Consider the following 57,671-nt stretch of genomic DNA (forward strand, 5'->3'; position numbering starts at 1 on the left):
CGGGAATGCGCGTGGAGATGGGCTCCCTGACCACGCTGTTTGGTGGCGGTGTAAGCTTTGATGTGCCGGAAGGGCAAGATTTGGGACAGCCGGTTGCAGAGAAAACGGCGTTCAGGCTCTTTGACGATCAACGCAGCATTCAGGACGCACTCTATACCGATCACATCGACTTCCTGATGTTCTTTAAAGATTCCGTCCGTGGCCTTCAGCCGGGCGCGCCTGTTGAATTCCGCGGCATTCGCCTGGGTACGGTGGGGCAAGTTCCGTTCTTTGTACCGGGTCTGCAGCAGGTATTGGATGACGATTACCGCATTCCGGTGCTGATTCGCATTGAGCCGGAACGTCTGCTCAACCAGATTGGCGAGAATCAGGATATTGGTACGCATATTACCGAACTGATGAACCGGGGTCTGCGTGGGTCGCTGAAGACGGGCAACCTGGTGACCGGTGCGCTGTATGTGGATATGGACTTCTATCCAAAAGCCCCGCCGATTACCGGTATCCGGGAGTTCGGTGGTTATAAGATCATCCCGACGGTGAGCAGCGGCCTGGCACAGATCCAGCAGCGTCTGATGGAGACACTGGATAAGATTAACAATCTGCCACTGAATCCGATGATTGAAGCCGCGACCAGTTCGCTCAGCGAAAGTCAGGCAACAATGCGTCGCCTGCAAACCACGCTGGATAACATCAACAAGATCACCGCAAGCCAGAGTATGCAGCAGCTGCCGCAGGATATGCAGAAAACGCTGCGTGAGCTTAACCGCAGTATGCAGGGCTTCCAGCCTGGCTCGGCGGCGTACAACAAGATGGTGGCAGATATGCAACGTCTTGATCAGGTCTTGCGTGAACTGCAGCCGGTTCTGAAAACGCTCAATGAGAAGAGCAACGCGCTGGTGTTCGAAGCGAAAGATAAAAAGGATCCTGAGCCTAAGAGGGCAAAAGAATGAATAAATGGCTATTAATGGTTGGCGCTCTGCTGTTAACGGCGTGCAGTTCAGGCGTGGAGAACAAGAGCTACTATCAGTTGCCTCTTGCCGCGCAAAACGGGGTACAAAGTACCGCCAGTCAGGGAAACCGTCTGCTGTGGGTTGAGCAGGTTGCTGTGCCGGATTATCTGGCAGGCAACGGCGTGGTCTACCAGACCAGCGACGTAAAATACGTGATTGCGACAAACAACCTGTGGGCCAGCCCGCTGGATCAGCAGCTGCGCAACACGCTGGTGGCCAATCTGGGCAGCCAGCTTCCGGGTTGGGTTGTCGCGTCGCAGCCGCTGGGTAACGACCAGGATACGCTGAACGTCACGGTTACGGGTTTCCATGGCCGTTATGACGGTGCGGTGGTGATTAGCGGAGAGTGGTTGCTGAACCATCAGGGCCAGATGATTAAGCGTCCTTTCCGTCTTGAGCTTAAACAGCAGAAAGATGGCTACGATGAAATGGTGAAAGTGCTGGCCCAGGGGTGGGCGCAAGAGTCGGCCAGCATCGCCAGGGAGATTTCCCGGCTGCCATAAGTAAAATTCATCGGTAAAAACCGCAGTCGGCCTGTTGCTGATTGCGGTTTTTTTTCAGTTTCACTTCAGACCGTTACTTGTGCCGGGTCACAATTTTTGTACAAATGATCTTCCAGGTAGCTCACAAATATGACACCCGTATGAATTTTGAACATTGACGCTGCGACTAATTCGGGGTATTCGTTATCTGTGCCTGCGCAAGTTTGTGCAGACACTGTTTTCTTTCCACCAGACAAAAGAATGAGGGAAACGAGGCATGAAGAGACAGAAACGAGATCGCCTGGAACGGGCTCATCAACGTGGTTATCAGGCCGGCATCGCTGGACGATCTAAAGAAATGTGTCCTTATCAGACGATAAATCAAAGGTCACAATGGCTTGGAGGCTGGCGAGAAGCCATCGGCGACAGGGCACTCATAGCCTGATAACGTCTCTTTCAAAAAAAGAAACCTCCGCACTGCGGAGGTTTCGCCTTTATGGGGTCGCTCAACGCGAAATCAGAACGCGGAAGTGTCCTGGAACAGACCCACTTTCAGGTCGTTTGCGGTATAAATCTGACGACCGTCTACCAGCACTTCGCCATCTGCCAGGCCCATAATCAGGCGGCGGTTAACGATGCGTTTGAAGTGAATACGATAGGTCACTTTCTTCGCAGTAGGCAGAACCTGTCCGGTGAATTTCACTTCGCCCACACCCAGCGCACGGCCTTTACCTTCACCACCCAGCCAGCCCAGATAGAAGCCAACCAGCTGCCACATTGCATCCAGACCCAGACAGCCAGGCATTACCGGATCGCCAATAAAGTGGCAACCGAAGAACCACAGGTCCGGGTTGATATCGAGTTCTGCTTCTACGTAACCCTTATCGAAGTTGCCGCCGGTTTCGGTCATTTTCACGACACGGTCCATCATCAGCATGTTCGGGGCCGGTAACTGTGGGCCGTTAGCGCCAAACAGTTCACCGCGACCAGAGGCAAGAAGGTCTTCTTTTGTATAGGATTCGCGTTTATCTACCATGTTCTCAGTAAGCCTTATTTTAGTGAAGGACGCAGGATAGCTAACACGTGTACGCTGAACAAGTCCGATCAGTTTGAACTAAACCAGCCTAACCAGCGTAACGGCCAGGGATAACGATGACGAGCATCCTGCTGCGTCGCCTGAGCAATGCGCTCCTGGATAGTCTGCATCAGGGTTGTTTGCCCTTCGCCGTCCCATACCAGGTTTGTCAGTAAGGGTAGTGCATCATCAATGCCTTCGATGGCCCAGATGGTGAATTGTTCCTGTTCCACGGCATCCAGAATGTCCTGGCTGAGGCTCAAATGGCGCGCGTTAGGGGCAGGAATAATCACCCCCTGTTTGCCGTTTAACCCACGCTGCTGACAAATCGAGAAGAAGCCTTCAATCTTTTCGTTCAGACCACCCACTGGCTGCGCACGACCAAACTGATCGACCGAGCCGGTGATCGCGATGTTCTGATTAACCGGCACTTCTGCCAGGGCGCTGATTAAGGCGCACAGCTCCGCCATAGAGGCGCTATCACCATCGACTTCACTGTATGATTGCTCAAACGTCAGCGAGGCGGAGAAGGGGATTTGCTGCTCAAGCTGCAGCTCTGACATCAGGAACGCCTGCATGATCATCATGCCTTTAGCGTGAATGTTGCCGCCCAACTCGGCTTTGCGTTCGATATCAGTGAACTCACCGTCACCGACATGCACAACGCAGCTGATACGGGAAGGCTCCCCGAAAGCGCGCGGGTGGCCGGGGAATTCAATCACCGACAGGGCATTGATCTGCCCGATACGTTCGCCTTCGGTCTCAACCAGAATTTGTTCCAGCAGAATTTCATCCTGCATACGGTCAGCAAGATAGCCTTCACGCCACTCACGCTGCGCCAGCATCTGGGTAAGCTGCTCACCGGTGAATGCGCCGTTACCGCTGACGACACCCACTTCACGCAGTTGCTTGCCTATCCAGAGCGGGCAGAGCGGCAGCGTCTCCTGGTCACCGGTATAGCGAACCGCTTCGCGGATCAAACCAGGCCAGGCGTCGGCGGCCGGCGTTGGCAGTGCGAAACGTTCCGCAACGCCCAACACCCACTGGCACCACTGTGCCATATCATCGGCATCGGTAATCTGGATGTTATCTTCGTATTCGCTGTAGACCGCCTGCTCAGCCAGTTCGGGCTCCATCTCCTGGAAGTCAGCCAGCGATTCACGATCACCCGTCAGCACCACGGTCAGCGACAGCGGCATTGAAGGAACTGAGACGGGCAGGGGACGAGACTCGTCGTAGCCAACCCAGTCAAAACGCTGCTGATTAACCACCGTTTTCAGGCGCATCCACAGCAGAGGTTGTGAGAGGAGGGTGCGCAACGAGATGATCAGTACGCCGCCATTGGCGCGGTGCACCAGCCCAGGTTGCAGCGAGAGCTCACCGTTAAACTGGCGCAGACAACCAAAGAGTTGTTCAGCCTCGACCCAGTTAGCGGTAATCACTTCACCCCTGGCAGCAAAGCGGTCGTCGGGCTGCTCTGCCGGTTCGAATGTGACATCATGTCCCGCGATACGATATTGGCCGCCAAAGACGGCGTTCGCTTGCGGTCGCAACTGGCGCATGGCATCACCCAGAAGCGTCAGATATTCCGCTTCTTCCGGGGCCTTGAGCATCATGAAGGGTGATGTTGCCCAGGGGCTTAACACCTGCTCCAGCGCATAATGCAAACGGGGTTGCGTATCGCTAAGGATCAATTCGTGTTCTTTTGCGAGATCGGGTCGTGCAAACAGTTCCTGATAGCTCTCGGTATCCGGAACGAGGTCACGCCATGCAAGTTTCGTAATGGTCAAAGTTGATGTTTTTTAGTTAGATGTAAAAGCGTGGAGTATACCGTAAGCGGGGGGCTCTACCCAAGCAGGATTGGGCATTTCGGCAGAGCGATTGGCTGCATTCACTCACAGGATATGATTTCTTTTCAGCAGATTGCCAAAAAACTGATATTCTGAACAGAGTTACGTGGTAACACTGAGATCGCAATGAAATATCAACAACTGGAAAATCTCGAAAGCGGCTGGAAATGGAAGTACCTGGTCAAAAAGCACCGTGAAGGGGAGCTGATCACCTGCTACATCGAAGCCAGCGCAGCGCAAGAAGCCGTGGATATTTTGCTGACCCTCGAAAATGAACCGGTACAGGTTAACGGCTGGATTGAGAAACACATTAATCCTGCGTTGTTAAACCGGATGAAGCAAACTATTCGTGCGCGTCGCAAGCGGCATTTTAATGCGGAGCATCAGCACACTCGCAAAAAATCCATCGACCTGGAGTTTATGGTCTGGCAACGTCTGGCAGGGCTTGCGCAACGGCGTGGGAAAACGCTGTCAGAAACGATAGTGCAGTTGATTGAAGATGCCGAGTATAAAGAGAAGTACGCCAACCAGATGTCGACGCTGAAGAATGATCTTCAGGCTCTGTTGGGTAAGAAATAGATTTTTGTTTTCTTCAGATTCAGATAATAAAAAACCCCGCAATGCGGGGTTTTTTTATAAGACGATAACTTATGCCGCTGGCTGAGTTACAACGTCTTTGATGCCTTTAACTTCGATCTCTACGCGACGATCTGGAGCCAGGCAGTCGATCAGTGCAGCGCGAGCTTTAACGTTGTCACAGGTGTTGCCAGTAACTGGGTTAGCTTCGCCCATACCACGTGGGGAGATCTTGTTAGCTGGGATACCTTTAGAGATCAGGTAATCAACAACAGACTGAGCACGTTTCTCAGACAGTTTCTGGTTGTAAGCGTCAGAACCGATACGGTCGGTGAAGCCCAGAACCACTACAGAACCGTCTTTAGGATCCAGGTTGCTCAGCTGGGTGTACAGCTGATCCAGTGCCTGCTGACCTTCTGGTTTCAGGGTAGCTTTGTTGAAGTTGAACAGAACGTCAGACTTCAGAGTGAAGTGCTTGGTCTGTACTTCTGGAGCTGGAGCCGGCGCTGGAGCAACGATTGGCGCTGCATCTTCCTGCTGGCCGAAACGGTAGGAAACACCTACGCTCAGCATGCCGTTGTCCGGACGAACACCAACGGTGTTGCCGTCGCCGATGTTGTTAACCCACTGGTATTCCAGACGGGTAGCGATATCACGGGTCATAGCCCACTCAACGCCACCAGCGAATACTGGGGAAACACCGGTGTCATGGTCGTCGCCAGCGATGCTGTTGCTGGAGTCAGCGCGCCATACCATGCCGCCCAGACGAGTGTACACGTCCAGATCGTCAGTTACTGGGTAACCCAGTTTAGCGGTCAGCTGTACGCCCTGAGCTTTAAAAGCGCCGTTTACGTTGTCGCCTTTGTATGGCATACGACCTAACCAGTCGTAACCCATTTCAAAACCAACATACGGGTTAACCTGATAGCCACCGAACGCACCTGCACCAAGCTGGCTCTCGTGAGTAGGGCCATCGTTGTTCAGGCTGCTGTTGTACCAGCCGGTGTCATGGAACTGAGACCAGCCCAGTTTACCACCTGCATACCAGGTATTATCTTTCGGAGCGGCCTGCGCTACGGTAGCGAAGCCAGCCAGTGCCACTGCAATCGCGATAGCTGTCTTTTTCATTTTTTGCGCCTCGTTATCATCCAAAATTCGCCATGAAGGTCTCAATAGAGATTCACGGTTAAATCCTTCACCGGGGGGCGTGGTCAAATATAAATCTACCGATATCTTCGGCTTAGGCCGAGCACCCCTGGCGATGTAAAGTCTACAACGTAGCTGAAAACTTACAAGTGTGAAGTCCGTCAGGCATATGAAAAAAAAAGTTCCGTATACCGATTATTTAACATTTTTCGAACGAGTTTTGTGCAATAAAATTAAGGAGAACCGCACCAGACAAGCCTTGCCGCAGTTTTGGCGCCTGGAACTAAAATCGCATCTTGTGGTCAAAAAAAATTCCAGGAATAATCTTAATTTTCCTCAATGATACAAATTTGAGTGAATTTTTAGGCCAGAAAGTTGTCCTCTGCGATAAGAATCTGGTCGAACTGGACGCATGATCAACCCGATCGCACTACCTTCTTCAGCCGCTTCAGTCAGTCGAAAATGTTCCTCATCGGTCAATTCGTCGGATAACCATCCAATCACCACGCTGTAATTCCCCGTACGTAACGCCCGGATCATCGATTCCACGGTATCGCAGGGAGAGAGTTGGTTAATTTGCATGACCTTTGTCAGCGGCAGGCCCGCGGACTGCACCCATTCACGGCTCAGTTTTTGTTGAGGCGTCAGCCAAAGCTGCCAGCGCGACTGCTGACCAAGCTGTTGTAATAACGGCAACAGCAGAAGTTGAGTGAGCAGGGGCTGGTCTTCACGATAAACCACTTCACTGATAAGCCCTGTCGAAACACGCTCGGTGGAATTCTGCGTGACATTGCCAGCGGAAGAAGAGAGAGAGGTTGAGCGATTTGCATAGCCTGAAGTGTACATATTCATTCCAGCCCTGTAGTTACTGTATGGATATACAGTAACCCCTGTATGCATAAAGATCAACCTCATTTTCGGAAAGCGACTCGCAAAATTCATTCATTATTGATGCGCCTGGAAAAATCATCTTGCTCAACGACGATAAGTTGCCTATTTTCCTGCTAACGGATCCGCTAGTAAGAAATTTCGTTGTTACTTTATGATTTTGAAGGGAAATATCATGAAAAAGATATCTTATGAACGGATTTATAAATCCCAGGAATACCTTTCACCCTTAGGTGAAATCCACCATCGTGCGCTGTTCGGTGGGTATACCCTGGCCGTAGATGATGCCGTCTTCGCTATGGTCTCCGACGGGGAGCTGTATCTCCGGGCCTGTGAGGAAAGTGCAAAATACTGTGTAAAAAATGCCTCATCATTCTTAACCCTGATGAAACGGGGTCGTCCGGTGCTGCTCAATTATTATCGTGTCGATGACGGACTGTGGCAGGACAGAGAACGGCTGCTTCAGCTCTCCTCGTTCGCGCTCAATGCGGCGCGAAAAGAGCGTTCGCAGCGTGATCGGCGAAACCGCCTCAAGGACTTGCCCAATCTCACCTTTCAGCTTGAAGTGCTGCTCTTTGAAGCCGGAATCACTGATGAAGAGACGCTGCGGGAGCTGGGTGCCCGTGCGAGCTGGCTGAAGATGCGGGCGAAGAATAAAGCGCTCAGCATTAAAGTGCTGTTCGCGCTGGAAGGGGCCATCGCCGGACTTCATGAGGCGGCACTCCCGGCGGGAATTCGCCGGGAGTTAACGGAGTGGTTTAATGCGCTGCCTGAGCCACAGGAGAATCACTCCTCCAGGTAGCGATCTGCAGTTGCAGTCGGCAAATTTCTGGCAGCAGAGCGATAAGGAGGCCAATCTGCTGAAGAACCAGCGGTGCTTTGCTGTCGCTTCCCGGGTCAATATGCGTAATACGCTGAGCCAGTTCATCCAGCGCGTGTTGAACGCGAGGCTCATCGGCTGGTCGGTGATGAAGCGCGTCATCGACATAGCATACGGCATCATCCAGCAGGGCGAGGATGGCCGGGTGAGTCAATTTCTCACGGTGGGCACCCAGCGTCGAAATATAGCTGGTGAAGGTATGGTTCAGACAGAGCAGGCGGAAAGCCGTTTCCCGAATTTCTGCCGTGGCGCGAGGCTCCGTGGACATGTTAGAGACCACCGAAGCCAGTTCAGCATCACAGTTATGCGCATCGCGACGCGCGATACGATAAGCCAGACGGTTATCGCGACCCTGATGATACTGCTCAAGGATGGCATCAAGGTATCGACAGTTCGCGTTCATCGCCCTGTCTACCACACGCGGTAAATTACGGAACCGCCAGTCCGGCCAGATAAAACTGACCGCCGCCCAGGCGATAGCGCAGCCAATCAGCGTATCTATCACGCGGGGCAGGGCCACTTCAAATCCTTCACCCAGCAGGTTAAAGCAGAGTAGCACCAGCAGCGTGATGAACATTGTGGCATGCGCATACTGCACATTACGAAAGGCGAAGAACAACACACCGGTGATCACGATCAGGATCAGCTGGCCTTCGACAGAGGGCACGAAATAGAGCACCGGCAGCCCAATAGCGACGCCAACCAGCGTACCGATAATACGTAGCGCAAGGCGGTGGCGGGTGGCGTTATAGTTTGGCTGGCAAACAAACAGGCTGGTCAGCAGGATCCAGTAACCGTGATGTAACCCGGTTATCTGAATGATGGCATAACCCACGCACAGCACCAGTGACATCCTCACCGCATGGCGAAACAGTGCCGATTCCGGCGTAAAGTTGCGGCTCAGTCGCAGCCACATATCGCTGAAGCTATGCACGCTGTCATCAGCAAGCTGATTCTCCACATCTTTATCGGGGAGCGCCATCGCCTGCTCGGATTCAATGGTAGCCAGTTGAGCATCTATCGCCCGCAGGTTATTCAGCAAAAATCCCAGTGCTTTAATATGTTCCGGCGATGTTCCACTGGCCTGAACGCGATCGAGCGCCGCATCAAGATGGCTAAATACGCGTTCGAAGCGCGGGTCATGTTGATAGGGCGTACGCAGCAAAATGGAGCGTGCCAGCTGCTGGCACGCCTGAGACTGCATCGACAGCAGGCGCTGGAAGCGGAACATCACGTCGCTGTAGCGGAACTTCTCGCGCAGGGCAGCATACTGAACGTGCGAGGAGCTGGCACGCTCATGAATATCCTGCGCCGCGAAATAGTAGTGCAAGGTTCTTCGCGTTCCGCGCTGACCGCGATCGCCCCGCAGACGGGTAAGCAGTGAGGCTTTCGTCTGGTTAAGTGTGGCGACCAGTTGACCGTTGGCCAGAGCCAAATCGTAGAGCGGAGACTGGCTCTCCTCCTCGATATCCGGATCGAAGAGCCGGGATTTTAGCTCAAGGTAGTGGGCCAGTTGCTCGAAGCTGCGGGCAAGGTTGTCCTGAAGAGGGCGAACCGGAAAAATAAGATGCCCGGTTAACGTCAGCAGGTTATACCAGATGGCCCCCAGCAATAGCAGTATGGGCTGCTGGTACCATTGATCATAAAGGGAAACACCCAGCATGGTGTAAATGGCGATCAGCAGGGCACCAAAGGCGATAGTGGCATAGCGCTGCCCAAGGCCGCCAAGCAAAATAAACCCGCTGGTAGAGAGCGTAAGGCCAATGGCAAACAGCCAGGGCCAGGGGAAGAGCAGCTCCACGGAGGCTGACGCGATAAAAAAACAGACCAGCGTAATCACAAGATTACGCAGGCGCCCGGCAAGGCGATCGTCCAGATCCGCCAGCGCCCCCGCAACCACTCCCAGCGTGAGCGGGATGGTGAGTTTTACGTCATTCAGCCACCACGGCAGGGCAACCGTGCCGCACAGTGCGATAAATATTCTGACGTTATAAAGCCAGATGCTGTTCCAGGTATAACGGCGAAGCAGTGGGCTTAGCATAAGCACGGCCAGTCCTTATTTACTGAAAACGACGACGCGCGTTTGCTTCACGTGCCGCCTGTGCCACTTCTACCGGAACGACCCTGCGCCCGACTGGCCAAAGCGCGATGGCGGCAATCTTAAAGTTCGCGATCCCCACCGGAATACCAATAATGGATATGCACTGGGCAATACCGGCAAAGATATGCATCACACACAGCCACCAGCCGAAGAAAACCAGCCACAGAATATTGAGGACCGTGCCTCCCGTGTTCAGCAGTGCGTTTTTGCTCTCCGGGTTCAGTTCGTCAACGTGGACGGCTTCATTCCCGTACGGGATGAAAGAGAGTTTGGTGATTTCCCAGCAGGAGCGGGTCAGGGGGAGCGTAAAAATAAGGACGATGCTCACCAGCGTGGCAAAAAGCCAGGCAAGAGTGGTGGCAAAACCGCCTAACACAAAATTCAAAACATTCAGAACAGTACGCATAAACCCTCAGTTCCTTTCGATATGATTAACGCCCAGTGATTGTAACGTTTTTTTAGGCTGGAGCACCTTAAAACTGGCAGTTAAACTGTCAGGTAAATTATCTCTTCGTGGATTCGGCTGGACATGGAACTGAAAGCAACATCATTAGGCAAACGCCTGGCGCAACACCCCTACGACAGGGTTGTCCTCCTTAATGCCGGAGTGAAAGTCTCCGGAGAACGCCACGAATACCTCATTCCGTTTAATCAACTGCTGGCTATCCACTGTAAACGCGGGTTGGTCTGGGGCGAACTGGAGTTTGTCCTGCCTGATGATAAAGTCGTGCGCCTTCACGGTACCGAGTGGGCTGAGACCCAGCGCTTCCATCATCACCTGAATATGCTCTGGCAGCAGTGGAGCCAGGATATGAGCGTGATTGCCGCTCAGGTACTGCAGCAGGTACTGAACGATATTGCACAAAGTAACGAGCAACAAACGTGGCTCACCCGCCAGCAGACGGCCGGGTTGCAGCAAAAGATTAGGCAGGCGCTGGCGGCACTGCCGTTATCCGTGACGCGTCTTGACGAGTTCGACAATTGCCGTGACGCCTGGCGTCAGTGTCAGGCCTGGCTTGGCGATACAGACAAGAGCCGGCTGGCGCACAACCAGGCGTGGACAGATGCCATGCTGACCCGTTATGCCGACTTTTTCAGCACGGTTGAATCTTCACCGCTTAACCCTGCACAGGCGCGCGCCGTGGTTAACGGCGAGCACTCCCTGCTGGTGCTGGCGGGTGCCGGAAGCGGCAAAACGTCGGTGCTGGTGGCCCGTGCGGGTTGGCTACTGACAACGGGTGAGGCTGTTGCCGACCAGATACTGTTGCTGGCGTTTGGCCGTAAGGCAGCCGAGGAGATGGACGAACGCATACAGGAACGCCTGCATACCCGGGATATTACCGCCAGAACCTTCCATGCCCTGGCGCTGCATATTATTCAGCAGGGCAGTAAAAAAGTGCCTGCCATCAGCAAGCTGGAAAACGACACGCAGGCGCGTCAGGCGCTGTTCATCAAGACGTGGCGTCAGCAGTGCAGTGAGAAAAAGGCGCAGGCTAAAGGGTGGCGTCAGTGGCTGGAAGAAGAACTCAACTGGGACGTACCGGAAGGCAATTTCTGGCAGGATGAAAAACTGGCTCGTCGCCTGGGCTCTCGCCTCGACCGCTGGGTTAGCCTGATGCGGATGCACGGCGGATCGCAAGCCGAGATGATTGAAAGCGCGCCGGAGACGATCCGCGCCCTGTTTTCGAAGCGGGTTAAGCTGATGGCCCCGATGCTGAAAGCCTGGAAAACCGCGCTGAAAGAGGAAAATGCCGTCGATTTCTCCGGTTTGATCCATCAGGCCATTATCATTCTTGAGAAGGGCCGTTTTGTCAGCCCGTGGAAGCATATCCTGGTGGATGAATTCCAGGATATCTCGCCGCAACGTGCCGCGCTGCTCTCGGCGTTAAGGGCGCAAAATAAACATACCTCGCTGTTTGCGGTGGGCGATGACTGGCAGGCTATCTATCGCTTCAGCGGGGCACAGCTCTCCCTGACGACTGCATTCCATCACTATTTTGGCGAAGGCGATCGCAGCGATCTGGATACCACCTATCGCTTCAATTCCCGGATTGGTGAAGTTGCTAACCGCTTTATCCAGCAGAACCCACATCAGCTGGCAAAACCGCTAAATAGCCTCCGGGCCGGGGACAAAAAAGCCGTTACCCTGCTGGCGGACGATCAGCTGGAGCCGCTGCTGGACAAACTGAGCGGCTATGCGAAGCCGGATGAACGTATTCTGGTGCTGGCACGCTATCACCATCTTAAGCCTGCGGCGCTGGAAAAAGCCGCGACCCGCTGGCCGAAGCTGCAGCTCGATTTTATGACCATCCACGCCAGCAAAGGACAGCAGGCCGACTATGTGATAGTGATGGGGCTCAAAGAGGGGAGCGATGGTTTCCCGGCTCCGGCACGAGAGTCGGTAATGGAACAGGCATTACTGCCGGTCCCGGAAGATTTTCCGGATGCCGAAGAGCGGCGTTTGCTGTACGTGGCGATGACCCGCGCGCGTCATCGCGTGTGGCTGCTGTTCAACAAAGAGGAGCCGTCGGTGTTTGTCGATATTCTGAAGAGTATTGATGTGCCAGTGGCGAGGAAGCCTTAACGGGATAGCGGAGCGGTAATATTGCAGGCCCGGTAAGCGTGTCGCCACCGGGCAAAAAACTACTTCAGTCTTTCAGAAAGATAGCGCTGATAATCCGGGATCAGGATCTCAACCGGTGAGTTGAAGTGCGGGGATTCAATGATGAAATCTGCCGTCGACAGGTTCGTCGCCACCGGAATATTCCATACCGTTGCCAGACGCAGCAGGGCTTTGACATCCGGGTCGTGCGGAACCGCATTCAGCGGATCCCAGAAGAAAATCAGTACATCAATTTTCCCTTCAGAAATCTGAGCGCCGACCTGCTGGTCGCCGCCCATCGGGCCGCTCAGCATGGCATTGACCTCCAGACCCGTTTCGCGGTGGATCAGGTTACCGGTTGTCCCGGTCGCTGAGAGAGCATGCTTTTCCAGCAATGGCTGATGGCGGCGAACCCAGTTAAGCAGCATTTGTTTACAGTGATCGTGCGCAACCAGAGCAATGTGTTTGCGTTCCGGTAGCGTGCGTGTTGTCAGTTCCATAATCTTATCCATCAGGTTAACTGACTACACGATGACGGGAACCGCCTGATGCTGCAAGAGAAAGGCGAAAAAAATGTGGCTTATGATGAAGGTTGTTGCTTCACCCACTGTAAAAAACGGGCCCGTGTCTCAGGATCGGCCTGCTGGAACCAGAATTTAAGACGCTGTTCCGTTAACGTCTGGGACTGTGGCGGAATAACATCCAGCTCTGAGACACCGGACAGCAGCGTACTGTCGTCTGCCATCCTGGTGGCAAACTGTGGAAGGGAAGCGCGTTTGCCTGCCTTGTTATAGATTTCGGTCGCGGCCTCGTAATCGGTGCCTTTCGGGGACGAGGTTAACGCCAGAATATCGAGTTTTACCGGAATCGGCATTGAATCCCCGTCCAGCAGTTCAAGGCGCGGAGAGGCGTCAAAGGCCGCCGACTCTTTTTCGGTTTCAAGACGCGGGAGGGTAATGTTCACCTGACTGACCCGCTGGGTATTAAAGCTGACAATCAGCGGCGCAGAGATATACATGCGTTGTTCATGATTAGCGAGGCCGATGGTTTTTTCTACCCGCAATACCAGCTGGTGTGGCCCATTATCAAGTTCGATGCTGTCCGCACCGCGCAACAAGGAACTGGACACTTTTTTTCCGTCCAGCACCAGCAGATCAATATCCGTTGTAAGCCGTAGCGTGGTCGCAAAGACGCAAACTGGCATCACTAACGCAATCACAGCAGTGGCAATGCCGGTTTTCATAGAGGGCTCCTGTTGAAATGACTCGGCCGCGGTAATGTATCCAAATATTTCGATAATCACGTTTACTAACATATAGACATATTCTGCCGTTTTGCCCTCATGCATCTGCATGGGATGCATGGTTGAGATGTGCGCTTTGACGTACACTCATAAAAAAGCCTGGAGGAAAACCATGAAAGAGAACGAAATTGCCGAGATTCTGACATCGACGCGCACGATTGCATTGGTAGGGGCAAGTGATAAACCGGATCGCCCAAGCTACCGGGTGATGAAGTACCTTCTCGATCAGGGCTATCACGTCATCCCTGTGTCGCCGAAAGTGGCCGGTAAAACCTTACTGGGTCAGCAGGGATACGCCACGCTGAACGAGGTACCTGAAAAAGTCGACATGGTGGATGTTTTCCGCAATTCCGAGGCAGCGTGGGGAGTGGCACAAGAGGCCATCGCCATCGGCGCGAAAACGCTGTGGATGCAGTTGGGTGTCATTAACGAGCAGGCGGCGGTGCTGGCGCGAGAAGCCGGTCTGACGGTGGTAATGGACCGATGTCCGGCGATTGAGATTCCCCGTCTGGGGCTGGCGAAGTCATAAAAAAAAGCCCGTTTATCGGGCTTTTTTTACGCGCTTAGTTCCGCAGGCGCGGGGCCTGTAACTGTTTGCGGATAGTCTGAGCAAGTTCATCCATCGTGGGTTGCTCTGGATGCTCATCCTGCAGTTCGCTACTCAGCTGCGCTTCAGCAAGGTAGGTGTGAACGGGTTGTCCATCATCCCCCTCCATCACCACATGATACCAGGGCGCGGCGCGAAGCTCTGCGTTAACCGCCAGTTCATCCGCTGACGGTTCATCAAGGGAATACTCCGGGTCGATATCCACGACCACACCCAAATACCCTAGCAAAGTGTGGCGGACCTGCTGGCCGATACCGAATTTGCTGGCAATCATAGTCACCTCCCGGGAAACACTACTTACACGTTATGTGCGGGCAATATTTCTCTTTTCAAGTTACATGACGCGACAGGCAAACCCTTTCAGATACAGCCCTTCCGGGTAGGTAGCGATCACCGGGTGATCGGCTGCCTGACGGAACTGTTCTATAAATTGTACATCACGACCAGCATCTATTGCGGCATCAGCGATGATTTTCTGAAATAAATCTGTGGTCATCAGGCCGGAGCAGGAGAAGGTGAGAAGCACTCCACCCGGGTTCAGCAGCTGGATGGCCAGCATGTTGATATCCTTATAGCCGCGGCAGGCACCCATCAGCTGACTTTTGTTCTCCACAAACTTCGGTGGATCCATCACGATGACGTCGAATTTCTCGCCCTGATCGCGATACTTACGCAGCAGCTTGAAGACGTCATCGCGAACAAACTCGGCTTTGCTCAGATCCAGCTTGTTCAGCTCGACGTTTTGTTTCGCCACGTCCAGCGCTTCCTGAGAGGTATCAACGCTGACAACCTGGGCACAGCCGCCCATCAGCGCCGAGACGGCGAAACCACCGGTATAGGAGAAGCAGTTCAGTACGCGTTTGTCGGCAACATACTGGCGAGTGGCCAGGCGGCTGTCACGCTGGTCCAGGTAGTAACCCGTTTTATGGCCGCCCTGGATATCCACCAGCAGCTTCATACCGTGCTCTTCGATTGGCAGCAGGGCAGGTGGCAGTTCACCGGTGACCGGACCTTGCGTCAGCTCCATGCCCTCTTTTTTGCGCACTGCCACATCGCTGCGGTCATAAATGGCGCATTCCGGGAAAACCGATTGCAACGCGCTGATCAGCGCAGCACGTTGATATTCAGCCCCTGCGCTTAACAGTTGCAGTACCAGGAAGTTACCGAAGCGGTCGATCGTCACGCCAGGCAGACCGTCGGACTCACCGGCAATCACACGGTAGCTGTCCAGACCGTCACGCTTTGCCAGCCACTCACGCCACTGCTGCGCCTGCTGTAAACGACGAACGAAGAAATCAATATCGATCGTTTCATCTTTATCAAAGGTCCAGACGCGAGCGCGGATTTGGGACGCTGGCGAATATGCGCCTCGCGCTAACCATTTCCCCTGATGGTCAACGATATCGATGGTCTCTCCGAGGCTGGCTTTGCCTTCCATACGGGCTACTGCACCGGAAAAGACCCAGGGATGGCGGCGCAATAATGACTTCTCGCGCCCTTTGGCTAACACTAAACGTACACTCATAATTTGCTATTCTGTCGATTCCAGGGAAATGGCGCGTAGAGTAGCACATTCAGCAAGTCGCAATCATCTGCGGATGCCTTTGAGCGTTTCGGCACAAAATCAAATCGCTTAGGCACAGTACTGCACTGCGGTGGGCTTTACAGTAGGGTTTCCGGTACAGCAAAGGGAAACACAAATGAGAAAGCGCCTTGCGATAGCAGTAACTACCCTGGCGGTGGTCAGTTTTCATGTTTTAGCGGCATCGTCGTTCACCATCAGCAGTCAGGATCTGGCCAGTGAACGCCCGTTGTCGCAACAGCAGGTGTTTGACGGGTTTGGGTGTCACGGTGGGAATCACTCTCCGCAACTGGCGTGGAAAAATCCGCCTGTCGGGACGAAAAGTTTCGCAGTCACGGTATTTGACCCTGATGCCCCTACCGGAAGTGGATGGTGGCACTGGACGGTGGTCAATATTCCCCTCCAGACGCTGACGCTTCCCGCCGATGCCGGAAACCCGAAGGGTGAGACATTACCGGCCGGGGTTGTGCAGGGGCGTAATGATTTCGGTTATTCTGGTTTCGGCGGCGCATGTCCGCCCAAAGGGGATAAGCCGCACCGTTATCAGTTTACCGTCTGGGCGCTGGATGTGGATAAATTGCCTGTCGACAGGAATGCCAGCGGCGCGCTGGTGGGTTTTATGCTTAACAGTCACGTCCTGGCAAAGGCCAGCTTAACCGTTACCTACAGCAGATAAGGATGGCATGGTGCAGGGAGTCCAGTTTCAACATAAACATTTGACGGCCGGTGAAGTGAGCGCCAGTAAAATGCATCACCTGCACCAGGTTAAACTCTTTCTTCCTGCCATTTGCCATATCACTCACGGCAGTAAAGTGATTGTTCAGGACGATAACCGCCTGGTGGCGACGAAAGCGTCGCTGATCATTATTCCCGCCAATACGCCGCTGGAGATCATAAATCAACCCGCGAATGGTCTCTTTCGCTCTGACTTATTGATGTTGTCACCGGAGCTTCTGGCGGAGTTTAAAACGCATTACCTGAAATCCTGGCCGCGCACAGAATTACATTCCCTCTGTGCTCCCCTGAGTGAGGGGCTGGCATTTATGTGGAGTAACCTGCTGCATGCCGTGCGTCAGGATTTACCGGAGGCGTTACAAAAGCATCAGGCTTTCGGCCTTTTGCTGGCATTACTACATGACGGCGTCGCAGGGCCGTTGCTTATAGAGCGTAATAGCCACCTGTCCGAGCAGGTGCGGCAGTTCATCATGCTCTCGCCCGCCAGGGCCTGGACTGCACAGGATGTTGCCAGCCGCCTGGCATTGAGCGTGCCGACGCTACGCAGACGGTTACGCGAAGAGTCGCAGAGTTTTCGCCAGATTGTTGAGGAGGTGAGGATGGCCGTTGCGCTGTCACACTTACAGTCAACCCGGTTACCTATTGGTGAAATCGCATTACAATGTGGTTATCTTTCCAGCTCTCGTTTTACTGCCCGTTTCCGGCAACATTATGGCTGTTTGCCGAAAACGCTACGTTAAGGAGTAGAAAAATGTCAAAAATCTGCACAATTGCCTGGGTACACGGCATGGTTCAGGGTGTCGGATTCCGTTACAGCACGCAGCGCGAAGCTATGCAGCTGGGGCTCACGGGATACGCGCGAAACAGGGATGATGGCAGCGTTGAGGTCGTTGCCTGTGGTGATGCGGAGCAGGTTGAAAAGCTGGTGGCATGGCTGAAAGCTGGTGGGCCGCGCAGCGCGCGGGTTGATAAGGTTTTAACCGAACCCCATCAACCCGGCCGGGAATACGTTAACTTCGGTATTCGCTACTAAATGCATTTCACCGGTTTTGGCAGGCCGGCAATTTTGGTGGCCTGTTTTGCCGGGCCTTTCGGGAACAGGCGATACAGGTAACGGCTGTTGCCTTTCTCTTCACCGAATTTATTGGCCATCGCCTTGACCAGCATGCGGATCGCCGGGGAGGTGTTGAATTCGAGATAGAATTCGCGCACAAAACGCACCACTTCCCAGTGTTCCGGGGAGAGGGCGATACCTTCGTTCTCGGCGATTTTTTCCGCCAGCGGCTCGCTCCACTGGCTGCTCTCTTTCAGATAACCGTCGTTATCAGTTTCAATCTCTTTACCTTCAAAACTCAACATAGTCATTCACGCGTCAGTCAAAAACCGCAGCAGTGTACCAAAAAACAAAGCCCCGCATAAGCGGGGCTCTGGTTCACAGCATTGTTGATTAATCGCGGCTGGCGAAGCCCAGGATGCTCAACAGGCTGACAAAGATGTTGTACAGCGATACATACAGGCTCACGGTGGCGCGGATATAGTTCGTCTCACCGCCGTGAATGATGTTGCTGGTTTCATACAGGATTGCGCCAGAAGAAATCAGAATAAACACGGCGCTGATCGCCAGGTGCAGGGCAGGCAGCTGCAGGAAGATGTTTGCCACCATACCTACCAGCACCACCACGATACCTGCCATCAGCATACCGCCGAGGAAGGACATGTCCTTACGGGTGGTCAGCACGTAGGCCGAACAGCAGAAGAATACCAGCGCGGTACCGCCCAGCGCCATGCCAATCACGTCGCCCATACCGGCGGACAGATAGGCGTTGAGGATGGGCCCCAGGATATAGCCCAGGAAACCCGTAAAGGCGAACGCGGACAGAATACCCACCGGTTTATCAGCAGTTTTGTAGGTCAGGAACATCAGACCATACATCCCCACCAGCGTCAGGATCAGACCCGGTGACGGCAGCATCAGCACGGTGCTGGCAGTTGCGGTCATCGCCGAGAATGCCAACGTCAGGCTGAGCATGAAATAGGTATTGCGCAGCACCTTGTGGGTACTGAGTAGCGATGTGCGGTCGCGTGAAGAAGTAATTATACGATCCATGAGTCACTCTCTTATGACAGATGTAATTAGCGGAAAGAATAGGAAACGGCGCGCCAGTCTCAAAGTGGTTTTACCCATCTTTACTCAGGACGTTAGCGTTACTGCTGGTTGTTTATTCTTCAGAAAACCTTTTCAGCAGAATGAACAACGGTTTGCTTCATTTATTCAGATCAAGCTCTTATAGGTTACTGAAAAATATTGCGTTATTACACTTTGAGCGCTAAGTGTTATTTCCGGATCGTCAAAAAACAGACAATAAGGCGAAGGAAATGAAACCACAAGCACGCACGCGCTTTACACTCTCTTTGTTAACGGCAGGGATCCTGTGCGCCAGCACGGCGACCTGGGCGGCTAACGTGCCAGCAGGAACACAGCTGGCCGATAAACAGGAACTGGTCAGAAACAACGGTAATGAACCGGCCTCACTTGACCCGCATAAAGTCGAAAGCGATGTCGAATTCAATATTATCAGCGATATCTTCGAAGGGCTGGTTAGCGTTTCTCCAACTGGTGAAATACAGCCACGGCTGGCAGAAAAATGGGAGAACAAAGACAACACCGTTTGGACTTTTCATCTGCGTCCAGGCATCACATGGAGTGACGGCACCGCGATTACCGCGCAGGATGTGGTCTGGAGCTGGCAACGTCTGACAGACCCCAAAACCGCCTCGCCGTATGCCAGCTATCCGGGCAACATGCATATTGTTAACGCCGCTGATATCGCTCAGGGGAAAAAAGCACCGGATACGCTGGGTGTAAAAGCCATTAACGATACTACGCTTGAGGTCACGCTGACTCAACCTAATGCCGCATTCCTTGCCATGCTGGCCCATCCGTCGCTGGTGCCGGTGGATAAGGTGCTGATTGGTCGGTTTGGTGATAAGTGGACCAAACCCGAGCATATCGTCACCAGCGGAGCGTATAAACTGTCGCAGTGGGTGGTTAACGAGCGCATCGTGGCGGAGCGTAACCCGCGCTACTGGGATAACGCACATACCGTTATCAATAAGGTGACCTATCTGCCGATCACCTCCGAGGCCTCGGATGTAAACCGTTTTAAAGCAGGTGAAATCGATATTGTTTATACGGTGCCAATCAACCAGTTTGCCCAGCTCAAGAAAACCCTGGGTAGCCAGCTGGATGTCTCCCCGCAGCTTGCCACCTATTACTATGAATTCAACACCACCCGGCCGCCATTCAACGACGCGCGTGTACGTAAGGCGCTGAACATGGCGCTGGATAAAGAGATCATTGCCGGGAAGGTCTTAGGGCAGGGGCAGCGTCCGGCATGGCTTATCAGCCAGCCAGATATTGGCGGTGTGACGTTCCAGAACCCGGACTATGCCAGCTGGCCGATGGATAAACGTATCGAAGAAGCGAAAAAGCTCCTGGCCGAAGCCGGCTTTAACGCCAGCCATCCGCTGCGTTTTAACCTGCTCTATAACACCTCTGAATCGCACCAGCGCATCGCGATTGCCGCCAGTTCGATGTGGAAGAAAAACCTTGGGGTGGAGGCGAAGCTGCAAAATCAGGAGTGGAAAACGATGCTCGATACGATGCATACCCACGACTTTGACGCAGTGCGCTACGCCTGGATTGCCGATTACGACGATGCTGCCACTTTCCTGAACAACTTCCGTACCGGTGACAGCGAAAACACCAGCCAGTACAGCAATCCGGAGTATGACCAGGCGCTGGTGAACGCCGCGAAAGCCAAAACAGCGGCAGAGCGCGGTAAGTTCTATCAGCAGGCGGAAAATTTGCTGGCGCGCGATGTGCCTGCCATTCCGGTTTATCACTATGTCCGCACGCACCTGGTCAAACCGTGGGTGGGAGGATTCACGCCGGACAAGCTGGGATACTATTTCACCAGGGATATGTATATCAAAAAACACTGAGCATAAACGCTGAATTTTGTGCTGATAAAATGGCCGATACGTTGTCTATTCAACCGATTAAACGCGTTTTGGCTATTTTTAAAGCGAACGAATGCGGTCACTCTTTACAGCATGCGGAGAGGTGTTTATAGTTCGCCTCACTTAGGAAGTGTGGCCGAGCGGTTGAAGGCACCGGTCTTGAAAACCGGCGACCCGAAAGGGTTCCAGAGTTCGAATCTCTGCGCTTCCGCCAGACATAAAAGCCCTGCGATAGTCATATCGCGGGGCTTTTTGCTTTTAAGGGGCATGGATAGCACCCGCAGAAAAAAATAGAAAAATTCCTGCTTTACAAGGCGCTAATAGATGTTTATAGTGCGCCTCACTTTGGAAGCGTGGCCGAGCGGTTGAAGGCACCGGTCTTGAAAACCGGCGACCCGAAAGGGTTCTAGAGTTCGAATCTCTACGCTTCCGCCAAATTTGAAACCCAGGTCGTTATGCGACCTGGGTTTTTTCTTTTTTGTCGGTTTTCAGTATGCCATTGCCGTCTGGCTTGCGTCGGTGGGGCTAAGAATCCATTGGACGGATTAGTAACCGGCATCTGTTACATCTTGCTCCTGGTGTTCAAGGATAATGCCAGCGATGATGTCATTGGGGTTTTCCACCCGTTCTGGTCGTTTAATGACGTGAGTCGTTCCCTTCTGAAAATAGTTAATAGCAAACATCTCATCTTCATAACGATTGCAATGCCTGTTTTCATCAATGAGAGCATTCAGTCGTCTGGTTACATTTTCATGGTTATCGGATGTAGCCACGCGATCTAAGGGAATCAGCTTCACAGGTACGCCCTTATGCATATAACTTACGGAACTATGGACACCCTTCCGAATTTTTCAAACTACACAGAACAGGTTGTTGTTCAAGGTCGTACCCACTCCTCGAACGATACCTGAGATGTACATATCACGAGTACTGGGGCGAGGCATGCAAAAATCCCCTGTGATATTTGTTTTTTTGATGAAAATAATAAGACCCATTTAAATAAATAATAAAAATGGTGAAGGCCAGTAAATGTCGCCAATTTTTCACACAGGCAGGCACGTTCTGCCTTTCATTTTTTGATAAAAGTACAAAATCAGATATTTCATGTGATTGATGAGATTTTATACAAAGTTGTCTCTAAATTAAATTGATCACTTACTGTACACCCTTATTTCATAAGGGTTAAAGGGGTATGCAAGAAAATTCTTATAAATCAGAAAGATGATCTTTGGCTGTCAGGATTTCTATGGGAAACATTTTGTTACATTTTTTGATTTCCGATCGGGTGGGGAACGTTCCTACACTCCGGCCATTGGGTCTTATCCGAAATTTTTTCATTTCAGACAAATACTCAAAAACACAATGTCGATATGCTGGTGAATGGAATGTGCCCGCTTTTAATTCCGGGGTTTTGATTTTCGTCCGATGACGTGAGCCTGGAAGTTGTTCTGGCTGGGTTTGCCTTTCTTATTAATTTCTCACTGGCATTGACCGTTTTTATAACTCCATAAAACAGGGATAGCCATGTCTAACTCTTCTTTTCAGTCCGAAATACCCAAGGCACGTATTAATTTAAAGCTTGATTTGCATACGGGCGGAGCGAGCAAGAAAACTGAGCTCCCCCTGAAATTACTGGTGGCGGGAGACTTCAGTAATGGTCAGGAGACTGCACCACTATCGGAGCGCAAAAAAGTTAATCTGAATAAAAACAACTTTGACTCTGTACTTTCCGAATATTCCCCAATCGTAAATATTACCGTTAAAAACACGCTTGCTGGTGATGGCAGTGAAGACAACATCAATCTGACATTCCAGAGTATTAATGATTTCTCTCCGGAGCAGGTTTCGCGGCAAATACCTCAGCTGAAGGCCATGCTCTCCATGCGCAATTTGCTTCGCGATTTAAAAGCAAACCTGCTTGATAACCAGGCTTTCCGAAAAGAGCTGGAAAAAATTCTTCTCGACCCTGCATTAAGTGCAGAACTCAGAGCCGAACTCTCAGCCCTGGCTCCGAAACAGCCATAACGGCCATATGCTTTTAACGGATTAATAAGGAATATGTTGATGTCTGTAAAAAATGAGAATGCCGCGGGTAACGAGAGTGTAGTGCTTGAACGTCCTGCAGCAGGTGGGGTATATGCGTCCCTGTTTGAAAAAATCAATCTTAACCCTGTCTCTGAGCTAAGTGCGCTTGATATCTGGCAGGATGCACAGGCGATGTCGGATGCAACAGCAGACGAACGTTTAACTGCCGGCATGAAGGTGTTCCTGGAATGTCTGACAAAAGCGGGCTCAAAAGTTGAGAAACTCGATAAAAACCTGATTGACCACCATATCGCGGAACTGGATTACCAGATCAGCCGTCAGCTTGATGCTGTTATGCATCATGAAGACTTTCAGGCGGTAGAAAGTCTGTGGCGCGGTGTGAAATCTCTTGTCGACAAAATCGATTTTCGCCAGAACGTGAAAGTTGAACTCCTGGATATGTCTAAAGAAGATTTGCGTCAGGACTTTGAAGATTGCCCGGAAATCGTCCAGAGTGGGCTGTATAAACATACATATATTGATGAGTATGATACCCCGGGTGGCGAGCCGATTGCTGCGCTGATTTCCGCTTATGAATTTGATGCGTCTGCGCAGGATGTAGCCCTGCTGCGCAACATCTCTAAAGTGTCTGCTGCTGCACATATGCCGTTTATCGGTTCTGCCGGCCCGAAATTCTTCCTGAAAGACAACATGGAGGATGTGGCGGCCATTAAAGATATCGGTAATTACTTTGACCGCGCTGAGTACATCAAGTGGAAATCCTTCCGCGAGACGGATGATTCCCGCTATATCGGTCTGGTCATGCCGCGTGTACTGGGGCGCCTGCCTTATGGTCCGGATACCGTACCTGTGCGTAGCTTCAACTACGTCGAAGAAGTAAAAGGTCCGGATCATGACAAATACCTGTGGACCAACGCCTCGTTTGCCTTTGCATCCAACATGGTACGCAGCTTCATTAACAACGGCTGGTGTGTACAAATTCGTGGCCCACAAGCTGGTGGTGCCGTTCAGGACCTGCCTATCCATCTGTATGACCTCGGTACCGGCAATCAGGTAAAAATCCCGTCTGAAGTGATGATCCCGGAAACCCGCGAATTTGAGTTCGCGAATCTGGGCTTCATTCCACTTTCCTACTACAAGAATCGCGATTACAGCTGTTTCTTCTCGGCGAACTCCACGCAGAAGCCGGCCACGTATGACACCGCTGATGCTACTGCCAACAGCCGCATCAACGCCCGTCTGCCTTACATCTTCCTGCTGTCGCGTATCGCGCACTACCTGAAGCTCATTCAGCGCGAAAACATCGGCACCACTAAGGATCGTCGTCTTCTTGAGCTGGAGCTGAACACCTGGGTTCGCGGTCTGGTGACGGAAATGACCGATCCCGGCGATGAGCTGCAGGCGTCCCACCCCCTTCGTGATGCGAAAGTGGTGGTGGAAGATATCGAAGATAACCCGGGCTTCTTCCGCGTGAAGCTGTACGCCGTGCCGCACTTCCAGGTAGAAGGGATGGACGTCAATCTGTCACTGGTATCCCAGATGCCGAAAGCCAAAGCATAGGGCAGGAGCAGGGATGAAAATATATCGTCCACTGTGGAACGAGGGGGCTTTACTGTCCCCTCAACAGTTCCAGCAGCAGGCTGAATGGGAGTCTTTTCGCGGTGCCGGTGCATCAGCGCTAGCATCCCCATTCCCCTGGGGGGTAGAAAAGATTGAGTTTAATGACAGCCTTCTTTCGTCTGGTCTGATCCAGATTACGCAGCTACGCCTCTGGCTGGACGATGGATCGCTGATTGATGCACAAAGGAGCGATCTGCCTCCACGGCCACGGGAGTTAGATGCCAGCCAGCTGGCAGGTCTCGATTCCGTAACCGTTGTCATCGCACTGCCTCACATGCAGCCGGGTATTGCCAACGTAGAACAGGAAGGTGTTACCGCAGACCGCCCGCTCCGCTATCGCGAGGAATGGGTGACGTTGCAGGATGCCTTCGGGTCCGAAGAAGAATCCATAGCCGTTGCCCGGTATAATTTCACCATCCGGTTTGCCCATGAAAGCAATGATTCCTGGAAAGTGTGCCCGGTGGCCAGACTGATCCGTGATGGACAAAATGCATGGCGACTGGATCCGTCCTTTATTCCGCCCGTTGCGTCTTTTGCGGCAAGCCCTGTCCTGCGCGAACGTCTGGTGCTACTCAATCGTCAGTTACGCTCCCGGCGCCAGCGCCTGATGACGATGCGTCGTGAAAGCAACGAAAGGCTCGCCGATTTTGCCGTCGCCGATGTTTCCCTTTTCTGGTTGCTGAATGCACTGAATTCTCACGCCAGAGTGCTGACAGAATACGAACGTTTTCCTTCCCGGCCACCTGAACAGGTGTGGGCGGAGCTTGCACGTCTGGCAGGCAGTATGCTGACCTTTTCCCTGAACCATGATCTTGACGCCATTCCGGGTTATGACCACGAGGAACCGGCCAATGCGTTTCCTCCGCTGTTTGATCTGATAACGGGTTTGCTGGAGGCCAGTCTGCCATCCCGGGTCATTGCCCTGGAAATGTCCCGCCCGGACGGACAGACATGGAAAGCCAACCTCCACGATATCCGCCTGCGTGAAGAGGCCGACCTCTGGCTCTCTGTGCGCTCCGATATCCCGGCCTGGCAGGTCGCCGAGAAATTCCCTGCACTCTGTCAGGCAGGTTCACCTGATGATGTCAGCGAGATCTATGGCGCGGCACTTAAGGGTATCCCGTTGATCCCGGTGAGCAGGGTCCCGGCAGCGTTGCCTGTACGCATGGAAAACCAGTACTTCGCACTCGATATGGAAAGCCCCGCTGCGCATGAAATGCAGGAGCAGGGCGTGTGCATGTTCTATGTGCCTGAGTTGCTTGGTGCTCTTGAACTTGAACTGTTCGCGGTATTGCGCTCATGAGACAGGATATCGACATCGACCAACTGATGACGGAGACCTGGCTCACCGTCACTATGCTTAAAAAAGGTGCCGTTACGCTTAATGGCACTGCGCTTTACAACAAATGCGTTAAACAGGTTGAAAGTGTGCGAGAAGCGCTGGAGCGTGCCGGGTATGACGACGCCAGTGTGGAGCATATTTCCTACGCACAATGTGCCTTGCTGGACGAAACGGTGATGAGCCGTAAGTCTGAAAAAGGTGAGAAAGGAGAGGAGCCGAAAGTTGATGAAGGCCAGGTGGCCTGGCGTAAAGCGCCGCTTCAGGCCCGTTTTTTTGGCTCATTCCGGGCAGGCGAAGCGTTGTGGGATCGGATTGCAGAGGTTCTGCGTCAGCCCTCACCTAACCCGGCCGTTTTAACCTGTTATCACCGGGTGATAGCGTTGGGTTTTCAGGGGTTATACAGCCTGAAAGCGGTCAGCCAGTCGCAGCGTGATGAGGTAGTGAAAGCCCTTTCTGAACGGGTTTCTCCGCCTGATGCAGACCTGTCTCTGGTTGTTCACCGGATGGGGAAACATCGTTGGAGTCTGATGCGCTCAGTCTGGTTCTGGATAGCGCTCGCCGCCATTCTTACCGGCGTTATCTGGTGGGGTGGTCACCTCTGGCTCCAGTCACTGTTGTCGGCACAAATACCGGAGCTGCATGGCTAATGCGTAGAACAGTCATCATTCCGGTCGTCCTCCACGCCCTGGTAGCCGTTGCCACGTTGCTGTGGTTGCTGTGGTATTTCATCCCGACAGGCAACGTTTTTAAAGGCCTGGCCACTCTGCTGATCCTCCTTCTGGCAGGCTGGACTGTTTTTAAAAACTGTCGGAGTGAAGAGCACACATCTGACGTTACCCTCCCGGCTGCTGAACTGCCATTACTCGACACCCAGAGCCCCGTTGTACTGGTGTGTGGTGACATGCTGGAAGCGTTGTTCCAGGGAGGCCCTCTGCGTAAAACAGCCCAGGGATGGTGGCTTCGGGCCGGTGACGTCAGCCGGTTAACTGACGTTGTCCGCAGCATACAGAAACAATTCCCTCGACAGGTTGGTCAGCTTTCGGTGATGTATCGCTGCCTGCCAGATGAACATCAGGATGAAGCGGTACTGCGCTCCACACTGAAAACGCTCCGCCAGCAGTGTAAACAAATTAAATCCCTGACGGGTTTCACACTGCCGGTTGTGGTGAATGCCGAATTTTCCGGGCCCGAAACGCCGTGGATCATCGTTCGCGGTGACAAGCCGATAGTCTGTCCGGTTAATGATTCGCCTCAGGCGTTTATTGACTGGCAGCAGGCGGAAGACAATATCCTGCTACTGCCAACTGTCAGCCAGGCATTTTCCTTTATCCGTAATACGCTGACTGATGAGCTGGAGATACCGGACCGGCTAACGCCGCCTGTACGTGTTTTTTCCGTGGCCATGCGCCTCGGCGTGGGCAATCCTGAGGCTCAGTCAGTCTGGTCCACCTGGCTTTGTGCCCGGACCTGCTTGCAGTTTTCCCGCCAGCCCGGTCAGTCAGTTCTGGCAACCCTTTTCCCGGATGCCGTTCTGCCACTTCTGGCACCTTTTGCATCAACCGTTCAGGGGGGGCAGCGTACCCGCCGCCTGGTGCTGCTGATGTGGCTGTGCGCGCTGACCGCATTGGGTATTTCCGCGCTCAATAATCGTGACCTCATCCGTCAGGTGAGTGCCGATTTACAGCGCTGGAACGCGATCCCGATGAATCACTACCGTCCTAAAGCAGACTCGCTGGCTGCTCTGAAACAGGATGCACTCCTGCTTGAACGCTGGCAACGGCAGGGAGAGCCTTTACGTTACAGCCTGGGCTATTACCCGGGACAACGCCTGTGGCTGGCCTTGCAGCAGGCCATTGATACCTGGACACCTCCACCTGCCCCTGAACCAAAACCGGTCCCGAAAATAGTTCGTCTCGATAGCATGTCGCTTTTCGATTCCGGCAAATCAGCGCTCAAAGAGGGGTCAACCAAAATACTCGTCAACGCGCTGGTGGGGATCAAAGCCAAACCGGGCTGGCTAATCGTGGTCAGCGGCCACACAGACAATACCGGTAGCATACAGCTCAATCAGACCTTGTCTTTACAACGCGCTGAAGCCGTCCGTAACTGGATGCGTGATACCGGGGACGTACCGGAGAGTTGCTTTGCCGTTCAGGGCTACGGCGACAGCCGACCGATTGCTTCAAACGATACGCCTGATGGCCGTGCGCATAACCGGCGTGTCGAGATCAGTCTGGTACCGCAGGCTGACGCCTGTCGTCTGCCAGGCGCAAAACACGCGTCACAGGATGTACGTGACGTTTCAACTCAAGAAATGGAGAAGTAAAACATGGCAATCCCAGTTTATCTGTGGCTGAAAGACGATGGCGGCGCTGACATCAAGGGCTCTGTAGATGTGAAAGATCGCGAAGGAAGCATCGAAGTTGTTGCTCAGGAACACACCCTGTACATCCCGACCGATAACAATACTGGCAAACTGACCGGCACCCGCATTCACACGCCGTTCCTGTTTACCAAAGAAATCGACTCTTCCAGCCCGTACCTCTACAAAGCCGTGACCACGGGCCAGACCCTGAAGTCTGCTGAATTTAAGTGGTACAAAATCAACGACGCAGGCCAGGAAGTTGAGTATTTCAACACCAAACTGGAAAACGTCAAACTGGTGAAAGTTGCACCAAAAATGCACGACATCAAGGATGCCTCCTTCGAGAAGCATAACCACCTTGAGCAAATCGAGCTGCGTTACGAAAAAATCACCTGGACCTACAAAGACGGCAACATCATTCATTCCGATTCCTGGAACGAACGCACCACAGCATAAGACTCTGGCGGGCAGATCCCTTCTGTCCGCCTTTTTGTTTTGCTCCGCACAGCGCCTGTCAGACGGACGCTTTGCAGAGCAGTCTCACAATTTATCGGCATGAACCTTATGGGCATCGGTTGACGGCCAGGGGCGGTAGCGTGCCTGAACACGAGGGAACGACATGGAACATCATTCAGCAGTCCTGTTACGACGACTTAACCCTTACTGCGCCAGAGCGCTGGAAGGTGCGGCTTCTTTATGTCAGACCCGTGCGCATGCAGAAATCACGCCTGAGCACTGGCTGCTGAAACTGCTGGAGCAGGGGGAAGGTGACCTGACCGTTCTTGCCCGACGCTATGAATGGGATATGGATACCGTCTGGCAGTCACTCCTGAGCTGGCTGGATGCACAGCCACGTTCTGTCCGCACCCGACCGGAGCTCTCAGCGTCTCTCCAGACCCTGCTGAAACAGGCCTGGCTTGCCGCCACGCTTGCCGGAGATGAGCAGATCCGCAGCGTACATTTGCTCGCGGCCATGGTTGAGACGTCCGGACTGACACGCTGTGATGGCCTCTGGCCTTTGATGACGCTGACCACCAGCCAGCTGGAAAGGTTACGTCCCTTGCTGGAAGCCCAGTCGGATGAGCGGCATGACGTTGCGCTCAGTGAGAAGCCTGGCAATGTCAGCATTATTGGGCGGGCCGCACCGTTACAGCATGAAGCACAACACCAGGCTGAAGGCGTAAGTGCGCAGCCTGCCGTTTCACAGGAAGAGTCCGTTCTCAATCGCTTTACGGTCGATGTGACCGCCCGTGCCCGGGAAGGAAAGATTGACCCGGTCTTTGGACGCGATAACGAAATCCGTCAGATGGTGGACATTCTCTCCAGACGCCGTAAGAACAACCCGATCTTGGTCGGTGAACCCGGCGTGGGTAAAACGGCCCTGGTTGAAGGACTGGCGCTGCGTATCGCTGAAGGTAATGTGCCCGAAAGTCTTAAGCCTGTCATCGTCAGTACCCTGGATCTGGGCTTGCTTCAGGCGGGTGCAGGTGTAAAGGGTGAATTTGAGCAGCGCCTGAAGAATATTATCGACGCCGTCCAGCACTCCCCGGTGCCGGTGCTGCTCTTTATCGATGAAGCACACACCATCATTGGTGCCGGTAATCAGGCGGGCGGGGCAGATGCAGCCAACCTGCTGAAACCTGCACTGGCTCGCGGTGAACTGCGAACCATTGCTGCCACAACCTGGAGTGAATACAAGCAGTACTTCGAACGTGACGCAGCCCTGGAGCGCCGGTTCCAGATGGTCAAGGTTGATGAGCCCGATGATGACACCGCCTGCCTGATGCTGCGTGGCCTGAAATCACGCTATGCCGAACACCACGGTGTACATATTACCGGCGATGCCGTCCGCGCAGCGGTGACGTTGTCCCGTCGTTATCTGACCGGACGCCAGTTGCCAGATAAAGCAGTGGACCTGCTGGATACCGCAGCGGCCCGGGTGCGGATGAGCCTGGACACGCTGCCGGAACAGCTTACCCGGTTGCAGGCTGAACTGACTGCGCTTGGCATGGAGCAGCAGGAGTTACTGGAAGATATTTCGCTGGGTAACAGTGTTGATGCCAGTCGTCTGCCGCAGATTGAACAACGGACCCAGGCGCTCAGTCAGCAAAAAATGGCCCTTCAGTCACAGTATGAGACCGAGAAGCAGCTCACCGACTCGCTGAAAGCCTGCCGTGAAGACATCAGCCGCCAGGAGGAACTCTCCGCCCTTCAGCACGAGCTTTCTCAGATTCAGAATAACAGTCCACTGCTGGGTCTGGATGTTGATGTCCGCACCGTCGCGACCGTGATCGCCGACTGGACAGGGGTTCCTCTCTCGTCGCTGATGAAGGACGAGCAAACCGAATTACTGACGCTTGAAGAACAGCTGGCAACCCGTGTGGTTGGCCAGAGTCCTGCACTGAATGCCATTGCCCAGCGCCTGAGAGCGTCAAAAACCGGACTGACGCCGGAAAACGGTCCGCAGGGTGTGTTTTTACTGGTGGGTCCAAGCGGAGTGGGTAAAACAGAAACCGCACTGGCGCTGGCTGACGTTATGTATGGCGGTGAAAAATCGCTCATTACTATCAACCTGTCGGAATACCAGGAGCCGCACACCGTTTCGCAACTGAAAGGCTCTCCACCGGGGTATGTAGGATACGGCCAGGGCGGCATTCTCACCGAGGCTGTGCGCAAGCGGCCCTACAGCGTGGTGCTGCTGGATGAAGTGGAGAAAGCACACCGGGATGTGATGAACCTGTTTTATCAGGTGTTTGACCGGGGCTTTATGCGCGACGGGGAAGGGCGTGAAATTGATTTCCGCAATACCGTGATCCTGATGACCTCCAACCTTGGCAGTGACCCGCTGATGCAGTTGCTGGAAGAACAACCAGAAGCCACTGAGAGCGATCTGCACGAGTTGTTACGTCCGATCCTGCGCGATCACTTCCAGCCCGCGCTGCTGGCTCGCTTCCAGACGGTGATATACCGCCCGCTGGCAATAGTTGCCATGCGTACCATCGTCGGTATGAAGCTGGCACAGGTGAGCACACGCCTGCAACGCCACTACGGTATTTCCACTCACATTGATGAAAGCCTCATCGACACGCTGACGACAGCGTGTCTGCTGCCGGACACCGGAGCCCGCAACGTGGACAGCCTGCTTAATCAGCAGATTCTGCCGGTTCTGAGCCAGCAGTTACTAAGCCATATGGCAGCAAAACAAAAGCCGTCCTCGCTACAGCTGACCTGGGATGATGAAGAGGGCATTGTGCTGGCCTTCGATGAAAATACAGAAGTGGTGGCGTCATGACCGATTCTTTAATAAGCAAGGCAAACAGCCAGATACAACAACTGCTGGGCCAGTCACGCTACCGCGTTGACGTGCATGGCTGCACTGAGTTTCTTGATGTGCTGTGCTTCAGTGCGGTGGAGTCACTCAGCCAGCCCTGGCGGTATGACGTGGCGGTGACCTGCACCTCTGCGGATATCGCCTGCGACACGTTACTGCTGAAACCGGCGTCATTTACTTTCCAGACACCCGCGTTTGACGGGACACCAGCGCTGCCGGTCCGGACGATATTCGGCGTGGTTAAGTCATTTCGGCGCGTGTCCACCTCGAATGATGAGACCCGTTACGCTCTGACGATCGTTCCACGTATCGCCCTTCTGGACTATACGAAAGGGAGCGAAATCTACCTCAATCAGTCAGTTACAGAAGTGGTTGAACGGGTATTGCGTAAGCACGGACTTGAAGGTCCTGATTTTGAGTTCCATCTGTCTCGTGACTATCCGGCCCGCGAACTCATTACCCAGTGGCGGGAAACCGATCTGGCATTTATCCAGCGCCTGCTGGCGGAGGTGGGCATTTACTGGCGCTATGAAATGGACAGCCGTCTTGAGCAGGACGTGGTGATTTTTCAGGACAGCCAGCAGCAGTATGAATTTGGTGTCACGCTGCCATTACGCAACAAGGCTGGGATGAGTGGCAGCGGGCAGGAGAGCATTTGGGATATTCAGACCGCATATAACGTGGTAAGCGGAAGTGTGGCCACCCGTGACTACAACTACCGTGATGCACTGACGCCTCAGGACAGCACCGAAAGTATTTTCAGCAAAGAGGGGATCACCACCGGGGAAACGTATCATTATGCGGAGCCTTTCCTGACAGCAGGTGACGCTGAAAGTACAGAGACTGGGGCATACTTCGCCCGTCTGCGTCACGAACGCATTCTGAACGCGCAGTATCACGTCAAAGGTCATTCCTCCAGCCCTCATCTGGCACCGGGTCAGGTACTGGAAACGGACGGCTCATTACCCGATGCCGTAAAAGGCGGTATCGTCATCACCACGGTACGCACCAGCGGTTCACGCAAAAGTAGCTTTACGCTGACGTTTGAGGGCATCCCCTATAGCGAAACCGTCTGCTGGCGTCCGGCATTACTTAATCGCCCGGTCATATCCGGCTCGCTTCCGGCCCGGGTGGAAAGCACTCAGAAAGGCGATACCTACTCCTGGCTCGACCCGGAAGGGCGCTACCGGGTGAAACTGGACTTCGACCGCAACAGTCCGGAACAGGGCTATGCCTATTTGTGGCTTCGGCTGGCAAAACCCTATGCCGGTGATACCTACGGATTCCACTCCCCGCTTATCGACGGAACGGAAGTGGCCATCGTATTTGACGGCGGAGACCCGGATCGTCCCTACATCGCCTATGCCTTGCATGACTCAGAACATCCGGACCACGTCACCAGTGACAATCATACGCGGAACGTCTGGCGCACTCCGGCGAACAATAAGTTGCGGATGGAGGATAAGCGCCAGGAAGAGCATATCAAGCTCGCAACGGAATATGGCAAAACGCAGCTGAACATGGGGCATCTTGTTAATGGTCAGCGTGAAAAACGCGGGGCCGGTTTTGAACTGCGAACGGATGAACATGGCGCAGTACGTGCGGCAAAAGGGCTGTTTCTGACAGCTGATGCGCAGTCCAAAGCCCAGGGGCCGGTGCTGGAAATGGCCCCTGCGATAAGTCAGATTAACCAGGCCAACAGCCAGATGCAGGCCCTGAACAGCGCCGCCGAAGCAGCCGGTGCCCTGGTATCCGACATCAGCACCCAGATTAGCCTCGTAACCGACAAAATCAAAGACCTCCAGTCTGCAGTCCTGCTGGGTAGTGCTCCACAGGGCGTGGCATTTACCTCAGGTGAACACCTTCAGCTCAGCAGTACCCGCAATACCATGATCAATGCAGGGCAGCATCTTGATGTCGGTGCGATGAAAAATTTGTCCGTGAACGTTGAAAAAGCGCTTGGTCTGTTTGTGCATAAAGACGGGGCGAAGCTGGTTGCCAACCAGGGTGACATCGAGATTCAGGCTCAGCACAACACGATGGCCCTGTTTTCTGAAAAGCAGCTGACGGTGACCAGTAGTGAAGACGAAATTATTATCAGCACGCCTGAAACACTGACGCTTAACGGTGGTGGGTCTTACCTGAGGCTGAGTAAGAACGGCATTGAACACGGCTCCTCTGGTGAGTTCATTATGAAAACGTCTAACTATCTGGTGCCAGGTGCAGGCGCAAATCTTCCCAACGAAACACCTAATTTCAGCCTGACGGATATCACTCAGGAAAGCAAAATCAGCAGTAAATCTTTTAATGATTGAGAGTCGAAAATGAAATCATTAACTCATAAACTCCGCATTGCATTTGTTTTCCTATTTTCGCTTTCATTTTCAAATGTTTCACTGGCTGATGAATCAAAAAGCCCCGAGAGTATAGTGCATGACTTTTATTCTGCATATCCTCAGGATAAATCAGGTGGTAACGAAGCATTAGTGAAAATATATTTATCTGATGATTTAGCAAAAAGCATAAATGACTCCGCCATGTGTAATTATGATTCTGATGATTCGATTTCCGAATCAGAATTAGCCAAGAAATGTGCGCAGAAGCACGAGTGTAAACAGGATAAAGGTAATTATATCTGCGATTGGTATGGGATTTGGGTTGAGACTGATGTCAACTATTTCACAAAATCACAAGATGTGTTTTTATCGTGGAGAACAAATATAAACACTTTTGATGTTACACAAAAAGGAAGCGATTCATTGGTTGGCGTTATTTTGGGTAATGGCTCTGAACCTAAAGCAAGGTTTAAAGTGTCGCTTAAAAAAGATAATGGTAACTGGAAAATTATCAGCGTAACGGAATGATATTAAGGTTGTATGAGGTGATATTTAACCATTCGGTTAGATTAACCGGAGCATTGAGTTAAGCATTTTTGAAGAGGTGTTTATGTTGAAGGGAATGTTTCTCGCTTGTCATTTACTTTGTGTGCCTTATATTGCTTTGGCCTCAGGTGAGAGGACTTTGTCACCTGACGAAGTTGTAAGTACGTTCTACCATGATTACCTGGTCGCAGAAGAGATGTCTGACATGGAATCAGCTAATGATCTCTCCCTGAAAGCAATTGCTAAATATACAACTGCACATCTTAGAAATTTACGAGATAATGATGATTCAGGTGCAGATTATTTTGTCGATGCTCAAGATATATGTGAGGAATGGAAAAACAACATTAGTACCAAAACAGTGTCAGCCAATGACCATATTGCACTGGTGAATCTTAAATTAGGTTATGGGAAAGGTACGTCTCTGTATGCTGTTAGTTTAGTAAAAGCCGGGGGCAAATGGATGCTCGATTCTGTTAAGCCTACATTCAAAGGCAGTATTTATTGCCCCCAAAAGGCTGAAGGAGATAACTAAATGCTTAATAAGGATATTGCAGTTGGCGTTCTGAACACACAGGCGCTCGCGAGAGCTAAAATTAACGCTGAGAACTTTAAGAAAGGGATTGATAAAAAGCTTAAATACGGCGAGTCGAAATGTGCCCGTTATGTTAAAAAAGCATTGATTGCTGGTGGAGCGTCTGTAAAAAACTCTGCGATTGAGTCAGCTAAAAACTATGGTCCATGGCTGATTGAAAATAACTTTAAAGTTGTAGATAACACCACAACAGTTAGTAGTGGCGGTGTATTCACAATTTCTGGTCAGCAAACGGGTGATGTAGTTGTCATTCAGGCGGCACCACATCATGTACATGGTCATATGGCGATGTTTAATGGTAAGCACTGGGTATCTGATTTTGTTCAGGAAAAAGGATTTTATCCTGCTCAGATATATCGCGATAATAAGATTGCTTATACGCTTTATCGCTACGCATCATCAATTAATGAAAAGAAAAACGCAACCACTCTTTCGAAAGGAAAAATAAAAATAGTCTGGCCGATCCCCTCAAACAGCCGGGGAAGCGAGTTCAGCAATCAGGAAAGTATCCTCTCTCATTTAGCAGGCGAGTCTACCGGGCAGTACACGATTGGTCGCAGCGGAATGTGGCATGGCGGGATCCATATCACCGAAGCCACAACGCCATGGTGTGCTCTGAGTGGTAAAGCTCCGCTGGAGGCGATGGATTTCCCGGTACCCTTTAAAGGCGAACAAGCGATACGCTGTATGGCAGATGGTGAAGTTATTGCCTATCGCGTCTGCAAGGATTACCTGACGCTGGGGTGGGAATCCGGTCCACTGAGTTTTTCGGGCTCATTCGTTCTGGTGAAGCACTATATTCAGCCGGGTGAGAAAGAAACCAGTGGGCTGCATTTCTACACCCTGTATATGCACCTTGCGCCTTACTCAGCTTATGAGGCCAACGCAGAAAATCAGTGGGTCACTCAGGATACACTAAGAGCATATTCTGAAATGGACTGGCTGACGGCAAAACTGACTTCAGATAAAACTTCTCCACAAATTGCAGGGCACATGCCTAAAGGGGCTAGAGTGGAGTGGGACCCAGTAGACAGCAATCTTAACGCCACAGGAAATAACAAGCGACAATATGGCCTTGTAACACTGAAAGGATTACCAGAAGAAACCAGCAGTACCCTCACACCTGGTCAGCGCTATTGGGTTGTTGTGGATAACAACAATATTAAGCCAGCGCCGGGGGCCGGTCCAGGCTGGTGGCGGCATTTGCTTCCTCCCGCAAAGGAAGTCATGGTATTCGATAAGACAGTAAGCCTCAGTTCTCCATTTGCTATTAAGGCCGGTGACCCGATTGGCCACATGGGCTACTATCAGGCACCAAAAGACGGTGGTTATGAGGCACGATACCAGGTACATATCGAATGCACGAGCATGGATGATAATCTGGAGAAGTTCCTGACCAACCCGGAAAAAGTGGGGGAGAAAAACCCGCTCTGGTTGAAGTATTCTCCTGGCCTTGCTCTTTTCACAAAAGATGTTGCGAAGGGCACCTTCGCAAAGGGCTCGGCGTCGACAACTCGGACAGGCATTCTACCGTTGAGTAAGGTCACAACTGAAACTGATAACTCAACAAAGCAAGAATATTGGCAGCTGCGGCAGGAAAATGCCTATGTGCCCAAAGGCCAGGCGGAGCCTCAACTTCTGTCACAGTATGATCTGGCGAAGCTAGGCTTCAGAACTGAAACCTCAGAGCCTACCAGCTTTGATTACCTGGATGGAAAAAACCAGCCTGTTGGATTCTTCCGCAGCCTTATCAACTCGCTCTATGAGGCTGCGGCCGGTGATACGCGAACCAGTCATGCCCTGGTTAAGCATAATTATCAGCGCCTGCTGGATAAAATTGATAGTGGAAGCGACCGTTACTCTCCGATGGAATACTGGAGAGCGCTACATAATCCCGACTATCGTGACACCATCCAGAAAACAATCGTAAAACATCCCAGCGATTGGTACTTCAAAAAAGGTGATGCTATATGGCAACCTTTCCTCAATGCGCTGAAAAAAGAAGCCCCAGAATGGAAGAAATATAGCGAAGATTTTCTTGATAAAATGGCATGGATGCAGGATGTTACATCCGAAAAACTAGGCCCTTCATTATGGCATATGCATCCGATTGCCTTTCTTGGTGCATTAATAAAGAAAAATACTGGCTGGGCACATAGCAAATTTGCAAACCTTTTAGGAAGTGTCGAGTCAAAAAATGATTATTCGGCATACAATGTTACAAAGACAGGTAAATCCGTCCCGCACTATAATTCTAACCTCACAAAAATGACAATATCTGAAGTAATTGATGCCCAAAGAGAACGAAATATGTTCGCCACAGGTCGATTCCAGATAATCCCAGAGACGCTTAAAAGTGCAGTAAAAGCACTTAGCCTTGATACTTCGAAACTATACGATGCTGCGATGCAGGATCAAATATTTGAGCAGTTTTTGATTAAATTGAAGCGGCCAGCATTTATTAATTATCTTGAGGGTAACGGAAGCTCTGAAGATGCGATTTATGCGTGGGCGAAAGAATTTGCATCGGCTGGTGTACGTAAAGGAAAGAGTATAAGCCCCAAAAAAGAACCAGTGTTGGATGCAAACGGATTACCAGTGTATGAAAATGGTAAAAAGAAATACAAATTAGTACCAAGGGTGGCAGAAGTAGAGGGTGAGTCGTACTATGCTGGCGATGGATTGAATAAAGCTCACCTATTACCAGACACGATGATTAAAGCTCTTGAGGATTCTAAAAATGGGATGCAATAAAAAATCAAACAATTTTTTGCTTTTTGTGTCATGTATGCTCTTGTCTTTTGGAGCGTACTCACAAGACAGTTCTAATCCTCAGTTTACTGACTACCTGGTTCCCGTAAGCAACGGTCCATTTGAACAAAATATTCACTTTAATAAAGAGCAGAAAAAGTACTCGCCACACTGGAAAAATACAGTCCAAGAGCAACTAAAAAAACCTGTTAACTTTGCAGGGCACTTTAGAATCTATACAGCCTTTGGAGGTCATGGTAAAGAATGCCTTCGTGATAATTGGGTATGTGGCTGGGTTATTGATAAACTATCAGGGGAAGTTGTAGCAACACTACCATCAGATAATAATGGTAGTTATAATTATGCAGATATTTCTGATAATGGTACCCCTGTTGGCCTTCCATTTGAGATGGATGCTTATAAAAATAGTTCTATGATTGCAATAACCGGTCAATCTATCTCAATCAACAAGAGTGATAGTCCTGTATGCAAAACGGCCTTATTTAATTTTAATAATGGTGGATATGTGAAATTAATAGAATCATTGGAAGGGTGTAACAACCAATGAGCCTCTCATAAAGTTCCGGCATAACGAGAAAGCGACAGTGGTAAAATTCGGATACGGCATGCATCAGAGGATGACTAGGGTTGAGTTAATAAACTCAACCCTAACTCAGTAATAAATGTTAATTTAGGCTAGTCAAATGGACTTTAGACCAACACAATTATTGCTCTGTATTTTATTTGCATTCTTCACATTTAATAGTCTTGCTATTGCAGATGAAGTAACAAGGATAAACACGTCTTCAGGAAATAATACATGTAGCATAAAAATCAATGACGAACTTGTTGATAGTTACAAGTGTGAGTTTTATCGCGCACCATCAGTATGGTCGCATTCATATTTGTACGAAGCCAGCAAACAAATAATAGTATTTATTGATAGTCCATTGGGAATGCATGCGATGGAGGCCCATTACATGTGTTTAGCAAAACGGATGATGAGAAATTCAAACATCTGAAGACAATTGACTTCTGTGGCGGGCATTACCCATCAATAACCAGTGGCCCAGAAACATTCATAATAAAAGTCCCTTCAATCTCTATTGACGGCACGGATAAAAAGATCCCAACTGAGACATGGGAATTAAAGAATGATGAATTAGTTAAGAGACAAGGAAGAGGAATTTAATAATGCTCCAGATTATCCGTAAAGGCGATAAAACCACTCACGGCGGCTCGGTCCTGACCGCTTCCGATACGATGAAATTCGGTGGTATCGGTGTTGCCCGTAAAGGCGACAAAGTGTCCTGCCCGGTTCCGGGGCATGGCCCTACAACCATCGTAGAAGGAAACCCTGATTACCTTGATCATGGTATCCCGGTAGCCTTTCACGGTCACAAATGTGCCTGTGGTTGCACATTGATTAGTTCATTTGCCGCTGCCAAGGTTGCCTGATTATGCCCGTCTGGCTGGATGCCATCCCTGAACAGGCCCCTAAGGTAGCTCGCCCCGGCACTCTTCGCTGGGTACTGTTCCTGGCATTTCTCATGCTGGGGGGCATAGCACTCACGCTATGGTGCTGGACGTCAGAAAGAACAGGATTTGTCTTCTGGTTCACCGCGCTGGGGCTTCCATTTTGCACCTGGGGGCTTCTTTTCGGTTTACGCCGGTTTGCCTATAAAGCCGAACAGGTGGGAGCCGAGTCCCGTAATGTTGAGCGAGAAGCGCTTATTGACAGTGAAATTCTGCGCGGTCAGCGCTGCGGCTGGATCCTCGGTACGCACATCCAGGCTCCGGCCGGAAACAAAACCGACGATCTGCTGGAAGTAATGAAACTCGCCGCTCCCGCTATCGATTTCTCGCACCCAAGAGGATGTGACAAACCGGTCAGGTACGCGGCCTTAACAGAATATCAAACGGATTTATCGAAAGCGCTCAAAGCAGCAGTCACTAAGCTGACCACGCGTGTGGATGTAATCGTTCAGCCACTTCCACCAGAGCTGCCATGCTGGCTGATGCTGGACTGTGACAGTGACCTGCATCCCCTGGTTGAAGAGCAGCTAAAAGCCGATCTCTCACTCAAGACGGGCAGGATTTTTCGCCTGATGCCTGGAAAAGGGCTGGGGGCGTTTGATGCCTGGCTGGACAAACGATGGGACAACCCAGGCATTCTGGTTGCCATCACGCTGTCGTTACCGGCGTCTCCCCGGGAAGAAGATGCTGATGCTGTCTCAATGGTGGTATTAAGCAACCGCAAAGCCCATGCCTGGCCGGATGCGCTTTGCCTTCATCGCCCCGAAAGGGGAACAGAAACAACACTCACAAAGACGCTCAACCGGGCGCTGCTCTGGGCGAAGACCCTGCCCAATGAACTCAAAGGAAGCTGGATCTCCGGTCCCACATTGACGTCGGGCAGCGGCTGGAATAATGCCTGCGAAGAGAGCGGTGTTGAATTTAGCCTTTCAGAAGACAATTCCAGTATCGATCCCGTGCTGGGCTATACCGGCCATGCTGCTCCATGGCTGGCCATTGCGCTCGCCAATACTGACGTTGAACAACATGGGACTCAGGTTATCGCCGCACAACCCGTCGCTGACAAGGACGACATCTGGGTCGCCGTCATCACCAAAGAAGAAGTTCGCAAGGAATCGCCTAAGAATGTCTAAGGTAAAAGTAAAAACTCTCATCGGCTCGGTTGTGACTGTCGCCTTTTTCCTGACAGCCATCGTGGCATTTCTGTTTTATGCCTTTCCGGAAAGTGTGGCCTCTGCCACCGGATTCGGACCATATGACAGTCAACGAATACTCACATTCTGCGCCATACTGGTTGCCGCGATATTATTACTCGGCTGGCTGATAGAGAAGGCTTTCGACCACGCGGGCAAATCCGGGTTGTATTTCCAGTGGGGGCAGAAAAAAGCTGAGAGTATCACTCCGGTGACGAACACCATTCCTAGTGAAGAAGATGACGATGAACCGGTCTTCAGCGAAGACGCCGTGTCCGAACACCTGCGCTTTCGCTATGGACGCCGCTGGCAGCGTAAGGTGCGAATCCTGCTGGTGATGGGTAATCCAGACGACGTCCAGAAAGCGGCCCCAGGCCTGTCTCATGACCTCTGGCAGGAAGGCGACGGCAACGTGCTGATTTATGGCGGTGATGCGCAGTCACTCCCGGATGAGATCTTCCTTTCAAAACTGAAGCGCCTGCGATCTGGCCAGCCGGTTGATGGCATTATTCAGGTGATGAGTACTTCAGCTCTCCCGACGGATAGCGAACGGGATGCTTTCTTGCGTTGCCGCCAGAAAGCCGATCATCAGCTGGGCTGGCAGGCGCCTGTCTGGCTGTGGCTGACTGACAAAGCCAAAGGTGCTCAGCAGGACGCGGAAACGGCTGCGAAAGGGGTGATATTCGGACCAGAAGGCACTGTAAAAGAGGCGGATAAGGCATTGACTACGCTGTCTCAGCGCCTGCAAAAAGCCGGTATAACACAGATACTGAATAATCCGGCACATAACGGCCTGCTTCAGCTATCTTCCCGTCTTCAACACGAATTGAAAGCCAGTCTGGCTGTTTTACTCAGCGGGCTGATGCAGGGATCTGCGGCCTGGCGTTTACGTGGTGTCATGTTCAGCCCCGAACTGGCCGTTGCCGGAACGGTACCAAATACACGCCTCGACACACCGACCTGGAAAGCCGTCATTGATGACTGTGATGCCGTCAGCGGCAGAAAGCTGGGCTTCGACTGGCTGAAGATGCTGCGGTTAATTCTGCTTTCCCTGATTGTTCTGTGGGGGGCCGGTACACTGCTGTCCCTGATCGTTAACCGTACCCAGATTTATCAGGCACAAGAAACGGCGAGGCAGGCAGCGGATACCGCAAAACCCCTGGCAGAACGCCTGCGCAACCAACTCGTACTCCAGCAAGCCATTGCCCGTCTGCAACACCGTGAGGCGACCGGCGCTCCATGGTACACCCGATTTGGTCTTAATCAGGACAGCGACATGCTGGCCGCACTCTGGCCGCTGTATGCGAAAAACAACGCACAGCTGATGAGGGATGCCACCGCAGATTATCTCAGGCAGCAGCTGAATGCTTTTGTGCAACTGCCTCCTGCCAGTGATGCCCGTACGCAGGGCACACAGCACACCTATGACGTGCTCAAAAGTTATCTGATGCTGGCCCGTCCGGACAAAGCGGACGCGAGCTGGCTGGCAAAAAACGTACTGGTAGCCTGGCCGAAGCGTCAGAATGTGCCGAATGCCACATGGCAGGACCTCGCACCGAAACTGCTGGGCTTTTATGCGCAAAACCTCCCGGCACATCAGGAATGGAAAATTAAGCCTGACGCGGAATTAATCAGCACGATCCGTCAGATCCTGCTCAAGCAGATTGGCCAGCGTAACGCTGAATCCGGGTTGTACCAGGACATGCTGAAGCGCGTGGCCAGCAACTGGCCTGATTTAACGCTTGCCGATATGACAGGCGACACCGATGCCTCAACGGTATTCAGCACTGACGAAGTCGTCCCGGGAATGTTTACACGCCAGGCCTGGGAAGAGCAGGTTCAGGATGCGATTAACGAGGTCGTCAAGACACGCCGTGATGAAATTGACTGGGTACTGACGGATAAGACGCACCAGACAGGGAGCGATATCTCCCCGGAGGCGCTGAAAGCCCGCCTGACTGAACGCTATTTTACCGATTTTGGCAATGCCTGGCTGAACATGGTCAACAGCATTCAGTGGCAGGAAGCCACGTCACTTTCTGAGGCGATTGCCCAGCTCAACCTGATCGGCGATGTCCGTCAGTCGCCGCTGGTGGCACTGATGAACACGCTGGCCTGGCAGGGCAAAACAGGGCAAAAGGGCGAGGCACTGGCCGATTCGATTGTCGATTCGGCGAAAAAGCTGATCGGTCAGAAAAAAAATGCCAGACAGTTTATTGAACAGGCACAGGGCCCAAAAGGGCCGCTCGATGAGGTGTTTGGACCACTGATGGGGCTGATGGAAGGTAAAGAGGGCACCGGTGCCAACGGTAACCTCAGTTTCCAGTCCTGGCTTGCCCGCGTCACGCAGGTACGCCTGAAACTCCAGCAGGTTACCAGCGCCCCGGATCCGCAGGCCATGTCGCAGATGCTAGCCCAGACAGTATTCCAGGGCAAAGCCATCGATCTGACCGATACCCGCGACTATGGCAGTCTGGTTGCGGCGAGTCTGGGGCAGGAGTGGAATGGATTTGGCCAGTCGTTATTTGTGCAACCGCTTGATCTGGCCTGGCGGCAGGTACTTGCCCCGGCTGCGGGAAGCCTCAATGCCCGATGGCAGTCGACTATTGTCGAACAGTGGAATAAGGCCTTTGCGGGACGCTATCCGTTTAAAGCCACCGGCAGCGATGCCTCGTTGCCGTTGCTGGCTCAGTTCCTGCGTAGCGACTCGGGTCGAATCACGACCTTCCTGAAAACGAATCTTGGCGGGATCCTCCACCAGGAGGGAAATCGCTGGGTCGTTGACCTTTCCGCAAGTCAGGGGATGGTTGTCAGCCCGGATTTCCTCCGGGCGATTAATCAGCTGGCGGAACTGTCAGATATCGTGTTTTCGCAGGGCGATGCGGGTGTTCACTTCGAACTGATGACGCGTCCTTCACGGGATGTTGCCAGAGTGCAGTTTACCCTCGATGAGCAGAACCTGGATTACTTCAATCAGATGGAAAGCTGGCAAAGCTTCACCTGGCCTGGAAACACTTACTATCCTGGCGTGTCGCTCAGCTGGCGTAGTGTGAACAGCGGCATGCAGCTGTATGCCAGTAACCAGGGCAACTGGGGTTTCATTCGCCTGCTGGACAAGGCTCTCATCACTCCGCTTGACGCCAGCCGTACACAACTGGTGTGGATCACCGCCGATGGCAACCCTCTGAAGTTTGTGATGCGTAGCGAGCTCGGTACAGGTCCCCTGGCATTGCTGAAACTTCAGGGATTCACGCTGCCCGACACTATCTTTAGCGTCGCAGCTGGCGGAGAAGAGCGCCAGTAATGATGGGCGGGAAAATTTACCCGGCACTGGCTTTCGCAAAACAGGTTGAAGGCTGGTCTCAGGGTATTTGCAGCAAAGTGAACCGATGGCACGAAACTGAATCCTCATCCCCATGCCAGTTTATGACCTTTCGGCAGTGTCGCGCATGGCTCAGCGACTGGCTGAAGCATAATCCAGCGCCAGGTACACCAGGGGACAGCACCTCCGCGCCCCATCGGCGCCTTCGTCCCCATGTCAGAAAAGCCCACAGGTAAAGCTACTGGAAGGCCAAACCCACTCAGGGGGAGGAGAAAAGTAAGCTGCTGAAATGGAAGCTACCGCAAATCGTCAATGGTAAGGACGACGATTCTCTGGAAGCGGTCGTGAGGTTTATGAAAGAGACAAACAAATGGGAAAAAGAATGAGCTCACCGGAAGAACTGTTAACCGCCTGCGCCACCAGGCAGGAAGAAAGGCAGCGCCTCATCTCGCGGGCAAATGATGCCCTGTCGCTCTGGGATAACTGGCTGCACCCGTTCACCTCCGGGGCAGAAACCGGGGACGATCCCGCATATGATGATAATTTTCAGCTGATGCGTGAGGAGATCAACAAGCTTTCAGGTACCGATTCAGCGTTATTGTGTGAGCTGGCCCAGAAGTGTCTTTGCGAATGCGCCAAAGACATTCGTGTCGTGACCTGGTACGTGCAGGCCCGACTCAGCCGCGACGGTGAAAAAGGGTTGTCCGAAGGCTTACTGCTTCTTGTCGCGATGCTGGCCCGCTACGGGCAGGCATGCCATCCCCGGCGTCCCGTAGCCCGAAAAGCTGCGCTGGAGTGGCTGAACAGTGCAAAAGTGATTGATGCACTGCTGTTATGGCCCGAGGTGGACAGCAATGATGCCGGTCTGACGGCTGGCGTCATCAGCCTGCTTGAATCCACAGTGGCTGACTGGCCGGAAGCCGAGAAACCGTCTTTTGCAGGCCTTTGTACCGCTCTTGAAAACCGTCTGGCACGTTCGGGTGGCATGGAAGCGCTGGTCCCCCAGAACAGCAGTACCAATGAGCACGGGCGTGAACCTGCCCATTCTGATTCTCCGCAGCTGTCAGCCGTGAAATCTGGCCGCGATTTACTCGACCAGGCAAAGTTACTTTCCCGCTGGCTGAGCGAGCAGCCGCAGGGCTGGCTGGCTTCTCATCGACTGATAAAGACCGTGCGGTGGGATACGGTCGATCAGATCCCTCCGCTGGACAGTAGCGGGCGCACCCGCCTGGTACCGCCTAAACCCGAGTATCGAGCTCAGTTGAAGCGCCTTTACCTTCAGAAAAACTGGGTCGAGCTGGTTGAGCAGGCCAGCCAGATGTATTGCGAAGGCGTGAATCATTTCTGGCTCGATCTCCAGTGGTATCTCTGGCAGGGGCTCAGCCATGCGGGTCAGCCCTGGGATACCTGGTCAGACTCCGTCCTGTTCGATCTGCGGTTGCTGCTTAAACGCCTCCCGGGCCTTGAAGGGCTGGCATGGAATGACGGCACTCCCTTTGCCGACGAAGTCACTACTGCCTGGATTGCTGAAAAAGTGAATGAAGAGGGCCTGATGTACGGCGATGAATCCGCTACCGTCGTTAATGGTCAGGCGGACGATGTGCTGCTTCTTGAGTCCGAAGCCATGGAAAAGGGAGACACCGAAGGGCCTGAAGCAGCGCTTGCCTGGCTCCAGTCCCGACCGGGGATGGATACCCCGCGCCATCGCTGGCTGATACGCCTGCTCATGGCCCGGGTGGCAGAGCAGTATGGCCGAAACGATATGGCGCTTCATCTGCTTGGTGAACTCACTACCCGTGCGCCACTGCTGACGCTGGAAGACTGGGAGCCCGCTCTGTTGTTTGAAGTCCAGGCCCGACGCCTGAAGCTGCTACGCATGAAAGCCGGTCGCAGCGAATCTGATAAAGCCCGTCTGATGCCTGAGATGGATACGCTACTGGCGGGTCTGATCGCCATTGACCCGGCCCGTGCCATGGTGCTCTGTGGCTAATGTTCTCTTTAATAATTTTCAGGAATGCCGTGCATGGATGATTTAACCCTGCGCTATTACGAAGCTGAGATGCGCTACCTGCGAGAAGCCGGTAAAGAGTTTGCCCGGGCTCATCCGGATCGTGCTGCGATGCTTAATCTGGATAAATCCGGCGCCCGCGATCCTTATGTGGAACGCCTGTTCGAAGGCTTTGCTTTCCTGATGGGCCGTCTGCGTGAAAAGCTTGATGACGACCTGCCAGAGCTGACCGAAGGTCTGGTGAGCCTGCTGTGGCCACACTATATGCGGACCATCCCGTCGCTGGCCATCGTCGAGTTCTCGCCTGACTGGCGTAGTCTGCGTCAGGCCGAAATGCTGGCTGAAGGCTTCTCCGTTCTGTCTCGTCCTGTCGGGCCGCACAAGACCGCCTGTCAGTACCGGACGACTCGCGATGTGCCGCTACAACCGCTGCACCTTGCAGATGCCCGCCTCCATACTGAAACCGATGGCCGCTCTGCTATCCGTCTGCGCTTCGAATGCCCTGAAAAAGTGGACTGGAGTAAAGCCGGGATCGACAAAGTCGCCATTTTCCTCAATGCAGAAAGTCCAGTTAGCTATGCGCTGCATCTGGCAATGACCCGTCGTGTTCACGCCATGTATGCCCGTCACGCCGGGACCTACATCGAACGCCATCAGTTCGATGGCTGGTGCAAACCCATGGGCTTCGATGACAATGATGGACTGTGGAAGAAAGCCGATACCGCCTTTAGCGGTTACCAGCTGCTGCTGGAATATTTCAGCTTCCGTCCGAAGTTTATGTTTGTTGAGTTACGTGGACTCGACAGCATCGGGCTTTCTGCCACAAGCACCTGGTTTGAAATCGACATTGTGCTCAGTGAAGCCTGGCCATCCGATCTGCCTTTTGAGACAGAAAACTTCCGTCTGCACTGTGCACCGGTCATTAATCTCTTCACTCTGGAAGCCGACCCGCTGACCCTGGATCCGCTCGATAATGAATATCTGCTCAGGCCGCTGCGTCTTCAGGATGGTCACACCGAGATTTACAGCGTCGATAACATCCACGGTGCGGTGAAGAATGGCAAACACCCCTATGTACCGTTCACCAGTTTCCGCCACCGGGGCGGTATGATGCGCCACGATGCCCCTGAGCGTTACTTCCATACCCGCGTGAAACGCGGCCCCTCTGGTCTGTATGACACCTGGTTAATTCTCGGGGGCCGCGCGTTCGAGCTGGAGCAGTTGTCCGATAAACCAGAATCCCTTTCGATGCGAATAACCGGTACCAACGGGCAGCTTCCGCGTAAGGCACTGGAAAGCACACTACTGGACAGGGCCGTGAAAGCAGGCAAAGTGCCCGTCAGGGTACTGAACCTCTCGGCCCCCACCATGCCACTGTATCCCCCGGCAAACGACCGTTTCCACTGGCGGGTGATGAGTCACCTCGGATCAAACTTCCTCAGTATGATGGATAACCCTGAAGTCCTGCGGGGGACGCTGGCGCTCTATGACTGGACCGACGATGAAATGAACCGTCGTCGGCTAGAAGCAATCGTCTCCGTGAAGCACACCCTGATCCGCCGTTTTGAGAAGGGCTTTATGCTCCGGGGCGTGGACATTGAGGTCACGCTGAATATGGATAATTTTGCAGGCGAGGGTGATGTGCATCTCTTCGGGGAGATGCTGCACCGGTTCTTCGCGCTCTATGCCGATATTCACCTCTTTAATCAGCTCACGCTGGTGCTGCAACCGACAGGGAAACGACTGAGATGGCGCGAGAATCACAGCCAGCACGTACCGGGCTGACGCTGGCCCTTAACAAAGATATCTGGCGGGCCAATTTCTATCGTTTCTGCCAACTGCTGGAGCAGGAAAATCCGGACGCCCCGAAACTGGGTACCACCAGCCATCCGGGCGACGATCCGGTGCGTTTCAGGCCCTGGCCTGGTATGGGTTTTCCGGTCAGTACCCTGAAAGCGGTGGAGAACGACGAAGACCAACCGACATTGCCACCGACCGTCCGCACCACATTCCTCGGCATGTATGGCGTGGATTCGCCTCTGCCGACGACCTACCTGGACGACATTGCGCAGCGCCGTGAAGGACACGAGGCGATCACCTCATTTCTGGATATTTTCAGTCACCGGATCACCACACAATATTACCGGATCTGGCGAAAATATGCCTATCCGGCGACCTTCGAGGCAGGTGGCCGCGATGCCATATCACAGTGTCTGCTGGGGCTGGTCGGCCTTGGTATACCGGGCACGGATGAGCAGGTGGCAACGCCGGTTTCACGCTTCCTGGCCCTGCTGGGCACCATGCGATTACCCACCCGCAATGCTGAAGGCCTCCGGGCCCTGGTGAGCCTGCTGGCACCGAATACCCGGACAATTATCACCGAACCCGATCCGGTTAAGGTGCATATCGATAACCGTAGCGGGCTGGGTATCGGGAGCCAGATCCGTCTTTCGCAGCGAGCCACGCTGGGTAAAACCGCAAAAGAAGCATGCAGCCGGGTCCTGGTGTCACTGGAGACAGCGGATCCTGACGAGGCGGAAGGCTGGTTACCCGGTGGTGTCCTTCATACCGATTTGATGGTCCTGCTGCGTGTCTACCTCGGCTACCGCAGTGACGCCCGAGTGCGCCTCACCGTGCCTGTGCGATTGCTCCCTGAGCCTCGTCTGGGCAACGGCAGGCGTATACAGCTGGGCAGAACCGGTTTACTGGGTCTGAAGGAAGGCAAACTCAATACGCCACGGGAAAGTCTGACCGTCAACCTGGGTTGCTATGAAGGGCTTCACTATTCTGTACTGCAACCTGCAGAAGACGGACATTACCGCTTCGACTAATCACGTATTCCCTCTCTCAATAAAGGAACTTTTGAATGGCAACAGTAACCCGCTGGTGGGCGCTGACGCTTATTGCCTGCGGTCTGCTCGCAGGCTGCGGTCTGACGCAGACCGTCACGGACGGTACGGTCAGCATCACGAAATCCATCTTCTATAAGAAAATTAAAACGCTGCATCTGGATTTTACCCCACGCACGGCCATTAACGCCGATGCCGCACAGACGCCGCTGGCAACAATGGTGCGGGTTTATCTCCTCAGGGATCGGAAAGCGGTTGATGCCGCCGATTACCAGACGTTGCTGCGCAATGCCGATACGGTACTTAAGGACGATGTACTGGCATCAAAAGAGCTGCTGGTGATGCCCAACGGCAGTGTTTCTCTGAATATGCCCATGGATGAAGAAGCACAGTTCGTGGCGGTGGTGGGATTGTTCAATCGTCCCGATCAGAAAAACAACCGCTGGCGTCTGGTACTGACCCGTGACGACCTCGATCCGGACAAACCCCGGACCATCGAGCTGGGTGACGGCTGGCTCAGCCTCGTGCCGGTAAAGGAGTGACATAATGGATAACTGGCTGGCGCTTTTTGACGGGCAGACTCGCTATTTTCTGGATATCAACAACAGCCAGGTAAAACCGGATGTTCTGCGATTTCGGGGCAGGGAAGCACTGAGCGAACCGTTCAAATGGGATATTGAGTTCACGACCCAACAGGCGAATATCCCCCCTGAACAGGTCCTGATGAAATATGCCTCTTTCCGGATGCGGAGCGGTAAAAATGTCCACGGTATTATTACCCGCCTGGAATGGCTTTCCACCTCAAAGGATCAGTCCCACTACCGTCTTACGCTCAGTTCCCGCCTGTCGCTCCTGGGATACACCCGGCAGTGTGCGGTATATCAGAACCAGTCAGTTCCTGAGGTGGTGGAGCAGGTGCTGCGCAAACACGGGCTGGAGGGACCTGATTTTGAGTTCAGACTGGAGCGCACGTACCCGCCGCGTGAAATTATCACCCAGTGGCGTGAAACGGACCTTGAGTTTATCCGGCGCATTCTGTCTGAAGTGGGGATTTACTGGCGTACAGTGATGGACGACGTGCGCGGTCTGGATACGTACATACTGGCCGACAGCCAGCTCAACTACCAGTTTGATGTGCGCCTGCCCTACAGCGAGCCGTCGGGTCTGTTTGACGGTGCGGCAGAGTCGGTCTGGGATGTACGAACCTGGCACACCCTTGCCACCGGCACTGTCGCCACGCGGGATTATAACTACCGGACAGCCTCCACACCGATGGATACCACCGTCAGTGTTCGCAATGACGCGGTGACGACCGGGGAGCATTACCGTTATGCCGCGCCGTACCGTGAAGCGGGTGACGACACCGACCCGGAGCCGGTCACCGAAAGCGGGGCATTCTACGCCCGACTCCACCATGAGCGTGAGCTGAACAGGACTGCCTGTATTCACCTGTTCAGCAATGCGGCACACCTCACTCCAGGACAGATGCTGGAGCCGCAGGGCGATGTCATTGCTGCCCTGAAGGAAGGCGTGCTCCTCACGCTCGTGACCTTCCGGGGCGCCAGGGATTCCCGTCTGCATGTGTCGGTCTGGGGGATGCCTTATACCGAACGCTACTGTTTCCGCCCAACTGAAATCCCGCGCCCTGAAATCCACGGCACACTTCCGGCCCGCGTCGAGAGCCGGGAGAAAAATGATATCTACGCGCACCTGGATGAGCAGGGTCGCTACCGGGTAAAGCCGGACTTCGACCGCGAAGGTACAAAGCAGGGCTTTGGGTATCTGTGGCTGCGGATGGCGAAACCTTATGCCGGTGAAACGCTGGGCTGGCATACGCCGCTCATTGACGGCACTGAAGTGGCCATTGCGTATAGCAATGGCGATATTGACCTGCCGTACATCGCGTATGCACTGCACGACTCCGAACATCCGGACCTCGTGAACCGGGATAATCACACCCGAAATATCCTCAGAACACCCGCTAACTCAAAATTGCGGATGGAGGACAAACGTGGCGAAGAGCATATCAAGCTCGCCACGGAATACGGCAAGACGCAGTTCAACAGCGGGCACCTGGTGGACAATCAGGGCAAATCCCGCGGCACCGGTAGCGAACTGCGCACTGATGAATACGGAAGCATCCGTGCCGCGAAAGGGCTGTTTGCCAGCGCGTACGGACAGCCAAAAGCGCAGGGCGAAGCCCTGGACATGGATGTCGCGCTGAAGGAAATCGACAGGCTTAATCAGCAACTGCAACAACTGGAAATAGCCGCCGAAAAAGCGCAGGCCCTGAAAGCGGATGTCGACAGCCAGATACAGATGTTTGAGCAGCGGCTGAAACCGCTCAATGAAGCTGTGCATTTCACAGCCCCGGAAGGCATGGCCCTGACCAGTGGTGAAGATATGCAACTGGCCGCAGCACGAAACGTGGTCGTCAACGCCGGGGGCGATATCAGCGTCGGAACAATGGGCAATCTGACCGCACTGGCCGGAGAAAAACTGGGGCTCTTTGCCCGCACCGGCCAACTGAGCGTCAAATCCGGAGAAGGACCAATAGATGTCCAGGCGCAAAACGCCAGTATGCGGTTGTTTGCTGAGAAGAAGCTGACGCTGAGCTCAGTGAGTGACATTTTGTTCGCCGGGAAAAAACGTATCACGCTGATCGGCGGCGGAAGCTATCTGCGACTCGAGGCCGGGAAGGTCGAGTATGGTACGACGGCGTCGTACATACGCAAAGTCAAGCGGACTATGGCAGCAGGAAGCAGTCCTCAGTCTCCAGAACTTCCATTTTTACCAGGGCCAGGCGATGCTTTTCGCAGGAGCTTTATTCTTGTTGATGATAGAACACAAGAACCAATATCAAATATTGGATATGAATTAACATCGTCTATAGGTAAGGTAGTTAAAGGGTTTTCATGCGAGAAAGGCCTCACTGGCTTTATAAGCCATACAGAAGAAGCTGATATCGAGTTAACCATATTAAAGCAAAATTCATTATATATAGGATAGTTCTATGGTTGATATGAAAGTTAAATCAAAACTTACTAACCAAGATGAAAATAAAGAAATCATCTCTGTTAAGATATTCAAAATAACGGACATTCCTGATGTAATGGAGAAGAAAGGTTGGAAAATTGCAGCTAGTTTTATGCGAAAGTGGTTCAATGACCCGTATTATGAAATGAGTAAGCAGGAGAAGCTTAACAAAATCGACATCAGCACAATACAAAAACAGCACATTCTCGACGATTTAGAATTTGAATGGCTATTAACTTCATCCTCACGAATAAAACCAATCTATGATAACTTTGTAATGAAAGTTTCAAGCGTCATTGAGTATGACGATTTTCTGGGGCGAAAAAAGCAAATTACAAATCAGCTTTCGAATGGACTTTGCTATATTTTGAATAGGTTGGAAAAATCTGGGTTTTTGGTTAACAATGAGCTAAAAAGCTGTTATGTGAACTATGACAATATGTCAGCAATCGAATTGGATAAGACAAGTCAGTTTAACTTTATAAAAATTGGTAGTACATTGTGGGAGAAGGCGACTGATAGTCTGGATGATGTATACGGTGCTCTGGGCTCTTTCATAATCAAAGTTGCATTCACAAATCTAAATGTAACAAGAGATCAAAGAGGGTTTATGAGATTGGAGATTAGAGAACTGGGACTGTACGTCAGGGACACCTACGAATTTATGAATGATGGTGATGATCAACCTTTGGGATATTGGGGAGAGTGTGGGGTCATCAAACCCGGGGTGATTAGCGAACTTATGAAAAAAGAATTCATCGATGAGGACGGTTGTAGATACTTTAGGATTACAAACTCATCATTTGTCAAATACAGGGGGAAATACAAGAGCACCAATAAAACTGGAGATTTTTTTGTATACTCTACAGTGAAGAAAATCCCTACAAATATTATCATTCATCTTAGCAAGATAGATATGGAGGAATATTCTTTCTGGAAGGGGAAAAACATAAATGAATAATTACTTAAAAAGAATATTTTTCCTGATCTTTATCTCAGCGATCATTTTTTCCTTTATTTTAATGACTGTTAAAATCTTGGCTTATAGAGGCGCAATAAAGAATGATTCAATATGGAGTCGAGATAAAAAGTGCGAGCTGGTCACTTATATTCCTGATTATCGTCCATATGGTGGAATTGGACGGGTGTTGAGGTTGTTTTCTAATCAATCCTTCTTTATTGTGTATGACCAGAATGGAAAGAAAATAAAAAACTCTGCATGGTATTTTTGGCAGTCTCAATTTTCTGATTTGGTGGCCCCAGAATGGCATGGACAGAACGCAACTTATCCTACAAGTGATGGATGGGACGGATGGCATATTCCTGAATGCCATTAACATCTTAGCAATTCATGTTTAAAATAATCAAATGACCAGATGTAACAATATTGGCATTAAAGAACATTCGTCGATGGAATAAAAACATGCTTAGCTCAATTAAGCTCATAGTGAAATTGATACTCTGTTTTTTTGTATCACTATCTATTATTCTTCTGTCAATAAAGACACTGACTTATAAGAAATCTACATCCAGTGAAAAAATATGGAATGAGGTCAACTCTTGCTATGCTATTACTTACATTCCTGACTACAAGCCTTTTGGCGGCGTAGGACGGGTATTACGTCTTTTTTCAAATTAATCATTTTTCGTCGTCTATGATAAAACTGGAGAAAAAATAAAAAGTTCAGCTTGGCATTTTGGGAGTGTCAGTTCTCTGATTTAGTTGCACCTGAATGGTCAGGCATTGATTTTCTTTCCCCATCTGACAGCGGGTTTTCAGGCTGGATTTTACCTGAATGCAAAAAATAAAAAAATTAGTAAAACTAATAATAGCCTTCCTTGGATGTATTATCGTTCTAGCAGTGCATCATTTGGGTTACGAATGGTACATAACTTACTTTACACCAAGGAGTAGGGGGTAGGGCTCGGATTTTTAATCTTCTATATGAGATGCATTATCATACCCATTACATTTCTGGCAACATCTATAAAACCAAAGCACTCTTCAGTAATCTTTGGCCTGGTTATTATCTTTATGCTTTATTCTTGGTATGGAACAAATCCACTTCGAGTAATATTGATGTTTTGTTCCTCATTATCCGGTTGTTCAATAATTATTTTTGCAAAAAAATCCTTGAAAGAAAGATAAGGTAATTCACATCCCTTAGAACCTAAACCTCTATCATTTAAAATAATATGCTATATTATGAATCAAAAAACGCCCTCTTTATATGAAATTCTTACCGGCAACTTTACAGGGGATCTTCCCCTTGAAGTTGTAAACGAAGAAGACCAGGTTATTTTATCTGTACTGGATAACATCCAGCGTATTTTGAACGCCCGAGCCGGGACCATATCCCATTTACCAGATTATGGTTTGCCGGACATGACCAAAATTCTGCAAGGCATGCCGGGTACAGCCCACGAGCTGATCGATACGCTGGCCGGTGTCCTGCTCAAGTATGAACCCCGTTTGCAGTCCCTCAATGTAACTTTACTTGAACAGCACGTGCCAGGAGAGTTGCGTTATGCCATTGATGCTGAGCTTAAGGGCATTGGCCTCGTACGTTACGGCACCGAGTTTATGCCCGAAGGACGCGTGATGCTGAGGCACCTGAAGCAACAGCAGTATCTCGATACCGCAATTCGTGTGTAAGGCCAGACAGCTTTCATCAGTTCCAACACACAGTAAGAGTCAGGCCGATATTGCAGAGTTTGCCAGAGAATGCGCAGCTTCAGGAGCAAATGGACGCGTGGCTGGAAGGTACTGGATTGAACGAGGAGACGCTGACTACATCCGTTACGGATCTGCTGGTGGAGTACGGGTCTCTTGAGATTACCGATCTCTTTCTGTGTGTAGATGACCAGTCTGTGAAATTGACACCAGTATTTTTGTACGGCCAGGGCGTGACCGGATGCGTGGAAGTGACCCTTCATGCAGAAGGCTGCGTGATCTCTTTGGGGCGCCTGTTCATACGGGCAGGTCATTTCAGTGACTGGACCTTTAATCCCCCGGGGATGTTGCTGCGCACAGTACAACCTTTTGATCAAAGTACTTCTTTTTGTCTGATGTTAGCGCTTCTTCCATAGCTGTTAACCTGGCAGTACCAGCAGACTTGTGGTGAAGCTGCATAAACAGGAAGTACAGCACCGCAACCTTCATTTGGATATTCAGCCATGAATGACATCATTCCACGAAAAATCAAAACCGGTGGCGATCCGCGCACGCTAGCGGATTATGCCACCCTGCGTGATGAACTGAGTAAACTGACACATCCGGCCCGTCCGGATGTGAACTGGCATTATGTCGAAAAACTCTGCCTTTCACTGTTTGAGCAAAACGGTGTGGAGTTACAGACGGCGGCCTGGTACACGCTGGCACGGACGCAACTGGCCGGCTTATTCGGCCTCAATGAAGGCCTGGCGATACTGGATGCGCTGATAAGCCATCAGTGGGGCACACTGTGGCCGCAGCCGGTACATGCCCGCATGGAAATCCTCAGCAGTCTGAACCAACGTCTTCAGCAACGGATGCGCTCGCTCCCGCTCAATTACAGCGACCTCAGACAACTGTATCGGGCTGAGCAACTGCTTGGCAGTCTGGGGGAGGTGCTTCAACGTCTGGAGCTTAAGCATCTGAGCCAGCTCGATACGTTGCGTTCCCTGATGCACAACAGTGCTGTCCGGCTGGAAAACAGCAACGATACAACCGGTACCGGGTCGAATATTCAGTCTGGTATTGTCCTGCCTGCCTCCGTAAAGAATGGTGCAGTAATATCATCAGGCTCTCATACCGGTAGTCTCTCTGAAGAGACCCCAGCGCCAGACAGCCCAGTGAAGTGGGTATTCGTTGCACAGCCAGAACACCACGCAAATGTGGAAGTACTGACGGCAATGCCCACTCAGGTAAAAAAGTGGAAATTCTTCGCTGCCGGAATGTGTACCATGCTGATAATAAGTACGGGCGCAGTGTGGAGCTGGCAATTTCTTCACCGGCCAGACCCGCTACAGACTCAGCTTGCTGCCTCACTGGCTCCGTTACCTGCACCTCTCGCGCCTGAAAAACTGGATATGTTGCGTCAGCAATCTCCGTCATCACAAACAATGATAGAACAAACACAGCAGCAGCTTGCCCGACTGGATAAATTGCCTCCTGACTGGAGTATTACTTACAGCCGAAAACTTACAGAACAGGCTCAGGTGCTGTGGCCGGAGCAAGCAAAACCCCTGATACAACAGTGGCAGCAACACCTTAATGCTGCCGCATTACCGGTAGAACAGCTCAATGGTTGGTATAAGGGGATGTCATCGCTACAAAAATTGAGTGACCGGCTGAACGGGCTTGATGAGCAGAAAGGCAAATACATGACGGTCAGTGAACTGAAGTCCGTTGTATTTTCCGTCCGGCAGTCTTTTAACCAGTCCATACCGGCTGAAGAGCAACTGCGTATCTTGTCAGAAAATCCTCCTGGTATACCTTTACCTGCAGCTGCGAGGTCGCAGCTGGAGATGCATCTGAAACAACTGGCAGCCCGATATGCTGAAATAAAACGGAATGCATCAGAGTAAATCCATCGTTAAGATACTTTAAAACTCGTCATTATGACGGGAAGCTTCGCGGATATTTCCCCGTTTTAAGATGATGAAGTGTCAGGCCAGTTATGCTGCCATGAGGGATCATTTTATCGTCCGGTCTGCTTTTTTTGAGGTGATATCGGTGATTATGGACATGCTTTTTCTCCGAAACCCGGTATGCCGTTTGTTTTGACTATCCGTGGATCCCGCCAAATCCGAAAACCCTGCGATAGCAATATCGCAGGGTTTTTTCGTTCTACAACCCAATCACCAGTTCCCTTGAATGGCTTCGTGAGCAGCACAGCGCCACCTGCTGGTCTGCTGCGCTTTTCTCCGCCTCCGACTGCACGCTATCCCGGTGATCCACTACGCCGTCGATAACCGGCGTCAGACAGGCGCCGCAAATCCCCATTTCACAGGAGAGCGGTACCGCCACGTCGTTTTCCAGCAGCACCTGCGCGATAGTTTTGTCCGCCGGCACCGGCCAGCGCTCGCCGGTTGATGCCAGCTTGACTGTAAAAATCTCGCCCGTTTCATTACAGTCGGCGGGCATAACGGGCTGGAATGCTTCGCTGTGAAGATTGCTCTCCGCCCAGCCTCTCCTGAGGGCGATCTGATACACTTTCTCCATAAAACCTGCCGGCCCGCAGACCCAGGCGTGGAAACCGGGCGCTGGCGTGGGCATGTGCTCTGCCAGCGCAGTGCGCGGGCTGATGGTATGGATGACACACTCGCCGCGTTTAAATTGCATGAGTTCACGCGCAAACGCCGCGTTGCCATGCTCTTTAACGTAATAGTGCAGCGTAAACGGGGTGCCGGAAGCCTCCAGCTGCCGGGCCATCGCATACAAGGGCGTTATGCCTATCCCTGCCGCCAGCAGCAAGAAGCGTTCAGCCTCGTGCAGCGCAAACAGATTGCGCGGTGAGGAGATAAGCAGTTTCTGCCCCGGACGTAGCGTCTCGTGAACATAGCGTGACCCGCCGCGCGAGGCGGTTTCACGTCCTACGCAAATAAGATAGCTCTCGCTGTCGCTTGCGCCGGTCAGCGAATACTGGCGAACCAGCCCGCAGGGCAGATGCACGTCAATGTGCGCCCCGGGCTGCCAGCCCGGCAGGGGGGCACCGCATTCTGACACCAGCCTGACGGCGAGACTCTTATCCCCCTCACGCCAGAGACCGTCGACAATAACGCTTAACATTTCGCTCATCACGTTCCTCCGTCACACCAGGAAAAACTCGCCGAAGCCCATCTTTTTCAGCCCCCGGCGGTAGGCAATCGAGCTTTTATCCGCAGGGATGTGGGCTTCCAGAGTCAGATCCAGCGGCAGGCTTTCCGGGCGCTGCGTCTCAACCATCAGGCG

General features: G+C 52.2%; 51 protein-coding genes and 2 tRNA genes (2 of these 53 cut by a window edge). 38 read left to right on the forward strand and 15 right to left on the reverse strand.

Annotated elements, in window-relative coordinates; genetic code table 11:
• The 3 genes from pqiB to rmf form a co-directional block, all read left to right on the forward strand.
• Positions 1-950, forward strand: partial view of an intermembrane transport protein PqiB gene (pqiB, locus tag QRN24_RS21115; RefSeq protein WP_020884796.1) — the 3' portion only. Its footprint begins 691 nt before the window's first position; only the last 950 of its 1,641 coding nucleotides appear in the window; the start codon falls outside the window, past its left edge; it ends in the stop codon at positions 948-950.
• Positions 947-1,513, forward strand: a complete 567-nt coding sequence (gene pqiC, locus QRN24_RS21120; RefSeq protein ID WP_086532717.1) for a membrane integrity-associated transporter subunit PqiC — start codon at positions 947-949, stop codon at positions 1,511-1,513. Before pqiB ends, pqiC begins: the two co-directional genes overlap by 4 nt.
• A 256-nt stretch (positions 1,514-1,769) precedes the next feature.
• Positions 1,770-1,937, forward strand: a complete 168-nt coding sequence (rmf, locus tag QRN24_RS21125; protein ID WP_013097261.1) for a ribosome modulation factor — start codon at positions 1,770-1,772, stop codon at positions 1,935-1,937.
• A 72-nt stretch (positions 1,938-2,009) separates the two neighbouring features.
• On the opposite strand, the gene fabA is transcribed toward rmf, so the two are convergent.
• Entirely contained in the window at positions 2,010-2,528 is a 519-nt protein-coding gene (gene fabA, locus QRN24_RS21130; protein ID WP_014169427.1) for a bifunctional 3-hydroxydecanoyl-ACP dehydratase/trans-2-decenoyl-ACP isomerase, read from the reverse strand.
• Positions 2,529-2,596: 68 nt separating this feature from the next.
• Entirely contained in the window at positions 2,597-4,357 is a 1,761-nt protein-coding gene (locus tag QRN24_RS21135; RefSeq protein WP_284943041.1) for an AAA family ATPase, read from the reverse strand.
• A gap of 186 nt (positions 4,358-4,543) precedes the next feature.
• Here QRN24_RS21135 and matP point away from each other — a divergent pair, with 186 nt between their 5' ends.
• Positions 4,544-4,996, forward strand: a complete 453-nt coding sequence (gene matP / locus QRN24_RS21140) for a macrodomain Ter protein MatP (RefSeq protein ID WP_284943042.1) — start codon at positions 4,544-4,546, stop codon at positions 4,994-4,996.
• A gap of 69 nt (positions 4,997-5,065) precedes the next feature.
• On the opposite strand, the gene ompA is transcribed toward matP, so the two are convergent.
• Both ompA and sulA read right to left on the reverse strand, forming a co-directional pair.
• The gene (gene ompA / locus QRN24_RS21145) at positions 5,066-6,121 is read right to left on the reverse strand and encodes a porin OmpA (protein ID WP_020884794.1); all 1,056 of its coding nucleotides are present in this window, start codon (positions 6,119-6,121) and stop codon (positions 5,066-5,068) included.
• A 354-nt stretch (positions 6,122-6,475) separates the two neighbouring features.
• On the reverse strand, positions 6,476-6,985 hold the full coding sequence (gene sulA / locus QRN24_RS21150) for an SOS-induced cell division inhibitor SulA (protein WP_232947133.1): 510 nt from the start codon (positions 6,983-6,985) through the stop codon (positions 6,476-6,478).
• A gap of 217 nt (positions 6,986-7,202) precedes the next feature.
• Here sulA and QRN24_RS21155 point away from each other — a divergent pair, with 217 nt between their 5' ends.
• Positions 7,203-7,829, forward strand: a complete 627-nt coding sequence (locus QRN24_RS21155; RefSeq protein ID WP_020884792.1) for a TfoX/Sxy family DNA transformation protein — start codon at positions 7,203-7,205, stop codon at positions 7,827-7,829.
• On the opposite strand, the gene yccS is transcribed toward QRN24_RS21155, so the two are convergent.
• Both yccS and QRN24_RS21165 read right to left on the reverse strand, forming a co-directional pair.
• Positions 7,786-9,948, reverse strand: a complete 2,163-nt coding sequence (yccS, locus tag QRN24_RS21160; protein ID WP_020884791.1) for a YccS family putative transporter — start codon at positions 9,946-9,948, stop codon at positions 7,786-7,788. The genes QRN24_RS21155 and yccS overlap by 44 nt on opposite strands.
• A 19-nt stretch (positions 9,949-9,967) precedes the next feature.
• Entirely contained in the window at positions 9,968-10,414 is a 447-nt protein-coding gene (locus tag QRN24_RS21165) for a YccF domain-containing protein (RefSeq protein WP_025204535.1), read from the reverse strand.
• Positions 10,415-10,537: 123 nt separating this feature from the next.
• Here QRN24_RS21165 and helD point away from each other — a divergent pair, with 123 nt between their 5' ends.
• Positions 10,538-12,592: a DNA helicase IV gene (gene helD / locus QRN24_RS21170; protein ID WP_020884789.1), complete on the forward strand. Its 2,055-nt coding sequence runs from the start codon at positions 10,538-10,540 to the stop codon at positions 12,590-12,592.
• Between the two features lie 59 nt (positions 12,593-12,651).
• On the opposite strand, the gene mgsA is transcribed toward helD, so the two are convergent.
• The gene (mgsA, locus tag QRN24_RS21175; RefSeq protein ID WP_020884788.1) at positions 12,652-13,110 is read right to left on the reverse strand and encodes a methylglyoxal synthase; all 459 of its coding nucleotides are present in this window, start codon (positions 13,108-13,110) and stop codon (positions 12,652-12,654) included.
• Positions 13,111-13,190: 80 nt separating this feature from the next.
• The gene (gene csgI / locus QRN24_RS21180) at positions 13,191-13,853 is read right to left on the reverse strand and encodes a curli synthesis inhibitor (protein ID WP_032679662.1); all 663 of its coding nucleotides are present in this window, start codon (positions 13,851-13,853) and stop codon (positions 13,191-13,193) included.
• Between the two features lie 172 nt (positions 13,854-14,025).
• On the opposite strand from csgI, the gene QRN24_RS21185 reads away from it, so the two are divergent.
• Positions 14,026-14,442, forward strand: a complete 417-nt coding sequence (locus QRN24_RS21185; RefSeq protein ID WP_025204532.1) for a CoA-binding protein — start codon at positions 14,026-14,028, stop codon at positions 14,440-14,442.
• A 34-nt stretch (positions 14,443-14,476) separates the two neighbouring features.
• Here QRN24_RS21185 and hspQ read toward each other — a convergent pair whose 3' ends face one another.
• Positions 14,477-14,794, reverse strand: a complete 318-nt coding sequence (gene hspQ, locus QRN24_RS21190) for a heat shock protein HspQ (RefSeq protein WP_013097248.1) — start codon at positions 14,792-14,794, stop codon at positions 14,477-14,479.
• 60 nt (positions 14,795-14,854) lie between these two features.
• Entirely contained in the window at positions 14,855-16,045 is a 1,191-nt protein-coding gene (rlmI, locus tag QRN24_RS21195) for a 23S rRNA (cytosine(1962)-C(5))-methyltransferase RlmI (RefSeq protein WP_032677819.1), read from the reverse strand.
• 175 nt (positions 16,046-16,220) lie between these two features.
• Between rlmI and QRN24_RS21200 the strand changes: the two genes are divergently transcribed.
• Genes QRN24_RS21200 through yccX form a run of 3 tightly spaced genes read left to right on the forward strand, consistent with a single transcriptional unit; the run spans position 16,221 to position 17,870 of the window.
• Positions 16,221-16,778, forward strand: coding sequence for a kinase inhibitor (locus tag QRN24_RS21200; protein ID WP_040017082.1), 558 nt, complete (start codon positions 16,221-16,223; stop codon positions 16,776-16,778).
• Between the two features lie 7 nt (positions 16,779-16,785).
• Complete coding sequence (locus QRN24_RS21205; protein WP_042866505.1) at positions 16,786-17,577, forward strand: helix-turn-helix transcriptional regulator; 792 nt, start codon at positions 16,786-16,788, stop codon at positions 17,575-17,577.
• An 11-nt stretch (positions 17,578-17,588) separates the two neighbouring features.
• Positions 17,589-17,870, forward strand: coding sequence for an acylphosphatase (gene yccX, locus QRN24_RS21210; RefSeq protein WP_020884783.1), 282 nt, complete (start codon positions 17,589-17,591; stop codon positions 17,868-17,870).
• Here the strand turns inward: yccX and tusE are convergent.
• Positions 17,867-18,196 (reverse strand): sulfurtransferase TusE, encoded by a 330-nt coding sequence (tusE, locus tag QRN24_RS21215; RefSeq protein WP_020884782.1) that lies wholly within the window; start codon positions 18,194-18,196, stop codon positions 17,867-17,869. The two genes, yccX and tusE, sit on opposite strands and share 4 nt — an antisense overlap.
• Before the next feature lie 88 nt (positions 18,197-18,284).
• Positions 18,285-18,944 carry an FtsH protease modulator YccA gene (gene yccA / locus QRN24_RS21220; protein ID WP_014169445.1) on the reverse strand — a complete coding sequence of 220 codons (660 nt, stop codon included), beginning with the start codon at positions 18,942-18,944 and terminating at the stop codon, positions 18,285-18,287.
• A gap of 269 nt (positions 18,945-19,213) precedes the next feature.
• Here yccA and QRN24_RS21225 point away from each other — a divergent pair, with 269 nt between their 5' ends.
• The 3 genes from QRN24_RS21225 (at position 19,214) to QRN24_RS21235 (ending at position 21,295) form a co-directional block, all read left to right on the forward strand.
• Complete coding sequence (locus QRN24_RS21225; RefSeq protein ID WP_086532711.1) at positions 19,214-20,842, forward strand: ABC transporter substrate-binding protein; 1,629 nt, start codon at positions 19,214-19,216, stop codon at positions 20,840-20,842.
• Between the two features lie 144 nt (positions 20,843-20,986).
• A tRNA-Ser gene (locus QRN24_RS21230) sits at positions 20,987-21,074 on the forward strand.
• Between the two features lie 133 nt (positions 21,075-21,207).
• Positions 21,208-21,295, forward strand: a tRNA-Ser gene (locus QRN24_RS21235).
• Between the two features lie 110 nt (positions 21,296-21,405).
• On the opposite strand, the gene QRN24_RS21240 is transcribed toward QRN24_RS21235, so the two are convergent.
• Positions 21,406-21,657 (reverse strand): DUF4942 domain-containing protein, encoded by a 252-nt coding sequence (locus QRN24_RS21240; RefSeq protein WP_309299400.1) that lies wholly within the window; start codon positions 21,655-21,657, stop codon positions 21,406-21,408.
• Positions 21,658-22,384: 727 nt separating this feature from the next.
• Here QRN24_RS21240 and tssB point away from each other — a divergent pair.
• The 25 genes from tssB (at position 22,385) to QRN24_RS21365 (ending at position 56,305) form a co-directional block, all read left to right on the forward strand.
• Positions 22,385-22,885, forward strand: coding sequence for a type VI secretion system contractile sheath small subunit (gene tssB / locus QRN24_RS21245; protein WP_025204527.1), 501 nt, complete (start codon positions 22,385-22,387; stop codon positions 22,883-22,885).
• 33 nt (positions 22,886-22,918) lie between these two features.
• Positions 22,919-24,466 carry a type VI secretion system contractile sheath large subunit gene (tssC, locus tag QRN24_RS21250; RefSeq protein WP_108648508.1) on the forward strand — a complete coding sequence of 516 codons (1,548 nt, stop codon included), beginning with the start codon at positions 22,919-22,921 and terminating at the stop codon, positions 24,464-24,466.
• A 13-nt stretch (positions 24,467-24,479) separates the two neighbouring features.
• Positions 24,480-25,829: a type VI secretion system baseplate subunit TssK gene (gene tssK, locus QRN24_RS21255; protein ID WP_050736591.1), complete on the forward strand. Its 1,350-nt coding sequence runs from the start codon at positions 24,480-24,482 to the stop codon at positions 25,827-25,829.
• Entirely contained in the window at positions 25,826-26,515 is a 690-nt protein-coding gene (gene tssL / locus QRN24_RS21260; RefSeq protein WP_113656742.1) for a type VI secretion system protein TssL, short form, read from the forward strand. Before tssK ends, tssL begins: the two co-directional genes overlap by 4 nt.
• Positions 26,515-28,194, forward strand: coding sequence for an OmpA family protein (locus QRN24_RS21265; protein ID WP_113656743.1), 1,680 nt, complete (start codon positions 26,515-26,517; stop codon positions 28,192-28,194). The genes tssL and QRN24_RS21265 overlap by 1 nt, the downstream gene beginning before the upstream one ends.
• A 3-nt stretch (positions 28,195-28,197) precedes the next feature.
• A complete protein-coding gene (locus tag QRN24_RS21270) occupies positions 28,198-28,689 on the forward strand; it encodes an Hcp family type VI secretion system effector (RefSeq protein WP_001007312.1) in 492 nt (163 codons plus the stop codon).
• Positions 28,690-28,852: 163 nt separating this feature from the next.
• Positions 28,853-31,525: a type VI secretion system ATPase TssH gene (gene tssH, locus QRN24_RS21275; RefSeq protein WP_284943043.1), complete on the forward strand. Its 2,673-nt coding sequence runs from the start codon at positions 28,853-28,855 to the stop codon at positions 31,523-31,525.
• Positions 31,522-33,879, forward strand: a complete 2,358-nt coding sequence (locus tag QRN24_RS21280) for a type VI secretion system Vgr family protein (protein WP_284943044.1) — start codon at positions 31,522-31,524, stop codon at positions 33,877-33,879. Before tssH ends, QRN24_RS21280 begins: the two co-directional genes overlap by 4 nt.
• 9 nt (positions 33,880-33,888) lie before the next feature.
• A complete protein-coding gene (locus tag QRN24_RS21285) occupies positions 33,889-34,428 on the forward strand; it encodes a DUF3828 domain-containing protein (protein WP_284943045.1) in 540 nt (179 codons plus the stop codon).
• Between the two features lie 82 nt (positions 34,429-34,510).
• Entirely contained in the window at positions 34,511-34,981 is a 471-nt protein-coding gene (locus tag QRN24_RS21290; protein ID WP_052955251.1) for a DUF3828 domain-containing protein, read from the forward strand.
• The gene (locus QRN24_RS21295) at positions 34,982-37,795 is read left to right on the forward strand and encodes a hypothetical protein (protein ID WP_284943046.1); all 2,814 of its coding nucleotides are present in this window, start codon (positions 34,982-34,984) and stop codon (positions 37,793-37,795) included.
• Positions 37,782-38,360: a hypothetical protein gene (locus tag QRN24_RS21300; protein WP_284943047.1), complete on the forward strand. Its 579-nt coding sequence runs from the start codon at positions 37,782-37,784 to the stop codon at positions 38,358-38,360. The genes QRN24_RS21295 and QRN24_RS21300 overlap by 14 nt, the downstream gene beginning before the upstream one ends.
• Before the next feature lie 626 nt (positions 38,361-38,986).
• Positions 38,987-39,250, forward strand: coding sequence for a PAAR domain-containing protein (locus tag QRN24_RS21305; protein ID WP_063925123.1), 264 nt, complete (start codon positions 38,987-38,989; stop codon positions 39,248-39,250).
• A gap of 2 nt (positions 39,251-39,252) precedes the next feature.
• Positions 39,253-40,461 (forward strand): KPHS_23130 family T6SS system protein, encoded by a 1,209-nt coding sequence (locus tag QRN24_RS21310; RefSeq protein ID WP_284943048.1) that lies wholly within the window; start codon positions 39,253-39,255, stop codon positions 40,459-40,461.
• Positions 40,454-43,825 carry an ImcF-related family protein gene (locus tag QRN24_RS21315; protein ID WP_284943049.1) on the forward strand — a complete coding sequence of 1,124 codons (3,372 nt, stop codon included), beginning with the start codon at positions 40,454-40,456 and terminating at the stop codon, positions 43,823-43,825. Before QRN24_RS21310 ends, QRN24_RS21315 begins: the two co-directional genes overlap by 8 nt.
• 400 nt (positions 43,826-44,225) lie before the next feature.
• Positions 44,226-45,833, forward strand: a complete 1,608-nt coding sequence (gene tssA, locus QRN24_RS21320) for a type VI secretion system protein TssA (RefSeq protein WP_032681308.1) — start codon at positions 44,226-44,228, stop codon at positions 45,831-45,833.
• Positions 45,834-45,866: 33 nt separating this feature from the next.
• Positions 45,867-47,636 carry a type VI secretion system baseplate subunit TssF gene (tssF, locus tag QRN24_RS21325; protein WP_223398214.1) on the forward strand — a complete coding sequence of 590 codons (1,770 nt, stop codon included), beginning with the start codon at positions 45,867-45,869 and terminating at the stop codon, positions 47,634-47,636.
• On the forward strand, positions 47,600-48,682 hold the full coding sequence (tssG, locus tag QRN24_RS21330) for a type VI secretion system baseplate subunit TssG (RefSeq protein ID WP_284943050.1): 1,083 nt from the start codon (positions 47,600-47,602) through the stop codon (positions 48,680-48,682). The genes tssF and tssG overlap by 37 nt, the downstream gene beginning before the upstream one ends.
• 35 nt (positions 48,683-48,717) lie before the next feature.
• Positions 48,718-49,242 carry a type VI secretion system lipoprotein TssJ gene (tssJ, locus tag QRN24_RS21335; protein ID WP_121340015.1) on the forward strand — a complete coding sequence of 175 codons (525 nt, stop codon included), beginning with the start codon at positions 48,718-48,720 and terminating at the stop codon, positions 49,240-49,242.
• A gap of 4 nt (positions 49,243-49,246) precedes the next feature.
• A complete protein-coding gene (locus tag QRN24_RS21340) occupies positions 49,247-51,709 on the forward strand; it encodes a type VI secretion system Vgr family protein (protein WP_284943051.1) in 2,463 nt (820 codons plus the stop codon).
• A gap of 4 nt (positions 51,710-51,713) precedes the next feature.
• Positions 51,714-52,697, forward strand: coding sequence for a DUF6402 family protein (locus tag QRN24_RS21345; protein ID WP_113656753.1), 984 nt, complete (start codon positions 51,714-51,716; stop codon positions 52,695-52,697).
• Entirely contained in the window at positions 52,690-53,073 is a 384-nt protein-coding gene (locus QRN24_RS21350) for a hypothetical protein (RefSeq protein WP_047366241.1), read from the forward strand. Before QRN24_RS21345 ends, QRN24_RS21350 begins: the two co-directional genes overlap by 8 nt.
• Positions 53,074-53,942: 869 nt before the next feature.
• A complete protein-coding gene (gene tssE / locus QRN24_RS21355; protein ID WP_014169450.1) occupies positions 53,943-54,392 on the forward strand; it encodes a type VI secretion system baseplate subunit TssE in 450 nt (149 codons plus the stop codon).
• Between the two features lie 89 nt (positions 54,393-54,481).
• A complete protein-coding gene (locus tag QRN24_RS21360; protein ID WP_238159463.1) occupies positions 54,482-54,826 on the forward strand; it encodes a hypothetical protein in 345 nt (114 codons plus the stop codon).
• 87 nt (positions 54,827-54,913) lie between these two features.
• The gene (locus QRN24_RS21365) at positions 54,914-56,305 is read left to right on the forward strand and encodes a VasL domain-containing protein (RefSeq protein WP_284943052.1); all 1,392 of its coding nucleotides are present in this window, start codon (positions 54,914-54,916) and stop codon (positions 56,303-56,305) included.
• A 262-nt stretch (positions 56,306-56,567) separates the two neighbouring features.
• On the opposite strand, the gene QRN24_RS21370 is transcribed toward QRN24_RS21365, so the two are convergent.
• Positions 56,568-57,518, reverse strand: a complete 951-nt coding sequence (locus QRN24_RS21370) for a PDR/VanB family oxidoreductase (RefSeq protein WP_284943053.1) — start codon at positions 57,516-57,518, stop codon at positions 56,568-56,570.
• Positions 57,519-57,530: 12 nt separating this feature from the next.
• Positions 57,531-57,671 carry the final stretch of a molybdenum cofactor-independent xanthine hydroxylase subunit HpxD gene (gene hpxD, locus QRN24_RS21375; protein WP_032677828.1) on the reverse strand. It continues 894 nt past the right edge of the window, so 141 of the gene's 1,035 nt are visible here — the last part of the coding sequence; its start codon lies off the right edge, out of view — the gene reads right to left on this strand; the stop codon is at positions 57,531-57,533.

The organism is Enterobacter sp. MEB024, from assembly GCF_030209635.1.
GTDB classification, from domain to species: Bacteria; Pseudomonadota; Gammaproteobacteria; order Enterobacterales; family Enterobacteriaceae; genus Enterobacter; species Enterobacter ludwigii.

Excerpts from the sequence above, each read along its gene's own strand:
- tssJ (WP_121340015.1), top strand. The coding sequence starts at position 48,718 with ATGGCAACAGTAACCCGCTGGTGGGCGCTGACGCTTATTGCCTGCGGT.
- yccS (WP_020884791.1), bottom strand. The coding sequence starts at position 9,948 with ATGCTAAGCCCACTGCTTCGCCGTTATACCTGGAACAGCATCTGGCTT.
- QRN24_RS21345 (WP_113656753.1), top strand. The coding sequence starts at position 51,714 with ATGGTTGATATGAAAGTTAAATCAAAACTTACTAACCAAGATGAAAAT.
- mgsA (WP_020884788.1), bottom strand. The coding sequence starts at position 13,110 with ATGGAACTGACAACACGCACGCTACCGGAACGCAAACACATTGCTCTG.
- rmf (WP_013097261.1), top strand. The coding sequence starts at position 1,770 with ATGAAGAGACAGAAACGAGATCGCCTGGAACGGGCTCATCAACGTGGT.
- helD (WP_020884789.1), top strand. The coding sequence starts at position 10,538 with ATGGAACTGAAAGCAACATCATTAGGCAAACGCCTGGCGCAACACCCC.
- QRN24_RS21205 (WP_042866505.1), top strand. The coding sequence starts at position 16,786 with ATGGTGCAGGGAGTCCAGTTTCAACATAAACATTTGACGGCCGGTGAA.
- QRN24_RS21225 (WP_086532711.1), top strand. The coding sequence starts at position 19,214 with ATGAAACCACAAGCACGCACGCGCTTTACACTCTCTTTGTTAACGGCA.
- QRN24_RS21295 (WP_284943046.1), top strand. The coding sequence starts at position 34,982 with ATGCTTAATAAGGATATTGCAGTTGGCGTTCTGAACACACAGGCGCTC.
- tssB (WP_025204527.1), top strand. The coding sequence starts at position 22,385 with ATGTCTAACTCTTCTTTTCAGTCCGAAATACCCAAGGCACGTATTAAT.
- csgI (WP_032679662.1), bottom strand. The coding sequence starts at position 13,853 with ATGAAAACCGGCATTGCCACTGCTGTGATTGCGTTAGTGATGCCAGTT.
- QRN24_RS21360 (WP_238159463.1), top strand. The coding sequence starts at position 54,482 with ATGGACGCGTGGCTGGAAGGTACTGGATTGAACGAGGAGACGCTGACT.
- QRN24_RS21365 (WP_284943052.1), top strand. The coding sequence starts at position 54,914 with ATGAATGACATCATTCCACGAAAAATCAAAACCGGTGGCGATCCGCGC.
- QRN24_RS21285 (WP_284943045.1), top strand. The coding sequence starts at position 33,889 with ATGAAATCATTAACTCATAAACTCCGCATTGCATTTGTTTTCCTATTT.
- sulA (WP_232947133.1), bottom strand. The coding sequence starts at position 6,985 with ATGTACACTTCAGGCTATGCAAATCGCTCAACCTCTCTCTCTTCTTCC.
- tssK (WP_050736591.1), top strand. The coding sequence starts at position 24,480 with ATGAAAATATATCGTCCACTGTGGAACGAGGGGGCTTTACTGTCCCCT.
- QRN24_RS21350 (WP_047366241.1), top strand. The coding sequence starts at position 52,690 with ATGAATAATTACTTAAAAAGAATATTTTTCCTGATCTTTATCTCAGCG.
- QRN24_RS21155 (WP_020884792.1), top strand. The coding sequence starts at position 7,203 with ATGAAAAAGATATCTTATGAACGGATTTATAAATCCCAGGAATACCTT.
- hspQ (WP_013097248.1), bottom strand. The coding sequence starts at position 14,794 with ATGATTGCCAGCAAATTCGGTATCGGCCAGCAGGTCCGCCACACTTTG.
- tssG (WP_284943050.1), top strand. The coding sequence starts at position 47,600 with ATGGCGCGAGAATCACAGCCAGCACGTACCGGGCTGACGCTGGCCCTT.
- fabA (WP_014169427.1), bottom strand. The coding sequence starts at position 2,528 with ATGGTAGATAAACGCGAATCCTATACAAAAGAAGACCTTCTTGCCTCT.
- pqiC (WP_086532717.1), top strand. The coding sequence starts at position 947 with ATGAATAAATGGCTATTAATGGTTGGCGCTCTGCTGTTAACGGCGTGC.
- QRN24_RS21370 (WP_284943053.1), bottom strand. The coding sequence starts at position 57,518 with ATGAGCGAAATGTTAAGCGTTATTGTCGACGGTCTCTGGCGTGAGGGG.
- tssH (WP_284943043.1), top strand. The coding sequence starts at position 28,853 with ATGGAACATCATTCAGCAGTCCTGTTACGACGACTTAACCCTTACTGC.
- tssL (WP_113656742.1), top strand. The coding sequence starts at position 25,826 with ATGAGACAGGATATCGACATCGACCAACTGATGACGGAGACCTGGCTC.
- tssE (WP_014169450.1), top strand. The coding sequence starts at position 53,943 with ATGAATCAAAAAACGCCCTCTTTATATGAAATTCTTACCGGCAACTTT.
- ompA (WP_020884794.1), bottom strand. The coding sequence starts at position 6,121 with ATGAAAAAGACAGCTATCGCGATTGCAGTGGCACTGGCTGGCTTCGCT.
- QRN24_RS21300 (WP_284943047.1), top strand. The coding sequence starts at position 37,782 with ATGGGATGCAATAAAAAATCAAACAATTTTTTGCTTTTTGTGTCATGT.
- QRN24_RS21270 (WP_001007312.1), top strand. The coding sequence starts at position 28,198 with ATGGCAATCCCAGTTTATCTGTGGCTGAAAGACGATGGCGGCGCTGAC.
- tssF (WP_223398214.1), top strand. The coding sequence starts at position 45,867 with ATGGATGATTTAACCCTGCGCTATTACGAAGCTGAGATGCGCTACCTG.
- QRN24_RS21310 (WP_284943048.1), top strand. The coding sequence starts at position 39,253 with ATGCCCGTCTGGCTGGATGCCATCCCTGAACAGGCCCCTAAGGTAGCT.
- yccX (WP_020884783.1), top strand. The coding sequence starts at position 17,589 with ATGTCAAAAATCTGCACAATTGCCTGGGTACACGGCATGGTTCAGGGT.
- QRN24_RS21165 (WP_025204535.1), bottom strand. The coding sequence starts at position 10,414 with ATGCGTACTGTTCTGAATGTTTTGAATTTTGTGTTAGGCGGTTTTGCC.
- QRN24_RS21290 (WP_052955251.1), top strand. The coding sequence starts at position 34,511 with ATGTTGAAGGGAATGTTTCTCGCTTGTCATTTACTTTGTGTGCCTTAT.
- QRN24_RS21305 (WP_063925123.1), top strand. The coding sequence starts at position 38,987 with ATGCTCCAGATTATCCGTAAAGGCGATAAAACCACTCACGGCGGCTCG.
- QRN24_RS21280 (WP_284943044.1), top strand. The coding sequence starts at position 31,522 with ATGACCGATTCTTTAATAAGCAAGGCAAACAGCCAGATACAACAACTG.
- tssA (WP_032681308.1), top strand. The coding sequence starts at position 44,226 with ATGAGCTCACCGGAAGAACTGTTAACCGCCTGCGCCACCAGGCAGGAA.
- yccA (WP_014169445.1), bottom strand. The coding sequence starts at position 18,944 with ATGGATCGTATAATTACTTCTTCACGCGACCGCACATCGCTACTCAGT.
- tusE (WP_020884782.1), bottom strand. The coding sequence starts at position 18,196 with ATGTTGAGTTTTGAAGGTAAAGAGATTGAAACTGATAACGACGGTTAT.
- tssC (WP_108648508.1), top strand. The coding sequence starts at position 22,919 with ATGTTGATGTCTGTAAAAAATGAGAATGCCGCGGGTAACGAGAGTGTA.
- QRN24_RS21315 (WP_284943049.1), top strand. The coding sequence starts at position 40,454 with ATGTCTAAGGTAAAAGTAAAAACTCTCATCGGCTCGGTTGTGACTGTC.
- QRN24_RS21185 (WP_025204532.1), top strand. The coding sequence starts at position 14,026 with ATGAAAGAGAACGAAATTGCCGAGATTCTGACATCGACGCGCACGATT.
- QRN24_RS21265 (WP_113656743.1), top strand. The coding sequence starts at position 26,515 with ATGCGTAGAACAGTCATCATTCCGGTCGTCCTCCACGCCCTGGTAGCC.
- rlmI (WP_032677819.1), bottom strand. The coding sequence starts at position 16,045 with ATGAGTGTACGTTTAGTGTTAGCCAAAGGGCGCGAGAAGTCATTATTG.
- QRN24_RS21340 (WP_284943051.1), top strand. The coding sequence starts at position 49,247 with ATGGATAACTGGCTGGCGCTTTTTGACGGGCAGACTCGCTATTTTCTG.
- QRN24_RS21200 (WP_040017082.1), top strand. The coding sequence starts at position 16,221 with ATGAGAAAGCGCCTTGCGATAGCAGTAACTACCCTGGCGGTGGTCAGT.
- matP (WP_284943042.1), top strand. The coding sequence starts at position 4,544 with ATGAAATATCAACAACTGGAAAATCTCGAAAGCGGCTGGAAATGGAAG.